Source organism: Planococcus beigongshangi (assembly GCF_016820495.1).
Taxonomy (GTDB): Bacteria; Bacillota; Bacilli; order Bacillales_A; family Planococcaceae; genus Planococcus; species Planococcus beigongshangi.
On sequence record NZ_JADHDU010000001.1, the window covers coordinates 748,469 to 806,139 of the forward strand.

Genomic DNA, 57,671 nt, shown 5'->3' on the forward strand with positions numbered 1-57,671 from the left:
GTGGGTGCTCAAATCTACGCTGAGCCTGTAGGAGTCTTTGCTGCTTCACTTCATCTCTAGAAGTGGTCCTAAGCAAAGGCGCGGCTCAGGACCGGGTGGAGCAATAAGACGAGTGGTCTTCTCGGCTTATTGTGGGAACCAAGGTACGCCAAAAACGGATGGCGTCACCTTTGCGACGAGCGCAGCGGTGGAGCATAATCTTTGCACTGTCCAAAGCGCCGAAGCGGTTGCGTATTATTGATACTATTTTTATTTTATATAGAAGAAAACCGAAAGTGAAAGGATGTATGTGCGTGGAATGGTTTAATGTAGGAAAAATCGTCAATACTCACGGAATCCGCGGCGAAGTGCGGGTGTTATCACGCACTGATTTTCCGGAAGAACGCTTTGCAGTCGGCATGAAACTTGGTCTTTTCAAGAAAGACGCCAAAAAGCCGATCATGGTGACAATCGCCAGCCACCGTCGGCATAAGAATTTTGAATTGCTGACATTTGAAGGCTACCCATTCATCCAGGATGTCGAAGAATTCAAGGATTCATATCTGCGGATCGCTGAACACGACCTGACAGAACTGGAAGAAGGCGCATTCTACCATCACGAGATCTTAGGCTGCACCGTGTTCACGGAAGAAGGCCGCGAAATCGGAAAGATCACTGAAATCCTGGAGACTGGCGCAAACGATGTCTGGGAAATCACTCCTGAAGCAGGCAAAAAACATTATATTCCATATATCGAAGATGTCGTAAAGGACATCGATGTCGAGGAGAAGAAAGTGACGATTGAAGTAATGGAAGGTTTGTTGAACGAATGAAGATAAATGTTCTTTCATTATTTCCGCCGATGTTCGAAGGTGTGTTCAATCAGTCGATGATGAAAAAAGCCCAGGAAAAAGGGGCGGTCTCTTTTGCTGTTTCAGATTTCCGGGATTACGCCGACAACAAACGCCAGGTGGACGATTATCCGTTTGGCGGCGGTGCTGGGATGGTATTGAAGCCGGAGCCGGTATTCAATGCCGTAGAGGCGCTGACAGGCGACAGCAAACCGCGTGTCATCCTGATGTGTCCACAGGGGGAGCGCTTTACCCAGAAAAAAGCGGAAGAGCTCGCAAAAGAAGAGGAATTGATTTTCATCTGCGGCCATTATGAAGGCTACGACGAGCGGATCCGGGAGCATCTGGTGACGGATGAGATTTCAATCGGTGATTTTGTGTTGACCGGCGGAGAACTTGCGGCGATGACGGTCATCGACAGTGTCGTCCGTTTGCTTCCAGGAGTTCTCGGCAATGCGGATTCACCGATGAAGGATTCCTTCTCGACCGGTTTCCTTGAACATCCGCAATACACGCGTCCTGCCGATTACCGGGGATGGAAAGTTCCGGATGTGCTGACGTCAGGCAATCATGCACGGGTCGATCAGTGGCGGGAAGAACAAACGCTGAAACGGACACTTGAACGCCGTCCGGATATGCTTGAAAAGGTTGAATTGACAGCAGCTCAGCAGAAGATTCTGGACGGCTTGAAAAATACTGATTAAATGAAGATTAACTCTTGCATCTGAAGGCGCACAGTGATAACATGGAGTCTGTACTTTTATGTGAAGTACAGGATCACGGTGTTCCGCTGCGGCGAAAGATTGACTGCAAGAGCATCTGTAGAAGGAGAGAAAACCATGCAAAACATTATTACAGAAATCACAAAAGAACAGCTTCGTACGGATCTCCCAGATTTCCGTCCTGGAGACACTGTCCGCGTCCACGTTAAAGTTGTCGAGGGTACACGCGAACGTATTCAGGTATACGAAGGAGTTGTAATTGGCCGTCGCGGAGGCGGGATCAGTGAATCATTCACTGTCCGCAAAATCTCTTACGGTGTTGGTGTTGAACGTACATTCCCTGTACACACGCCAAAAATTGCTCAACTTGAAGTTACCCGCCGCGGTAAAGTTCGTCGTGCGAAACTGTACTACTTGCGTAACCTTCGCGGTAAAGCAGCACGCATCAAAGAAATCCGATAAGATTGCATTGCAGAAAGAGGGCGTCCGCGCCCTCTTTCTTTTTTGCTTAAATCGCTGTATCCTTGTACAATTAAAGCACAATGCATAGGGAGGAACGCGCATGGAAACTGAAGTGAAAAAGAAAAATGAAGTATGGGAATGGTCAAAGGCCTTATTGATTGCATTCGGTTTGGCGGCAATCATCCGGATCTTCCTGTTCACGCCAATCGTGGTTGACGGGGAATCCATGATGCCGACACTTGAACACGGTGATCGAATGATCGTCAACAAGATCGGCTATAATATAGGTCAGCCTGAACGGTTTGATATCATCGTTTTTCATGCGCCTGAAGAGAAAGATTACATCAAGCGGATCATCGGCTTGCCGGGAGATCACATCGCTTATGAAAACGATCAATTATATGTCAATGGTGAACCGGTCGATGAACCGTATCTTGACGAATACAAAAAAGAAGCATCCGGTTTGTTGACGGAAGATTTCACGTTGGAAGAAAAAATCAACGCAGGCACTGTGCCTGAAGGAACAGTCTTCGTTATGGGAGATAACCGCAGAGCAAGTAAGGACAGCCGCATAATCGGAGTTATTCCCATGGAAGAAGTGGTCGGCAGTACGAATTTCGTGTTCTGGCCATTCAGAGAAGCGGGAATGGTTAAGTAAGGGAGAGGTTTTATGACGATTCAATGGTTCCCGGGACATATGGCAAAAGCCCGGAGAGAAGTAACTGAGAAATTGAAGCTGGTCGATATCATTTTTGAATTGGTTGATGCCAGACTTCCACTATCGTCACGCAATCCGATGATCGACCAGGTGATTCAGCAGAAGCCGAGGTTGATCATTTTGAATAAGATGGATATGGCAGATGATGTTGAAACGAAAAAATGGATCCGCTATTTTGAAGAGCAGGGGACGCGGGCAGTGGCGATCAATTCCCTTGAAGGCAGAGGTCTTCAATTGGTGACGAAAGCATCCAAGGAAATCCTGGCTGAAAAATGGGATCGCATGATTTCAAAAGGCATCAAACCCAGGGCGATCCGTGCGATGATCGTCGGCATTCCAAACGTCGGGAAGTCGACATTGATCAATCGGCTGTCCAAAAAAAGCCTGGCGAAAACAGGGAATATGCCTGGTGTGACAAAAGCGCAGCAATGGATCAAGGTCGGCAAGGAGATTGAATTGCTCGATACTCCCGGGATTTTATGGCCAAAATTCGAAGACCCGGAAACCGGTTTTAAATTGGCGGTTACGGGAGCGATCAAGGATTCTGTGATCCAGATGCAAGAGCTGGCGATCTATGCGCTTAAATTCCTTCAGGAGCGTTATCCTGAGCGTTTACAGGAACGCTACGGCATCGATCAGGTGGATGAAGAAATCGTGAATACGTTCAACCATATCGCCAAGAAGCGTTATTTTATAGCCGCCGACGGAGAAGTCGATTACGAAATGACAGCTGAAGCGATTGTCCGTGACATCCGGAATCAGTATCTCGGCAAAGTGACATTCGACTATAAAGATGAAATGATTGTCGATGAGGAAGAGTGAACACGTCAAAACAAAAGGCTGATCCGCATTCGGGACAGCCTTTTTTCTTTACATAAAAAAAGGGAAACGGCAAGGAGCAGAACGATGGAAAAAATTACAGCGATACGCGAGAAATTGAGCGGCACAGATTCCTGGGAGCCCTGGATGGACGATTTAGAGCAGGATGAGCGGAAAGCGGTGCAAAAATTACTGGGTTCATGGAAACGGAAGCAGGCACAGCGTGAACAATTACTTGAGGCCCATAACGGGAAACGGCAATTCGATGCTTCTTTCAAGCGGCAGAAAACTTGTCTTGTCGCAGGAATTGATGAAGCAGGAAGAGGGCCGCTTGCAGGTCCGGTCGTGACGGCAGCTGTCATTTTGCCGGACGATTGTCCGACGCTGATCGGTCTTGATGATTCCAAAAAAATCTCCAAAGTGAAAAGAGATGCACTGGCTGAAGAGATCAGACGGATTGCTGTCAGTTACGCCGTGCATATCCAGCCGCCTGAAGAAATCGACCGCCTGAATATTTACCAGGCGACTAAAATCTCAATGGCGCAGGCGGCACTTGCCCTCGATCCAGCGCCGGATATTTTGCTGGCGGATGCCATGCAGCTGGATACGGGGATTCCGTGTGAATCCATCATCAAAGGAGATGCGAAGAGCCTGGCGATCGCTGCAGCGTCCATCCTCGCCAAAACCGGCCGGGATGCCATCATGGATGCGTATGCCGCGGACTATCCCGAATTCGGATTTGATCAGCACGCGGGCTACGGCACAAAGCAGCATATCGAAGCACTGAATAAATATGGCCCGACACCGATCCACCGGCGGACATTTGAACCCATTAAAGGCATATTCGCAGAGATGGAACAGCTGAAAGCAAATTGCTAAGCGACTGAATATTTCAAGTATTCATAAGCGTGGCTGTATACTGTGGACATTTTGTGGCAACTTTATTACAATGGTAGAGGCAATAAAATTACGAGATAGATGTTTGATTGGAGGATGACAGATGAATATCCATGAATATCAGGGAAAACAAGTCCTGAAACAATATGGCGTATCGGTTCCGGAAGGCCACGTTGCTTTTTCTCCTGAAGAAGCAGTTAAAGCGGCAAAAGAACTTGGTACGGATGTTGTCGTAGTGAAAGCTCAAATCCACGCAGGTGGACGAGGCAAGGCAGGCGGCGTCAAGCTGGCTAAGAACTTGGACGAAGTGCGCGAATATGCCAAAGAACTTCTTGGCAAAGTGCTTGTCACTCACCAAACAGGTCCCGAAGGCAAAGAAGTTAAACGCCTTTACATCGAAGCGGGCAGCAACATCGAAAAAGAGTATTACCTTGGATTGGTCCTTGACCGTGAAACTTCACGCGTCACATTGATGGGCTCTGAAGAAGGCGGTATGGATATCGAGGAAGTTGCAGCCAACACACCTGAGCGAATCTTCTATGAAGAAATCGATCCGGTTGCAGGCTTGACTGGTTTCCAGGCTCGCCGTATGGCATTCAACATGAACATCCCGGCTAAGCTTGTAAACAAAGCAGCCAAATTGATGCTTGGCCTTTACCAGGCTTACGTCGAAAAAGACGCAGCAATCGTCGAGATCAACCCGTTGGTTGTCACTGGCGATGGCCAAGTCGTAGCATTGGATGCGAAATTCAACTTCGATGCCAACGCTCTTGGACGTCATCCTGACATTATGGAAATGCGTGATTACGATGAAGAAGATGCCAAAGAAATCGAAGCTTCCAAGTATGACTTGAGCTATATTTCATTGGACGGAAACATCGGCTGTATGGTTAACGGTGCCGGCCTTGCTATGGCAACAATGGATACGATCAACTATTACGGCGGCTCACCCGCTAACTTCCTTGACGTTGGGGGCGGTGCCACTGCTGAGAAAGTAACGGAAGCCTTCAAGATCATTCTTTCTGATAAGAATGTAAAAGGGATCTTCGTTAACATTTTCGGCGGTATCATGAAGTGTGACATCATTGCGGAAGGCGTTATCCAAGCTGCGAAAGAAGTCAGCCTGGAAGTGCCATTGGTAGTCCGTCTTGAAGGAACAAACGTGGAACTGGGCAAAAAACTGCTGAACGAATCAGGTCTGAACATCGTAGCTGCAGGCACTATGGCTGACGGCGCGAAACAGATTGTAGAACTTGTAGGCTAAAGAAGGGCAGGGACAAAAATGAGTGTATACATTAATAAAGACACAAAAGTGCTTGTACAGGGAATTACAGGGTCAACTGCCCTTTTCCATACAAAGCAGATGCTTGAATACGGAACGAAAATCGTTGCGGGTGTAACACCAGGCAAAGGCGGAACTGAAGTTGAAGGCGTACCTGTTTTCAATACAGTTGAAGATGCCGTAAAAGCTACAGGTGCCAATGTATCTGTAATTTATGTGCCGGCTCCTTTTGCTGCTGACGCAATTCTTGAAGCAGTGGAAGCTGAATTGGACATGGCGATCTGCATCACTGAGCATATCCCGGTACTTGATATGGTGAAAGTGAAGCGCTACATGGAAGGCAAGAAAACACGTCTTGTCGGACCAAACTGCCCGGGTGTCATCACTCCGGACGAATGTAAAATCGGCATCATGCCTGGATACATTCACAAAAAAGGACATGTCGGTGTTGTATCCCGCTCTGGTACATTGACGTACGAAGCGACTCACCAATTGTCTGAAGAAGGAATCGGCCAGTCGACGGCTGTCGGAATCGGCGGAGACCCTGTAAACGGCACGAACTTCATCGATGTATTGAAAGCTTTCAATGAAGATGAAGATACGTATGCTGTTGTTATGATCGGTGAAATCGGCGGAACGGCTGAAGAAGAAGCTGCTGAATGGGTGAAAGCGAACATGACTAAACCTGTTGTCGGCTTCATCGGCGGACAGACTGCTCCAGAAGGAAAACGTATGGGCCATGCCGGTGCGATCATTTCCGGAGGTAAGGGAACTGCTGCAGACAAGATTAAAGCGATGAACGAAGCTGGAATCGAAGTTGCAGACACACCTTCAGTTATCGGCGAGACTTTGATCAAAGTCATCAAAGAAAAAGGTCTATATGACGCTTGTAAGACTCATTAATAGATCGAAACGCGGAACCTTTACTGGTTCCGCTTTTTTTGGTTTCACCGATCCGATCCACCGAATGCATCCAATTATCTGAAAACAATCATTTACACCAACTTCCACTAAGGCTACTATAAGAAGTAAGTCGCAGTTCATCCTTGTCAGGCATCCACAAAGAATGGAGGAACTTCATGGACAAAATGTTTGAACACCGATTGCTGGCGCTTCATTATATTTATCCGAAACCGCTCAATCGCATCCGTTTGCTGATGGGCGATGACCCAAACCTGGAGAAGCTGGAACACAGGCCGGCCTGGGAAATAAGCCAATTGCTCGGTGTTATGCCGGAGGCGGCGATTGCCTTAAGGAATGCTTACCGAAAATCTCTCAACACCCCGTATGCTGAAACTTATGAGAAGCATAAGATACTCCCCATATCTTATAACCATCCCAATTATCCACAAAGTCTATTCCATTTGATCGATCCGCCTGCCGTATTGTATGCGAGAGGCAATACCGGCTATCTACTCACTGAAGACCGAATCGGCATAATCGGCGCAAGACAGGCATCCCACTATTCGCAGACGTCGATGCATAAGATCGTTCCGCAGCTTGTGTCAGCCGGCTTCATCATTGTCAGCGGCCTTGCAAAAGGAGCCGATGCCATGGCCCACCAAAAAGCGATTGACTGCGGCGGCAAGACGATTGCGGTGACTGGGAGCGGCTTTTTGCATCCCTATCCGAAAGAGAACAGGGAATTGAATAATATAATAGAAGAAACTCAACTCGTCATTACCGAATATCCCCCATATATGCATCCGAAAAAATGGCATTTTCCGATGCGGAACCGCATTATCAGCGGGCTGGTCAAAGGGATTGTGGTAACAGAGGCGAAAGTGAAAAGCGGCACCCTCAGTACGATTGAACACGCCCTCGAGCACGGCAGGGATATATTTGCAGTCCCCGGCAATATCGGTGCGGAATTGTCGGAAGGGCCGCATAAATTGATTGCAGATGGGGCAAAACCGGTTTGGAACGGGCTTCAAATAGTAGAGGAATACCGTCAGTTTCAGGCCGGAAATCATGCATTAAAATGAAAAGCCTTGCATTCATTCTGAAACTGTTATACATTTTGCACAGGTATTTCTTATTTATACAAAGTGTAAAAGTTTAAGAAACCTCTATGAGGAGGAGTAGTTATGTCGGATTTTTTAGTGATTGTGGAGTCGCCCGCAAAGGCGAAGACAATCGAACGGTATTTGGGAAAAAAGTATAAAGTCCGCGCATCTTTAGGACATTTACGAGATTTACCCCGCAGCCAAATGGGCGTGGACGTTGAAAATAATTTTGAACCCCGTTATATCACCATCCGTGGTAAGGGGCCGATTCTCCAGGATTTGAAAAAAGAAGCGAAAAAAGCGAAAAAAGTCTATCTCGCGGCTGACCCCGACAGAGAAGGGGAAGCAATCGCCTGGCATTTGGCGCATGCACTTGGCGTCGATGTGGAATCGGATTGCCGCGTCGTCTTCAACGAAATTACGAAAGATGCCATAAAGGAATCGTTCAAGCAGCCACGTAAAATCGATATGGATTTAGTGGATGCCCAACAGGCGCGCCGTATTTTGGATCGACTTGTGGGGTACAGCATCAGTCCGTTATTATGGAAAAAAGTAAAAAAAGGTTTATCCGCAGGCAGGGTGCAGTCTGTTGCACTGCGGCTTGTCATTGACCGTGAAAATGAAATAAAGGCTTTTGAGCCGGAAGAGTACTGGTCGATTACCGGTGAATTCGAAAAAGCGAAAAAGAAATTCGAAGCACAGTTCTACGGCAACGCAGATGAAAAGATGAAGTTGGCAAACGAAGAGGATGTCAAAGCGGTCATGTCTGCGATGAAAGGGAAAACCTTCAACGTCAACCGCGTTGTAAAGAAAGAGCGGAAGAGAAATCCTTCCCCTTCTTTTACTACATCCTCACTGCAGCAGGAAGCAGCCCGCAAATTGAATTTCCGGGCCAAGAAGACAATGATGCTTGCACAGCAGCTTTATGAAGGTATTTCAGTGGGTAAAGAAGGCATCACCGGTTTGATCACGTATATGCGTACCGATTCGACCCGCATTTCCGATACGGCAAAACAGGATGCTATAAAATTCATCGAAGAAAAATATGGTTCCGACTTTGTCACGAAAACGGCAGGTGCCAAACAATCAGCCAAATCGCAGGATGCGCACGAAGCGGTCCGTCCGACGAGCGTCTTGCGCACACCGGAATCATTGAAGAGTATTCTATCCCGTGATCTGTACCGTTTGTATAAGTTGATCTGGGACCGGTTCGTAGCGAGCCAGATGAGTCCTGCCGTATTGGATACGGTAATGGCTGAGTTGCAGAACGGCAAAGCGGTCTTCCGTGCAAATGGCTCCCAAGTGAAATTCCCGGGATTCATGAAAGTGTATGTGGAAGGCACGGATGATAAAACGGAAGACAAAGACAATATCCTGCCGGAAATGGCAGAAGGGGATAAAGTCAAAGCGGTTGCCATTGAACCGAAACAGCATTTTACGCAGCCGCCGCCGCGATTTACGGAAGCGCGTCTCGTAAGAACATTGGAAGAACTGGGAATAGGCCGTCCGTCAACATATGCCCCGACGCTGGATACGATCCAAAAACGCGGGTATGTGACGTTGGATGCGAAACGGTTCATTCCTACTGAACTGGGGGAAATCGTCCACAGTTTAGTACTTGAATTTTTCCCGGATATCATCAATATCGAATTTACAGCCAAAATGGAACATGATCTTGATAGTGTGGAAGACGGGGATGTGGAATGGAAGAAAATCATCGCTGAATTCTTCGCGGGTTTTGAAAAAGATGTTCAGGTAGCGGAAGAGGAAATGGAGAAAGTCCAAATCAAAGATGAACCCGCAGGGGAAGATTGCGAATTATGCGGTTCGCCGATGGTCTTCAAGCTTGGCCGGTACGGCAAGTTCATGGCCTGCAGCAATTTCCCGGATTGCCGGAATACTAAAGCCATCGTCAAGCATACGGGTGTGAAGTGCCCAACTTGTAAAGAAGGCGAAATCGTCGAACGCAAGAGCAAGAAAAAACGGATTTTCTACGGATGTGAACGATATCCGGAATGTGAATTCGTATCATGGGACAAGCCGATCGAACGGCCATGTCCGAAATGCAGCAGTTTGCTGGTAGAGAAAAAAGTCAAAAAAGGTGTTCAGATCGATTGTGTAAATTGTGATTACCAGGAAGAAGTACAATAATTATCAGAGGTGTTCAACTATGACAAAAACAGTAAACGTAATCGGAGCAGGACTCGCTGGAAGTGAAGCTGCTTGGCAAATCGCCAAACGGGGAGTGAACGTCCGTTTGTATGAAATGCGTCCGGTGAAACAGACGCCGGCCCACCACACAGACAAATTCGCTGAACTTGTATGCAGCAACTCGCTGCGTGCGAATTCGTTGACGAATGCAGTGGGTGTCATCAAAGAGGAAATGCGGATGATGGATTCGGTCATCATCGAATCCGCTGACCGTGCATCAGTGCCGGCTGGCGGCGCACTTGCGGTGGACCGCCATGAATTTGCTGGTGCAGTTACGGAGAAAGTCCGCAATCATCCGCTGGTTGAAGTGATCAATGAAGAAGTGACTGAAATTCCGGAAGGCATTACCATCATCGCGACGGGCCCGTTGACTTCCCCGGCTCTGGCTGAGAAAGTCCGCGAATTGACGGGTGAAGAATATCTTTATTTCTACGATGCAGCAGCGCCGATCGTTGAAAAAGACAGCATCGACATGGATAAAGTCTACTTGAAATCGCGTTATGACAAAGGTGAGGCAGCATACTTGAACTGCCCGATGACGGAAGAAGAGTTCAAACGCTTCCACACAGCATTGGTCGAAGCTGAAGTTGTGCCGTTGAAAGAGTTTGAAAAAGAGATTTATTTTGAGGGCTGTATGCCGGTTGAAGTGATGGCGGCAAGAGGCGAGAAGACTTTGACTTTCGGACCGATGAAACCGGTTGGCCTGGAAAATCCGAAAACGGGAGAACGGCCATATGCGGTTGTCCAGCTTCGCCAGGACGATGCAGCAGGAACGCTTTATAATATTGTCGGATTCCAGACACACCTGAAATGGGGACCGCAAAAAGAAGTACTGAAGCTGATCCCGGGTCTCGAGAATGTCGAAATCGTACGTTACGGCGTCATGCACCGCAATACATTCATCAATTCGCCGCGCGTGCTGAAACCGACTTATCAGCTGAAAGCCAATCCGAATATTTTCTTCGCTGGCCAGATGACAGGAGTCGAAGGCTACGTGGAATCAGCAGGAAGCGGGCTTCTTGCTGGAGTCAATGCTGCGAAACTTGCTCTTGGTGAAGAACTTGTCATCTTCCCGGCTGAAACTGCGCTCGGCAGCATGGCGCGTTATATTACGGAAGCCGACGGTGAGAACTTCCAGCCGATGAACATTAATTTCGGGCTGTTCCCGGACCTTGGCGAACGCATCCGTTCAAAAGCGGAACGTGCAGAAAAACATGCAGACCGTGCACTCGAATCAATCCGCAATTACATGAATACCGTAACGGTTTAATTGATAAAAGCCTCTAAATTTTGCTATAATTTAGGGATTGAATGAAAAAGCATTGATATATAAGGCTTTGTGATGAAATATTTAAGTTTTTGCCCACGAAATGCCCACGAAAGACAGAAAACCCGCTAAGGAGTATATATCCTCGGCGGGTTTTTTCTATTCAACCATCGTATTATATCCTTCTGAAAGCCGGCTCATAAATGCGTTGATCTTGGCCATGTTCATTTGCTCGGACCGTTTCGACATGTGGCCATAGCTGTCCAAGAGAACTTTCTTATTCTTATCTCCCATACGAGCAGAGATGAAGTTGATATCCGATACGTCCGATTCCCACATAAGTGTTTCGTGCGTATGTCGGAACATGTGCGGGTGGACGTGAGGGAAGTCATGACGAGCGCATAAGTTCTCCAGCGCGTCAGCATAGTTCAGCGGCTTCACGAAATGGCCCATGCCGTCAATGAACAGATAATCACTTTTGGCATACGGATGCTTCAGCAAATACTTTTTCCGATACAGCAGCCATTCTTTCATCATCTGGGTAGTGACTGGATCGATTCCGATGATCCGCTCGCCGCTTTGACCGGTTTTGGTGGTCTTTTTAATGATATAACCATCATCCCCGCGAATAACTGTCTTGTGAATGTGCAGAGTGCCAATTTCAGCGCCTAAAACGTCGTCTGTGCTTGTTTGGAAGTCTTTGATTCCCAAAGCACACAATTCCCCTATACGAGCGCCAGAAGCCACCAGAAGGGGCGTCAGATAGAAATAGTGAGGATGCTTTTCCATCCAGTCCTGTTTGAGCAACTGGAATAACTGCATGTACTCTTCCACTTCAAGCGTTTTCTTCTTCCTGGCAGTTTGTTTAACGGTCCGTGGGTAGGTGATCCGCTTCACCGGGTTCTTATAAATAATATCTTCCTGAATGGCTTCTTCAAATGCTTCGCCTATTGTGGAGTTCATCGTCTGGAGAGTTCGCTTGGAGTAATTAGGCGCAATATTATTGATGAATTGCTGATACATCGGTTTCGTCAGTTTTTCCATTGGTACGGATCCAAGCTTGTTTATAACCCGGTTCAAGTGATTCCGGATATTCCGGGCAGTGCCGGCCGAAACGTTTTCCTTCTTATAGACGGTGTACCACCATTCCAGGAAGTCAGAGACGGTCAGCTGAGCGTTTGTAATATCCACGCCGCGGATCAGCAGGCGTTCTTCTTCAATGGCCGCCTTATGTGCTGCAGCTTCGTTTTTAAATCCGCCTTTTGAACGTTCTACCCATTCACCGGATGCCGGATGCTTATAGCGTATGCGGTATTCCCACTTTTGCCCGCGTTTTCGGTATGTGGCCATTGGTTAGATCACTCCTTTTTTTCATCAGTTTTAACAGCGCCAGGGATTTGAAAGTTTTCATCTATTATAATTTTTATTAGATGGCGGTTATCCTCTTCGTCGTCATTGCTTAATTTACGAATAAGATAGTTTTCAATTAAACTTTTTATTTTGTCTCGATCAATTTCGTCCAAAGTTATTGTCTTATATGTCTTGAGATTGCTTTCATCATTTAAATGGAAGTAAATATCATTTACAAGGGATTCAATAGTGTTGTTTATAGAAGTTAAATTTTCTTCTTCATCAGAACTACGGTTAAAACCAAAAGCTTCCATTAAAGAATCCACTTCAATTATGCCGGCCTTCTCCATCAAATCTTTATAACTCGTATTTAATCCATTCGCCAACTTCTGAATAGTATCAGTTTTGGGATTTTGCTGGGATCCTTTTTCTAATTGGGAAATGTAGGATTGTGAAATGCCTGAACGCCTTTCAAGTTCTCTCATAGAAAGTCCTTTTTCAGTTCTGATTTTCTTGATGTATTCGCCGAATTTCATATTTTTATCTCCTTCCTCTATACTAATTGTTCTAATTGTATCATTTTTGATAACTAAAGTAAATTTATTAATAGATTTCAATATATTTTGATTGTATTAGTTATCAATATGTGATAGGATAAATTCAAGGTTGATATTAAATAGTCGAAAAGAGGTGAGGGAATGATAAAGCTTGAATTTAAAAATGCTGATGAAACAAAGGTTTTGATTGGGAAGAAAGGTAAGAGTTTAAGGTCTTTTTCCCGTCAAATAGGCGTTTCTCAACCTTATCTGTCACAGGTATTAAATTTAAAAAACAATCCTTCTGCTACTGTAGCCAAGAAAATCGCTGAAGGATTAGATTTAGAAATTGAAGATATTTTTTTTATAAAAATTGATAATAAAAGTTATCAAAAGGGGGTGGCAGCCAAATGATCCAGGTGCAGATTGATGAATCGCAATTGAAAGCCCTCTATCTGGAGCAATTGGATAAACGCATGAAAGAAATTGAAGGCGAAGTGTTTTTCATGTCCAGTAAAGAGCTATGTCGCTTTGTGGGAATGTCTTGGCCATTGGTAAGCGCGCACTTGATTAGTGATTACGATTTCCCGAAAATTCGGATGGGCAATAAGTGGCTTTTCCCGAAAAGAGAAGTTGCGGAGTATATGCAGAAATATTACGAAGCAGTCCGGGATAACGGCGGGGATATTAAAACTTATAAGAAGAAGGGCGGTTAAGTTATGAAAGCACTCAACAATTACTTTTTCGGTGAAGATACTATCAGTTTCTCGGATGCAGCTTACTTTTATGGAACGTATGCAGCAACAGCAGCCATTGCGATCTACACGATGTTTTCAATCTATTAAAGGGAGGTTCGTCCAATGGAATCATTCGAAGATAGAAGAAAGTTGCAAAACCTTATGAATAACGTTCAACTCGCGCTAATGGGCGGACAGGACATTTTTGACGAAGATTATTTCGAAGATGTAAAAAAACGCGCTGCTAAGGCGGAAAAGGCTTTGAAGGAATTACAAAACTTTATTGAAAAGGGAGAGAAATGAAATGACAATCAAAAATTTTGAATTTAACAATGAAGCAACTGGAATGCTATACAATGCTTTGGATCTCGACGGGAATATGGGCTCAATTAATTTGCGTGTGGAGGTTTTGCAAGATATCTCCGTGAAAATGAAACATCTGCAAGAAGATATGGATCAATCTGTACATGAAGGGAATCAAAAATTCACTTTTACAGAACATCATCGCGAAGTCCGTATCTTGGCTGAACTTTTGTTTTACACCGTAAATGAACTTACGAAAAACAACAAAGAAGCCCGTACTACCGCTGATTCTATAATTGCTAAAGCAAAAGCAATGAATGGTGGTTCGGGGAAATAAAAAACCACCACTCGGCAAAGTGATGGCAGTTAGAAAACTCTCAAATATTTAACTTTTATGCAACTAGCAAAGGCGGTGAAGAACAACCTATGACAATTACGTCTGATGGCTCAAGTGTATCAAAAAATAATACTACTGACAATAGCCTGGACCGTACAAAAATGTTACGTGCAGCACTGGCTTATGCCCAACGTCTGAACTGGAAAGTGTTTCCGGTCCACTATATCGAAAATGGGCGGTGTAGTTGCGGGAAGTCAAAATGCACAAACCCCGGTAAGCATCCCCAATGGGCGGCCGGATTAATCGAAGATGGAGTTAAATCGGCTACGTCTGAGGAAAAGAAAATCCGTCAATTTTGGGGGAAGTGGCCGAAAGCGTCTATCGGCATTGCAACCGGATCAGCAAGTGGAATATGGGTTCTAGATGTAGATTTGAAAGACAATGGCCCAGATTCACTGGAGGAACTAATTAATTCATACGGTGAACTTCCCGAAACAGTCGAAGCTATAACCGGCGGAGGCGGCACCCATTATTTTTTCAAACACGTACCCGGCATTCAGAATCAAACCAGTCAGATAGGTAAAGGCTTAGATGTGAGGGGTGAAGGTGGCTATGTTCTCGGGTCACCATCTGGACATATCAGTGGTAAAAACTATGAATGGGAATTGAGTGGACATCCTTTAGAAAAAAGCGTCCAGGAAGCTCCAGAATGGCTGATTGCACTTATCCGAACGAATAGCGGCAGTAAGCCGACAGCCAAGCCAGTGAGCCACTGGACAACGATTTTGCAGGGTGTAGGCAATGGACAGCGGAACCATTCAGCGGCTTCATTAACTGGCTATCTTCTGCGCAAAGGATTAGATCCGGAAATTGCTTTTCTGCTGATTAATGGCTGGAACCGGGGGATGAATAACCCACCGATGGACGATGCGGAACTGGCGAGAACATTCATCAGCATATTGAATAAAGAAATTAAGCGGTCGGAGGTGATAAGAATTGAATATGACTGAGGTTAAAAGCGAAAACATCGAAGAAGTGAAAAAGCCATTTATTTCAATAGAAGTCCAAGAAGCAATTAATCAAATGAGAGAGCAAAAGGGCGACTTATTCGGAATTGAAGAGGTGACCGGCGGTTCGATAATCCCGAAACCTTTCTTTAATAAAAATGGCAGCCTGTTCAGGATTCAGGAAAAGAAAAAAGAAGGTGTGGTAGTCGAAACGCTTGAGATTTTCGTTTGCCGGAACTTCCCAGTAATTACGCGAAAGCTGTCCAATGTCGAACGGTCTGAAGTGTTTTATGAAGTCTATTGGCGGTCAGATCAACGGGAGTTTCGGGAGGTTGTGCCAGCCATTGGTATATCGACCAAAAGTGAACTCCTGAAACTGGCAGATAAAAACTTGGCTGTCACTGACAGGAACGCCAAAGATTTAATTTTCTACTTCGAGCGTTACATTGCAGAAAATCACATACCTTATCATCATGCAGTTGACCGCATGGGGCACATAAAGACCGCGTTCATTCATCCGCTGATGTCGGATAATGTGGAGATTATGCCGCCGGATATAGGCGAAAAGCAGACATTGGAAGCCTTTCAATCCCAAGGCACACAAGAAGAATGGCTGCGGAACGTGCTTTACAAAGTGAAAGACCGTCCGAAAGTCTTGGCTATCCTGTTATCAAGCTTTACATCAGTCATACTCAAAGATTTGCGCTTGTCTCCCTTCATCGTTGACCTGTCTGGCGTGACTAGTAGAGGGAAGACCACCGCTTTACATGTAGCAGCGAGCGTGTGGGGCACTTCCCATCTAATTAATGAATGGAATGCCACCAAAGTATCCATTGAACGAAAATCAGCGTTCCTGAACAGTTTCCCGGCATTCTATGACGACAGTATGAAGGCTCAGGAATATCAGCTTCAGCAGATTGTCTATAACTATAGTGGTGGACGTTCAAAAGGGCGCGGAAGCATTAAGGGGAGCCAGATGGAATATACCTGGAACAATCTATTGATTTCCACCGGTGAAAATTCGCTTGTTGAATACGCTAGGCAAGCAGGAGGTGCAGCGGCTCGGATTCTCCCTTTAACCGGACTTCCGTTCGAAGGTGTAGATCATAAATTCTTCAACGAGCTTTATCAGTCGGTGGATAAATACCATGGCCGGATCGGCATTGACTTTCTGGAGCAATGGAAAGAAAAGAAAGCGGATTATATCGGATTGTATGCGCAGTACAATGACCAGTTTCAAAAACTTTCAGCCGGAAATGATGTGCTTGGGAGAATCGCCAGACATTATGCAGCAATCGTTTTTACCGCCCATCTTTTGAAAGAGTTCTTTCAGGCAAGCATTAATATTCAGTTATTAGTTGACCTGTTCGAAGATGTGAAGCTTGAAAACAAGTCTACCGACAAGCCAAAGCAGTTACTGGAGCAGATTCTTTCGGATCTTGATTCGGATAGAGGTTCAATCTACTACAACTATTATCCAGAGCGTAGAGAGATAAAAGCTATTTACCACAAAGACACGCTCTATATCCAGCCATCTTATCTTTCTGAAATGCTTGGCGCGGATATGTGGACAATCCGGAAAGAATGGATGCGCCGGGGTATGACATCCATATTTCAGCACAATGGCAGCGAAGTTGATTATAAGCAGATTCGGCACAATGGCGATAGATTTAAAGTTGTAGCATTCAACTCCCATACTCTTCAAGAGTTAGGTTTCAATTTTGAACGGGACCCAGTAGATATAAAAGGCTTATAAGAATTAGTCACCAAGCTGTCACCAAATATGGACCACATTTTCAGCAGATTTGGTGACAGAAGAAAGCAGTATTTACAAGGGTTTGAACAACAAAGTCACCAAGAGTCACCAAGAGTCACCAAATATATATACTATCTTGTGGAACTGTTCATTACCTTCAACAGCGGGTTATTTCAAATAAAAAGAGTCCTATAAAAAAACTTGGTGACTTTGGTGACTTATGGTGACAATCCCTTTAAAACATTGTCGTACTGCAGTTCTTCTTATGGTGAATATGAAGAAAGCATGGTGACAGCGTGGTGACACTTGGTGACTAATTGGCGAAAAAACAGAAATATCTTCTAGTATTTACCAAATATTACTTTAAAGGAGGAACCAAAATGGTCCTAGCAAAAGAAAATCCAAGAAAGCTCAAAATCAATCAGCCGGTTGATTACGAAGATATGCTTCTCTTCGAAAAACTAATATTGAATGCTTGGATTGTAAATCACATCGAGCCTTATAAGATTAAGTCCTTTAACGGGCCGACGTCCTATCGGTTGAAGCACCAGTTCGAGTATTCAAAAGACGGTTTCTATATTACAAATGGCCAGATGAAAGGAGCATTACTCGCTGCGGGCTTCAGACCGAAAGATGAAAATGATTTAAATTGGACGTTTGCTTTGTCTAAAAAATTACAAGATGTAGACTTTGCAAAACTTCCGGGGTGGTGATCCGCATGACCGATACCAAAACACTCAACCGATGCCAAGTAAAAATAGCCCATGTCCTCAATAATCTGGACCGCAATGAGAAACGGTTTAAAGCGTTCTGCAATTTTTATGCTTATGGTCCAGGCACTGAAGCAGAACAGGATCAATTGAGAAGAACGATGTACGAATTGCTGCAGCCGATCAAAGATGTGTTTGTCATTAACGCACTCCTGGAAGAGAAAGAACGGAAACAGATGCCGGCTTTTGATAAAGATGATTTATCCAGGAGAAAAGAAGAGGCTTATCGAAATTATGGTAGAGCCATAACGCTACAGCAGTCACACGAAAGGGGAAAACGATGATTGGATACGTGAATGGGCATGACAAAAAAGGAAGAGCCGTGATCAGTTTAACTATACAAGAAAGCTGTACTAGATTTGATCGGCGTGACCATTTATTCGCTGTTGAGGCCGGAAAGACATATACAATCGGCGGAATACCAAAGGGTGTGACTTTCTACGATGGTTTTGGTGAGGAAATTGCCCGTATGACGTTTACCAAGAAAAGCGCTGCTCGAAATTTTATTATTCCGAAAGACTGCAAGAAAATAGGCATTTTATAGAGTAAAGACATGCTCATAAAGGAAGGTGAAAACAATGAAGCCATCAAGAGCCATGACTAACTACATCGAAGAGTTATTATTCAAAATGAATGAGTTCAAGAAGATTGCCAGCGGGGATATCGAACTGACAAGAAAAGACGGAACTGCACTTCAGCAGTTACGGAAGTATGAAAATGCAGCAACTGTTGTTACAGCTGTTCAGGATGTATATGAATCGATGGATGAAGAAAAGCAGGCCTTTGTCCGAAACTACTATTGGAGTTCAGGCAACCAAACTTTGAAGCGTGCGGCTGATCAACTGAACTACAGTGAACGCACAATGAAGCGGTGGAAAGAAGAAGTTGCCACGTTAATCGCTAATCGATTGGGATGGCTCTGATCTCAATGGAGGAAAGGAGGAATGAAGATGGACAATGAAACCCTCAATATTGAAGCCTGGCAATTGAAGTACCTGGCCCAAGCATTAACCCGCGGCAAAAGGCTAGAGGTCCTAAGAGCGAAATTTCATGAAGAACTGTATGAATGTATCTCTTATTCAACAACTAACTTCGACCCGCTGAATCCAAAGGGAATCAAGACAGCAACAGACAGCCAAGCGATACGGATCATTGAAGCGAAGGAACGTTATGACCGAATGATTATGAACGAGTATGACCGACACTTCAGATGGCAACTCCTACTGGACTGGCTGACTGATCACGACAGAACAATTATGGTTCGCTACTTCCAGAAGAAAAAGTTTGTGCGACCGGAGCTGATTGCTTCATTGCTCCATCGGATTTCCAAGCGATTGGCTGAAGAAGAAAGACACATTGAAAAGGTTCGGACAGATCAAGCTAAGGAAGAGTATGCCGAATACGCTAAGGCTACAGCGGAGAAGAGGATGCCTAAACGGAAGTTATCAGTATTCGAAGATGGTAAATGGATTCTGATTGATCCGGATGAATACAATCTGTTGCAGTGGAAGAAACGTCTTGATGCTAAGCAGAAGGATATGCGTGAATACTTCAAAGATAACTTTAATCATCCAGATGCTTTGTGAAAAATATCCGCAGAAGATTTGTGGTTTATATAAAAAATATTTTCATCCCCCCCAAAAAACATTTTGGCTTTTTAAAAAAATCTAGGGACCGGGCAGGGGCTCGATAAATTGGATTTATGGTCTCTCTCGCGTGAGGGAGGATGTTGGGAATAGTTGGTAATTACTGGTGAGCACGAAATGCTCAAAGCCCTGGTGTATAAGGAATTCGGAGAACGAAACTAAAAATGAAAAGGGGAAATTAAAATGGCAAAAGCAAAGGTAATTGAATCGAATGTTACTAATATTTTTGAAGAAACTATCAAAGCAGTAATGGTGACAAAACGACTGGAAGAGGAAGCGAGAAAAGAAATTCCAGATGATGTGCGGTTAAGAATGGTTCAAGAAGCAAGAAAATTGACGAGAGATATTAAAGAAGACGAGGAATTAGAGGCGGAAGAAGAGCGCTTGAAAAAAAGCTTACGTTTTAGCGCCATTCAAGTTTTCGGAATCCCGGAAGACAAGAGAGCGATGGTTGAGAATAATTATGAGATTGAAAAAGAAAAGGCAAAAGAAGTTTTATATACACAGTATAAAAAACTAGAGGAATTCACAGTTCATCTTAACGAACTAAATTTACTCCTAAATAATGTTGCCCGGTTAGAAGATCAAGCTAGTACAGCTGGGAAAATTGAAGATATACTTGCTGGAAAAGTTAATAAGTTAGCCGGAAGACAAGCATTTCTCCGCCCAGACTTGTCGTTTCTTACTCAAGGCTCAAATGGCAATGCTTTAAGAAAATTAAGTGCTGAAGCTGTAAATGTAAACAAAAAATTATTGTCAAACTTAAAAGGAAAAATTTAATTCATAAAAGAGGAGCTGGAAAAAATGAATTCATATGAAAAAAAGAAAGCACAAATTGAAAAGAAAAAACTTTACAGAAAATATTGGGTGTGGGTATACCCTCAATCAGATGTTGGTGAAGCTGTTTTGACGGCATCCGGATTCTATACGGAATACAATCTTTTCTACCATGATGAATCTGAAACTGAAGAACAACGCTTGATCAATGCGAAAGATGTGGCTCATGCTGCCCTGGCATATAAGCTTGAACGTTTTTCTCATCGGGATGTTTCTACTAAGAAATATAAAATACGGCTTAATGGAAGTACTCGTGGATATGATCGTGATTTAGTTGATGGTATTGATTACGAAATGCGCATAACTGAAGTTCCGATAGAGCATGAACCGGAACTTACATTCGACAATATCAAAACCCTGTAAGAAAGGAGCCTGCTCATGAAAAAGCTCACCATTCGACTGAATATCAGTGGAAAAGAAAAAAGATTCACAGCGCCTAAAATGGTTACTGGCGCCGTATTTCAAAAAACGTTGAAGCTGGAGAAGGACTTCGACAAGAGGCGAGATCCGGAATATTTATTTAATGAATATTATCCTTTCCTCTGTGCAATTTTCGGACACCAGTTTACAGAAGAACAATTAAAAGACGGCTATGATATCCGCGAGATCCTTCCAATGGCATCAAGGGCAATCGATCATGTGATCGAAGAAATGGAATTAAATCCAAAGGGGGAGGTGTTACCGTTTGAAAGACCTTCTGCTAAGAGAAAAGAATATAAACCTTAAACGAATGCGCTGCACTAACTGTGATAAGTTGCTAGGGAAAATAATCGGTACTGCTGAAATCAAATGTCACAAGTGTGGAAAATTAAATATCTTTAAAAACAAATGATAGAGGAATTAAATTTCCTGACAGTTTAGAGACTCCAGAAGTCCTGCCGCCTTATTGTGGCCAGGGCTTCTTTTCTTTCCCCCTGGACAGTAAGGCGAGCCTATAAAGGAGAAGGTGAGAAAATGGCAGAAGGGCCAATACAAGGGTTATCCATCGGACTTGGGCTCGATACGACAGGTCTTGATAAAGGGCTGAAACACGTTAAGCAAAATTTGAAATTGGCATCTTCAGAAATGAAAGCCAATATGTCCGCGTTTGATCACGGAGAAAAGTCTGTGCGGAAATACGAAACGCAATTGACCGGACTCAACAAGAAACTGGAATTGCAAAAAACTGCAACCAATTCAGCCCGCACTGAATATGAGCGTATGGTTGCGCAACACGGAGAAGGTTCCAGACAGGCCGAGCGAGCCGCTATTGCTTACAACAATGAAGTCGCTGCGGTGAATAATCTGGAGCGCCACGTCAACAACCTGACGGATGAATTTCGCCAATTCCAGGTAGAGCAGGAAGCCGCGAACAGTGGGATGGGCCGTTTAGGTGCGTCACTCGACAATGTGGGCGGCAAAGTTTCGGCTATTGGCGGCAAAATGACCAGTGCTGGAAAAGGGTTGTCAGTGGGATTGACCGCACCGATTTTAGCGTTTGGTGCAGCGGGAATTGCGGCATTCAATGAAGTTGATGAGGCAATTGATACAATCATCACCAAAACAGGCGCAACGGGTGAAGCGGCAGAAGGATTCACGGAAAGTTTTAAAACCGTCGCCAAACGCGTGCCGCAGGACCTTCAATCTGTAGGTGAGGCTATCGGGGAAGTCAATACGCAGTTCGGGTTCATGGGTGAGGAGTTGGAAGACGCATCTGAAAGAATGCTGCAGTTTGCGGATATTAACGGAACGGATGTCACCTCTGCCTCTATTGCAGCCAAACAAGCCATTGAAGCGTATGGTTTGGCCAATGAAGATTTAGACGACGTATTAGATGCGGTAACAAAAACGGCACAGGACACAGGCCAATCTGTGGATGATCTCTTCGATAAAACGACAAAAGGCGCTCCGCAAATAAAAGCTCTAGGTTTGGAATTTGCAGAAGGTGCAGCGTTGATCGGTGGATTTGAAAAAGCTGGTGTTGATTCTAGCGCTGCGTTATCGAGTTTGAGCAAAGCACAAGTGATCTTTGCGGAGGACGGTAAAACGCTCGAAGAAGGACTAAATGACACTATGGACGCCATCATGGGCGCTAAAGATGAAACGGAAGCACTCACCATTGCGGCGGAAGTATTCGGTACCAAAGGCGGACCGAGGATGGTCGACGCCATTCAACGCGGAACATTTAATTTAGAAGATTTCGCCGGTGCTGGTGAAAAAGCTGCAGGGGCTGTTGTAAATACGTTTGAAGAAACAGTTGACCCGATTGACCAGGCTGCCATTGCCATGAATAACGCAAAACTGGCTATGGGCGAAGTCGGAGATACGATTCAAGTGGCACTATTACCTTTCATGGAAAAAGCCACAGAAGTGCTGGGAAATGTCGCCGATAAATTCAGCGGGATGAGTCCGGAAGCTAAAAACGCAGCGCTCATGATCGGAGGAATCGCGGCGGCCGCTGGTCCTGTTTTAATGGTTCTCGGTGGTTTAGCGAGTGGGCTCGGTGCAGTCATTACCTTTGTGGGATCTGCGGCAACCGCGGTGAGTATAATGGGTACGGGAGTGGCTGCGGCGACTCCGTTAATCGGTGGGCTGGCCACAGCTTTCACTGTATTGACAGGGCCAGTCGGTTTAGGAATAGCAGCCATAGCCGGAATCACAGCAGCCGGTATCGGTTTGTACAATCATTTCAAGAACGATGCAATCCCAGAGGTTGATCGGTTCGGTGATCAAATTTCCGATACTACAAAAGAAGCGCTCGGTAAATTCTTTGAGTTGTCTGATGGAGTCGGATCCGCACTTACTGAAATGGCCATAACATCCGATGAAATGACAAAAGAAATGGCGGATACACTTTCCGGGAATTTTGCGAGCATGAACGAACAGATTTTAGAAGGTTTGCGAAACAGACATGCAGAAGAAGCGAATCTTTTGAAAGAATCCTTTGCTAATTCATCAGCATTAACAGCAGCGGAAGAGGAAGCCATTTTGAAACGTCAAGGATGGCGGCATGAAATGGAACTGGCTGGACAAGAGGCGAAAGAGGCGCGGGCGCAAGAAATCATCCAGAAAGCCTATGATGAAAAACGCGATACCACTGAAGCGGAAGAAATTGAATTGGAAGCTATCCGTACTTTCATGAACAACAAAGCGGTGGAATCATTATCTGCTAATGAAATGGAATCCAAAATTATTATGCAACGTATGAAGGATACCGCAGGCGCATTATCTGCTCAACAAGCAGCAGAAGTCGTTAAACGGTCTGCTGAGGCTCGTGATGGTGCTGTCAATGAAGCAGAGAAGCAATATGAGGAAACGGTTGCGCAATACATTAACATGCGAGACAACACTGGCGAACTCACAGAAGAACAAGCAACAAAACTTATTGCTGAAGCGAAGAAAACTCGTGATCAGACAGTCGGTCATGCAAAAAACATGCACAAAGAAGTGGTCGGTGAAGCGAAGCTGCAAGCCGAAGGACACATCGGTCACGTTAACTGGGAAACCGGAGAAATTCTTTCCAAGTGGGAAGTTTATAAGAATAACGTCGCTCGGAAATTTAAAGAATCCAATGAAAACAATATGGCTGATTTCAAACGATGGGGCGGCCAATTTTTGGACGCAGTAGAGTCGACGAAGAATAACGCAATTAAAGGCTGGAATAATTATAAGACCGGCATTAATAAAGTATTCCGGCAAGCTGGTCAAGATGGCCTTAATTCTCTCGGGTCCATGGTCAATGGTGTGATAAAGGGAATCAACTGGGTCCTGAGTAAACTGAACGTGAAAACAATCGGTTTCTGGGCAGTTCCGAATATCTTAGGTCAACAAAGTGCTGGCACAAAGTCCGGCGCACCGGTTAAAGCCTATGCGCACGGCACGAAAGGCCATACCGGCGGACTTGCGTTAGTCGGGGATGGCGTCGGATCGAATGCGGGTTCTGAATTAATTCGAACACCGGATGGGAAAGTCGGGTTATCTCCGGCAACGAATACCCTCCTGGATTTGCCGAAAGGCACGATGGTCCTATCTGCCACCGAGACGAAGAAATTATTTAATTCTGTTCCGCGATACGCAAACGGAATCGGCGATATGTTTTCTGCTGCATGGGGAGCAGGGAAGAATTTATTCAATGCTGGCAAAGCCAAAGTATTTGATATTTTTGATTACCTGGCAAATCCCAAAAAACTGTTAGATGTTGGACTGGCTGCTGTCGGATTCAAAATGCCGTCAATCGGTGGATTTATGAAGGATGTATTGTCTGGCGGCTTGAACAAAGCTAAGTCAGGGGCAATTGATTTCATCAAAAATAAACTCGCCATTTTCGAAGAATCGGCAGGCGGTAACGGTCAAGGATTCGGACCGAAATTCCGGCTGACTTCAAAACGCGGCTGGCGGATTCATCCGATCACAGGCAAACGATCCTTCCATCAGGGCGATGACTGGGGCGCTCCAAGTGGCACACCGATTGCGTCACAGGCGTCGGGTACCGTTTCATTCTCTGGCTACCTGCCGTCACGTGGGAATACGGTTCGGGTGAAGAGTGGCATCTATGAGCATTTGTATCAACACAACTCACGAAATTCAGTGAGCGCCGGACAGGCTGTAAGAAAAGGGCAGACGGTTGGATTGGTCGGTTCCACAGGCGATTCCACAGGCCCGCATTTACACCATGAACTGAAAAAGAACGGTGTAAATATTAACCCAAGCGGTTTAGCAACAGGCGGTATGACTACCGGCTTCACGGCTTCCACGCTGCACGAAGAGGGCTATCCAGAGATCGTAATCCCGACAGCGCCGAAACGTCGCACAGATGCCATGAAACTGCTCGCGCTTGCGGCTAAGAAGATTCAAGGCGGCGACAGTAACGTGATTCGCCCGAATCAATTGCCGAATGTGCAAGGGAATAATACGATAGATGCATTAGTAGCTGCGGCGATGAGAACAAATGAATTTTTGATGCAGCAGAATCAACTATTGATGCAACTATTACAGAAAGACGGAAACGTCTATATGGACAGTGATGCTCTTGTGGGAGCAATCGGTAAACCTATGGACGTTTATGCTGGGAGCGCATCGAGATCAAGTTCCTACATGAAAGGTATAAAATAAAACGAAAGCAGCCATTTAGTTGGCTGTTTTTTTTTATGGAATAAAGGAGAAGCGGAGAGATTAAGCGAATATAGAATTAATCAATTTGGAGGTGTAACCCATGTATCACAATCTTTACATCCAGCGCCGGGAACGCCGGTTAAGTCAAAAGAATCTCGCAAAGCTGTTGCGGATCAGCCAGTCGTCTTATCAAAACAAGGAAATCGGCAGAACGGCTTTTACATTACCGGAAGCTGTGGCACTGGCGGAATACTTCAGCACAACGTAAGTGAAAGCTATGCTTTTTACTTTTTTCTTGCTACATTTTTTAGCGAGTGTTAGTATTATAATAACAAGATTGACACTACAGATGGTGCGGATGTGATTATGAATTGGGCCAGAAAGAAAAAATGTTAATTAAATTCAAAAGAAGTCCGAGAGACTGTACTTATCGTGAAGTTGTTTCGTTGCTTCAACGATATGGATTTATTATTAAAGAAAGAGCAGGGAAAGGTTCCCATAGCAAGGTGCATCATCCGGTTCATAAAGATCTAAGGTGGACACTTTCCAAAGACAAACCTATGAGTGTCTTTCATATTGAAGAGGTAGTAAGAATGGTAGAGGAGGTTGAGAGGCGTGAAGAAGAATAGTTTCTCAATGGAGCAGTTCTTAGAAATGGATTACAAGATAGTCATTGATCCTTATGTAAATGAAGAATATGGGGAGAAGGGTTATGTTATTACTTGCCCTGACTTGGCAGGGATAAAAGTTTTTGGGAAAAGTATAGAAGAGGCCTTTGAAGAGTTATATGAAGCGAAGATAGCGTGGTTTGAAATGAAAGAAGAACTTGGGGAAGAGGTTCTCATGCCTGAAATGAAAAGTAAACCATCAGGCAGACTAACTCTTAGACTACCAATTTTTCTTCATGAAAAAGTAATAGATTACTCGGAAAGAAATAATACATCTTTAAATAATGCAATTTCATTTTTGATTTCAGAAGGGTTAAATTCTGTTGAAATTAAATCAGTGAAGAAAGAAATGGCAGCACTAACTAGGGAAATTAAGAAGATAGAGAGTACTTCCATGTGGGGTATTGCTTTTGATGAAGAAGTTTCGTCGAAAAAAGTATTTGATTTAGGATTCGCTAAAAGTTATAAAAAGAACACTGATAATCTGCATCACATAAACCCGGTAGCGGGTAACCGGTTATTTAGAGAATTAGCGCATAATTAAATGACTGAGGAGTATGATTATGGAAAGAAATATTACAGCAAGTATAGTAGATATGGAATTAAGAGAAGTCACATGCAAAACAAGAGCTAAAAAACAAAAGTTCAGTACTACTTTAGAATATAGTTATGAAATAGAAGGTACTAATGTGAGATATGATTGCGCATTTGATTTTAAGCTTACTACCACTCATATAAAAGCCAAATATTTTTATGAAGTATCCATAAATGATATTGAAGAAGAAGATTTGGAAGAGTTTATACTAGAAGAAGAAGAAGAAGTCTTTTTTCCGCTACTTAGTAAAATGTCGGGATTAATAATGAAATTTACTGATGAAATTAATCCGTTTCCTTTCGTAACCCCCGTAGAATTTTGGGAAATGAAAAATTTAGATTTTAAAGAAAGAGAGGAGCTATAGCTCTTCTCTTTTTATATGCGGCTATACAAGGTAGTATTGAAAACTATATGCGAAATGCCTTAAAATTATATTGCCCACGAAACGCCCACGACTTATTTGTATATCATATAACTCTATATTAATGAAGAAACTCAAAAACGTTGTTAATTCAACATTTCGGAAGAGTGTATTATACTATTTAAAGCGCACATAATTTTGCTATAATTTAGAGGCTTTTTATTAATGCTTCATACCACCCGGCTTCATCTTATGCGGAAAAGTCCAGAGAGGAAAGGGCGGATTGACAATATGACAAAAGAAGAAATGGTCCGGTCTTTCATCAGCTATATCCAATTGGAGAAAAATTATTCCGAGCACACCGTTCATCATTATGAATATGATCTGGCCGGTTTTTTTCTTTTTCTGGAAAGTGAAGGCGTGGACGACCTAAACCAGGTCGAATACGTGCACGCGCGAAATTACATGACGAAACTATATGAAGAGAAATTATCGAGACCAACCGTCTCCCGTAAAATATCTGCCATCCGTTCATTCTTTAAATATGGAAACCGGGAATTCGGGCTCAGTGAAGAAGCGTTCCGGTCACTGTATCATCCGAAGAAGGAAGAACGGCTTCCCCAATTTTTCTATGAAGAGGAGCTGGCGGCGCTATTCGAATCGGTTAAAGGCGAAGATCATTTATCCATCCGTAATACTGCACTCCTTGAGCTGCTGTATGCTACCGGCATGCGTGTCAGTGAATGTGTCTCCATCCGGCTGAAAGATCTTGACCGGCATATGCAGATCGTCAAGGTCATGGGCAAGGGCCGTAAAGAACGTTACATACCCTACGGACAATTTGCCCACGATGCGCTGGAACTATATATCGATGAAGTGCGTCCTAAACTAATGAAAAACTCTGAACACGATGGGTTATTCGTCAATAGCCGCGGCAATCTTGTGACTGCCCGCGGAATTCGCCATATTTTGACTGAATGCATGAAGAAGGCTTCAGCCAATTCCAATATCTATCCGCATATGATCCGGCACAGCTTTGCGACCCATTTGCTGAACAACGGGGCCGATCTGCGGACGGTGCAGGAATTACTCGGACATTCGCATCTGGCTTCGACGCAGGTGTATACACATGTTACAAAAGAGCATTTAAGGAAAACATATTTGAATTCACATCCGCGAGCATAGAGAGGGGAAAAAGAATGGAACAATTTCATGCAACCACGATATTCGCAGTCCGACATAACGGGGAATGCGCAATGTCGGGGGATGGACAGGTGACGTTCGGCAACGCCGTCGTCATGAAACATACAGCCAGAAAAGTGCGCAGATTATACAACGGCCAGGTATTGACCGGATTTGCCGGTTCCGTCGCCGACGCTTTCACTCTTTTCGAAATGTTTGAAGGTAAACTGACCGAATACGATGGCAACCTCCAGCGGGCAGCTGTTGAACTTGCCAAACAATGGCGCGGGGATAAGATGCTGCGTCAGCTGGAAGCGATGCTGATCGTGATGAATAAAGAGGAGCTTCTCCTCGTTTCCGGAACAGGCGAAGTCATCGAGCCGGATGATGGCATCCTTGCCATCGGATCAGGCGGCAACTATGCCCTGGCTGCCGGTCGGGCGCTGAAAAAATACGCAGGGGAAAACTTGACTGCACGGGACATCGCCCAGTCGGCTCTCGAGACGGCTGCCGATATCTGCGTTTACACCAACCACCAGATCGTTGTGGAGGAGCTGACAAAATGAAGACCCAGAATGATTTAACACCCAGACAGATAACAGAACATCTTGACCGCTATATTGTCGGCCAAAAAGACGCAAAGCGCTCCATTTCGATTGCGCTCCGAAACCGCTACAGAAGAAGCCGGCTTGATGAAGAGTTGCGTGATGAAGTGATTCCGAAGAATATCCTCATGATCGGACCGACAGGAGTCGGTAAAACAGAGATAGCGAGACGCATCGCCAAATTGACCGGTGCACCTTTCATTAAAGTCGAAGCGACAAAATTTACGGAAGTCGGATATGTCGGCCGCGATGTCGAATCGATGGTCCGCGATCTGGTAGAGGCTGCGGTCCGCATCGTCAAAGAAGAGAAAGTGGAAGCCTTCAAAGGCAAAGCTGAAGCTGCTGCTAATGAGCGCATCGTCAAATTGCTTGTACCGTCGATGAAGAAAAGGCAGCCGAACCAGAATCCGCTTGAGATGCTGTTCGGACAAAAGTTTGAGCAGGAGGAAGAAGAGCCGACTGCGGAAGTGGAAGTCCGTGTCAAAAGACGTGAAATCGCTGAAGACCTGAAAGCCGGGAAATTGGAATATGAATGGCTGAATGTCGAAGTGCTGGAAAATACAGCTTCCATGTTCGATGCGTTTCAGGGAGCCGGCATGGAGCAGATGGGCGCCAATATGCAGGATGCCCTGTCATCGCTGATGCCGAAGAAAAAGAAAAAACGCCGGATGCAGGTAAAAGAGGCGAGACGCGTTCTTGCAGCAGAAGAAGCCGCAAAACTGATCGATGATGAAGAAGTGGCAAGTGAAGCGATTGAACGTGCAGAACAGCATGGCATCATTTTCATCGATGAGATGGATAAGATCGCCAGTAAAAATAATTCGTCGTCAGCGGATGTTTCGCGGGAAGGCGTACAGCGGGACATCTTACCGATTGTCGAAGGATCGACAGTGTCGACGAAATACGGGGCAGTGAAAACGGATTACATGCTGTTTGTTGCGGCTGGGGCATTCCATATGTCAAAACCGTCAGATCTGATACCGGAACTTCAAGGACGTTTCCCCATTCGGGTGGAACTGCAGAAGCTGGAAGTTGAAGATTTTGTGAAAATCCTCACAGAACCGAAACATTCTTTGCTAAATCAGTATAAAGCGCTTCTCGAAACAGAAGGAGTTGTGGTAAACTTCAATGATGCGTCAATCGTCAGACTAGCGGAAATTGCGTTTGAAGTGAATCAGGAGACCGATAACATCGGTGCGCGTAGGCTGCACACCATTTTAGAGCGGCTGCTCGAAGACCTGTCCTTTGAAGCATCGGAAATCAGTCCGGCACAAATCGACATTACACCTCAATATGTGAACGAAAAACTTGAGAATGTGGCAAAAAACAAAGATTTGTCACAATTTATTCTATAATTAAGTCAAAATAGTTCCCTTAAAGAGTAAAAAGCTTTAGAATATTGAATAAATACGGTACGAATTATGTAGGAGGTTCATTCATATGAATTTATTAGGAAAAACAAGACGAATTAACTCAATGCTGCAAGCAGCAGCAGGTAAACCGGTAAACTTCAAGGACATGGCAGAAACTTTAAGTGAAGTCATCGAATGTAATGCATTCGTTGTCAGCCGTAAAGGTAAGGTCCTTGGCTATGCCATCAACCAGCAAATCGAAAACGAACGCATGAAAGGTATGCTTGAGGAACGCCAATTCCCGATCGAATATACACAAAACCTTTCAAATATTACTGAAACGACAGAAAACCTGGACGTCAACAGTGAGCATACGATCTTCCCGGTTGAAGAACGTGAATTGTTCAAAAACGGTTTGACGACGATCGTTCCGATCATCGGCGGCGGTGAGCGCCTCGGTACGCTGCTTCTTGGACGTGTTGATGCACAATTCCAGGATGACGATCTGATTCTTGGTGAATACGGTGCAACAGTTGTCGGGATGGAAATCCTGCGTGAAAAAGGCGACCGCATCGAAGAAGAAGCACGCAGCAAAGCTGTCGTACAAATGGCGATTTCTTCACTTTCATACAGTGAGCTTGAAGCAATTGAACATATCTTCGAAGAACTGGACGGCAACGAAGGTTTGCTTGTCGCTTCAAAAATCGCTGACCGTGTAGGAATCACTCGTTCAGTAATCGTCAACGCACTTCGCAAACTTGAAAGTGCCGGCGTCATCGAATCACGTTCACTTGGGATGAAAGGGACTTACATCAAAGTTCTTAACACGAAATTCCTTGCTGAGCTTGAGCAATTGAAAATGAACTAAGACCGTTTCGGAAGGCACCGGATATTTTATCCGGTGTTTTTTTATGTACAAAAAATAGTTGACTTGTGAAGATGATATTCCATAAAACAGCTTCGCTTTCCAGCGGGCTCCCTCCCAATCCTCCTCGTCCGCTACGCTCCCTGTGGTGTATCGGTCGTGTCGCTAAGCCGCAGGAAGAGTTCGACCGAACCACATTCGGTCGAACTTTTGCGACGAAGCGCAAAGCGCTGGTGGAGCAGTACGGTTTTCTGCGCTGTTTTACTCCATATCATAGAAATCCTTCAAGAGCTGAAGTAGTTTCCATAAGCGAACTCGGACCTTCGTCCGAGGGGGTGCCGGGCGCTACGCTAAGACAGTAGGGAGTCTTTGCTGCTTCATTTCAATTCCAGAAGTGGATCTAAGCAAAGGCGCGGCTCAGGACCGGGTGGAGCAATAAGACGAGTGGTCTTCTCGGCTTATTGTGGGAACCAAGGTACGCCAAACATAGGTGGCGTGGCCTTTGCGACGAGCGCAGCGGTGGCGCACAATCTTTGCACTGTCCAAAGCGCCGAAGCGATATTTCTGTTATACCTCTAGTACAACTTGTATAGTTTTTATTTCCAGGAGAAACTTGTTGCGTAATGGAACAGTACCGTGGTATAATTTCAAATGGTGTTAAATACACACGCATTCGGATTTGTTCCGCAGGTGCCCTTTGAGGTGACGGTTCAGAGATGAAGGATGCGGAGGGAAAAAATAACCTATCAGGAGGAAACACACATGTCAGTAATTTCTATGAAACAATTGCTTGAAGCTGGTGTACACTTTGGTCACCAGACTCGCCGTTGGAACCCGAAAATGAAAAAATATATTTTCGTTGAGCGTAACGGCATCTACATCATCGACCTTCAAAAAACAGTCCGCAAATTGGAAGAGGCTTACAGCTTCATGAAACAAGTGGGCGAAGAAGGCGGTAAAGTGCTATTCGTTGGTACGAAAAAACAAGCTCAGGACGCGATCAAAGAAGAAGCAGAACGTTCTGGCAACTACTACATCAACCAACGCTGGTTGGGTGGAACACTTACTAACTTCGGTACAATCCAAAAACGTGTGAATCGCATGAAACAGATCGAGCGCATGGCTGAAGATGGAACTTTCGAAGTTCTGCCGAAAAAAGAAGTTGTTCAATTGAATAAAGAACACGATCGTCTTGTTAAATTCCTTGGCGGTATTCGTGATATGAACGGTCTGCCGGATGTTATGTTCGTAGTTGACCCTCGCAAAGAACGCATTGCGGTAGCAGAAGCTATGAAATTGAACATTCCGATCGTTGGTATCGTTGATACGAACTGTGATCCGGATGAAATCGATTATGTAATTCCTGCAAACGATGATGCAATCCGCGCAGTAAAACTTTTGACTGGTAAAATGGCTGATGCTTTGCTTGAGTCTAAACCGGAAGAAGAAGAAGAAACTCCAGCTGAAGCTGCTGAGTAATTCACAATGAACCACAGGTGATAAGCGGCCAAACCCTCTTATCACCTTTTTTTGAGAAAACGTATATCCTAAGGAGGAATTTAATCATGGCAGTTACAGCTCAAATGGTAAAAGAATTGCGTGAAAAAACTGGTGCAGGTATGATGGACTGCAAAAAAGCACTTGTACAGACAGACGGCGATATGGAAGCGGCACTGGATTTCCTGCGTGAAAAAGGTCTTTCAAGCGCTTCTAAAAAAGCGGACCGCATTGCTGCTGAAGGAATCACTTCAATCAAAGTTGAAGGTAATGATGCAGTAATTTTCGAAGTGAACGCTGAAACTGATTTCGTAGCGAAAAACACTGGTTTCCAAACGCTTGTAACGGAGTTGGGTGATCACTTATTGGCCACTAAACCGGCTACAATCGAAGAAGCGACTGCTTCTACAATGTCTAACGGACTTTCTGTTGCAGATCACATTTCAAACGCAATCGCGAAGATCGGTGAAAAGATCACTTTGCGCCGCTTTGAGATCCGCACGAAATCTGACGCTGACGCTTTCGGTCCTTACCTTCACATGGGTGGCCGCATCTCAGTATTGACAGTGCTTGAAAACTCAACGGATTCAGACGCTGCTCGTGATATCTCTATGCACATCGCTGCTTTGAACCCTAAATACATTTCACGTGATGAAGTTTCTGCTGAAGAAGTGGAAAAAGAGCGTAAAATCTTGACTGAGCAAGCATTGAACGAAGGCAAGCCTGAAAAAATCGTTGCTAAAATGGTTGAAGGCCGCCTTGGTAAATACTTCGAAGACATCTGCTTGCTTGACCAGGCGTTTGTTAAGAACTCAGATCAAAAAGTCCGCGATTTCGCAGCATCAACTGGCGGCAGCGTGAAAGAATTCATCCGTTACGAAGTTGGAGAAGGTATCGAGAAACGTGAAGATAACTTTGCTGATGAAGTAATGAGCCAAGTAAACAAAAAATAATTTTATTTTCATAGCTTGACCTTGGGGAACACTGAAAGGTGTTCCCTATTTTTAAAGATAAGCAACTAAACATTTTTATATGTGAGCAAGTTTTAGACGGAGCGGATTTTTGTCCAGACTCCAGCGGCCCTGCTCCTCGGGTCATAAGCCAACCCAGTGTCCAGACTCCAACGGCCAACTCCTCGGACTTAAGCTGTCCTTCCTTTGCGGCAAAGTACGCCACTTCGGAAGTTCATCTTAAGCCTGCCGGAGCTGAACGGCCGTTTTCGCTTTTCAAGTCTGCGTGACAGAGACCGCCACTTCGCTGGTCTGTCTTATGCCTTTCGGAGCATAACGGGCGCTTGCGCTTTTCTTATAATAACTAGTTAAAATGGAGGGTACCGATGAGTGTTCAGCAGTATAAACGCATTGTATTAAAACTTAGTGGAGAAGCGATGGCAGGCGGACAAGGTTTCGGGTTATCCCCTGAAATCATCAAATCTGTAGCCGCTCAAGTTAAAGAAGTTGTCGATTTAGACGTCGAAGTGGCCGTAGTTGTCGGCGGAGGCAACATTTGGAGAGGCAAGGTCGGTTCTGAAATGGGCATGGACCGCGCAACTGCCGATTATATGGGAATGCTTGCTACAGTCATGAATTCATTGGCTTTGCAGGATTCACTTGAAAAGCAGGGCGTTGAAACCCGTGTACTTTCTTCTATTGAAATGCGCCAGGTTGCTGAACCCTATATCCGCAGACGTGCAATCCGCCACCTTGAAAAGAAACGTGTGGTAATTTTTGCGGCAGGCACCGGCAATCCGTACTTCTCGACAGATACGACAGCAGCTCTTCGGGCAGCCGAAATTGAAGCGGATGTAATCCTGATGGCGAAAAACAATGTTGATGGTGTTTATTCTGCCGATCCGAAAACGGATGCATCAGCCATCAAATACGATGAGCTGTCTTATTTCGAAGTTATCCAGCAAGGATTGCAGGTAATGGATTCTACGGCTTCCACACTATGTATGGACAATGATATCCCACTCGTAGTATTCTCTATTATGGAAAACGGAAATATCAAACGTGCTGTTCAAGGTGAAAAAATCGGAACAGTTGTGAGGAGAGACATATAATGCCGAAATCTGTGATGAACGAAACCACTGAGAAAATGACAAACGCAATCCAGGCCTATTCCCGCGAACTTTCAACAATTCGCGCTGGCCGCGCCACTCCGTCCATTTTGGACAGACTGACAATCGATTATTACGGCGCTCCTACCCCTGTCAACCAGGTGGCAGGAATTTCTGTACCGGAAGCACGTATGATCCTGATCCAGCCTTACGATAAAACAGTGCTGGGCGACATCGAAAAAGCGATTCTGAAATCCGATATTGGATTGAATCCTTCAAATGATGGGTCAGTCATTCGACTGGCGGTACCAGCTTTAACTGAAGAACGCCGTAAGGACCTTGTCAAAGAAGTTAAAAAAGAAGCGGAAGCTGCTAAAGTGAATATCCGTAATATCCGCCGTGATGCTAACGACGAATTCAAGAAGCTTGAAAAGAAAAGTGAAATAACTGAAGATGATCTGCGTAGTTATTCTGATGATATCCAAAAGTTGACAGATAATAATATCGCTAAAATCGATGAACTTGCAAAAGACAAAGAAAAAGAAATTTTGGAAGTATAAGGAGAAACTTCATTCAGCAGGGGTTTCATCCCTGCTGAATGTTAGTTGATCCAATCGGGTTTTTAGGGTCAGTAAATTTTCTGCTCGAAAAAGCCGGAAATTTACTGGCCATTAATACGGGATAAACGAACTTCATAAATTTTCAGGCGTCCTGTATAGCAGGGCGCCTTTTCATTTCAAACAACCGGGGAGAAAGATAGGGCACGATAGCGGTTTTTTTGTTATGATAAGGGATAGACATGCCGATTTGTAATAGGTGGAGGATTAGTTATGATAAATAAATTATTAAAAAGAAATACGGAAACGGTGATTGGCGATTTGGAACGCCTCTCGATAGTCCGTGATGGAATCATTCCTTCACACATCGCCATTATTATGGATGGCAATGGACGCTGGGCGAAAAAACGTTCGCTGCCGCGTGTTGCCGGACATCATGAGGGCATGAAAACTGTGCGCAAAATTACACGTTTAGCAAATAGCCTTGGCGTTAACGTATTGACTTTATATGCATTTTCCACAGAAAATTGGAAACGTCCCAAAATGGAAGTGGATTTCCTGATGCGTTTGCCGGAAGAATTCCTTTCCACATTTCTGCCGGAATTAGTGGCTGAAAATGTCAAAGTGGAAATGATGGGAGACCATACGAATCTTCCTGCCCATACACTGCGGGCAATCTCGAAAGCCAAGGAAGCGACAAAAGACAATACTGGATTAATCTTGAATTTTGCGCTGAACTACGGCAGTCGGGCTGAAATTGTTGATTCGGTGAAAGAGCTTGCTGCACAAGTGGCTGCCGGCACATTGAAACCTGAAGATATTACAGAAGAACATATCAATTCCGGGCTCATGACAAAATCATTGCCGGAACCTGATTTATTGATCCGGACCAGTGGAGAAGTGCGTTTGAGCAACTTCATGCTTTGGCAGCTGGCATATACAGAATTTTGGTTCACTGAGACATTGTGGCCGGATTTCAACGAAGATTCTTTAATGGCTGCGATTGAGAATTATCAGAAACGAAATCGCCGCTTTGGAGGATTGAAAGGGGAAGAAGCACAGTGAAACAGCGTATCATTACAGGAGCGATCGCATTTGCCCTGTTTATTCCATTCGTCATTTACGGTGATGCTCCATTTACAATTTTAGTGTTCATATTAGGAACGATTGGACTGCAGGAATTATTGAAGATGAAAGGCCGCACACTTTGGAGTGTTCCCGGCCTTATTTCTCTTTTGGCCCTCTATGCATTCATGATGCCTCATGAATGGGCACAGCAGATTTTAGAATGGACAGGCTATACAAAAGTGGAAATTGCATTTATCGCAGTTATCCTGCTGTTAATACATACTGTAGTTGTTAAGAACAGCTTTACATTTGATGATGCCGCATTTGCGATACTCGGCACATTATATGTAGGAATGGGTTTCCTTTTCCTGATTGAAACTAGGGAAGCCAGTCTTGCTTTTCTGATATATGCACTCCTGGTCGTATGGTTTACTGATTCAGGCGCTTATTTTACGGGAAGAAAATTCGGCAAGCGGAAGCTCTGGCCGGAAATCTCTCCGAATAAAACCGTGGAAGGCTTTATCGGCGGCATCGTTTATGCGATCGCAGTAGCGCTGGTATTCAATTATTTCGTGGATCTCGGCCATCCTGTCTATATCCTCATCATCGTGACCATTATCGCATCGATATTCGGGCAGATGGGGGATTTGGTGGAATCTGCGTTAAAGCGGCATTTCAACGTAAAGGATTCCGGAAATGTACTGCCGGGACATGGCGGTATACTTGACCGTTTCGACAGTATTCTTTTCGTGATGCCGCTGCTTCATTTCTTACATTTCATCTGAGGAGGACATCCTGAATGTCTAAAAAAATCATTTTACTAGGGGCGACCGGATCGATCGGTGTCCAGACTGCGGATATTATCCGTGAGCACCCTGAACAATTTACATTGACGGGTTTTTCAGCGGGCCGCAATATTGAATTGGCAAAAGAATTCATCAAGGAATTCAAACCTGAAATCGTTTGTATGCAAAGTGAACAGGACGCTGGAACCCTTCGTGGCGAGTTTCCGCAGACAGCTTTCGTCTCCGGCAATGAAGGATTGATTGAAACGGCAGTTTACGACGCAGATGTCCTTGTAAATGCGGTCACTGGCAGCGTAGGGCTGGAGCCGACGCTCGAAGCGATCAAACTTGGACGCACAATCGCTATTGCCAATAAAGAGACGCTGGTGACGGCAGGACATCTCGTGATGGAAAGTGCGAAGCGTTACGGTGCTGCGATATTGCCAGTCGACAGTGAGCATTCCGCCTTGTTCCAATCCTTGAACGGTGAAAAGATCGAGCAGGCGACAAAACTGATCCTTACCGCTTCAGGCGGGAGCTTCCGTGATTCGACGAGAGCCGATCTTAAAAACGTCACAGTTGAAGAAGCATTGAATCATCCGAACTGGTCAATGGGCGCAAAAATCACAATCGATTCTGCGACGATGGTCAATAAGGGGCTCGAAGTCATCGAAGCGAATGTTCTGTTCAATTTTGGCTACGATGATATTGAAGTGCTGCTGCATCGTGAAAGCATCATCCATTCGATGGTCGAATTCCGAGATACAAGTGTGATGGCGCAGCTGGGTACTCCGGATATGCGGGTGCCGATCCAATATGCACTCACGTATCCGGACCGCCTGGAGCGGCCGAATGCCAAACGGCTGAATCTGGCGGAAATTGGTAAATTGCATTTTCAGCCGATGGATTACGAACGCTTCCATGCTTTGCAATTGGCATTTGATGCCGGCCGTACAGGCGGCACGATGACGACTGTCTTGAATGCAGCGAATGAACAGGCCGTAGCGATGTTCCTGAAGAAAGAGATCAAGTTCCTGCAGATCGAAGAACTGATCGAACGGGCGATGATGGCGCATAACCCGATCGCATCCCCGGACTTGGAAACGATTCTCCAGGTCGATTCTGAAACAAGAAAAGCAGTTCAAAACATGCTAAAATAACTAAAGATTAAAACCGAAAAGGTTTATAAGGATGGGTTCAGATGGAAACAGTCATATCGTTTATCATAATTTTCGGCGCTTTAGTATTTTTTCATGAATTGGGTCACTTTCTGTTCGCTAAACGTGCAGGAATCCTCGTGCGTGAATTTGCCATCGGTATGGGGCCGAAAATTCTTGCCATAACAAAAGGGGAAACACTTTATACGATCCGTTTGCTGCCGATCGGCGGGTATGTGCGGATGGCCGGTGAAGATCTGGACAGGATCGTTATTCAGGCAGGGCATCGCATCGGTGTATTGCTGAACGATGAAGGCCAGGCACAAAAAATCATTTTAAATCAAAAAACGATGTATCCGGATATCATGTTTCTTGAAGTCGAAGAAGCGGATCTGGAAAAAGCCCTCTATATTAAAGGCTACGATGAAGAAGATCAATTCGTTCGCCTGGAAGTGGCGAGAAATGCTGTCATAGAAGAGAATGGCACGGAAACGGTATTGGCACCATTCGACCGCCAATTCGATTCGAAGAGCCTCGGCCACCGTTTCATGACGATTTTTGCGGGGCCATTATTCAACTTCATCCTCGCCTTTTTCATTTTCACAGCGATCGGTCTGCTTCAGGGTGTACCGACCAATGAACCGGTCATCGCTGAAGTGACGGATGACAGTCCGGCGCAGGAAGCCGGGATGCAGGCTGGTGACTTGGTCACTGAAGTCGAAGGGAAAACCATCACCACTTGGAACGATCTGGTGGAATCAGTTCAGGATGAAGCGGGCACTCCGCTCGACTTCCGTGTAGACCGTGACGGAGAACCGATTGAATTCACGATTACTCCGGAGCTTCTGGAACAGGAACAAGGAAATATCGGCGTCATCGGTGTCCTTTACAACAGTCCGACAGAAAAAGATTTCTTCGGGTCTTTCGCATACGGTGCTGAACAGACGGTATTCTGGTTCAAGGAAATTTTCCGCCTCCTCGGCATGCTGGTGACAGGCCAGTTTACCATTGACGCATTATCCGGTCCGGTCGGCATTTATAAAACCACGGAGCAAGTTGCGCAATACGGCATCTTCACCTTGATGAGCTGGGCCGGTATGCTGAGCATCAATCTCGGTATCATGAACTTATTGCCGCTGCCGGCACTTGACGGAGGCCGTCTGATGTTCTTTGTGCTTGAAGCATTAAGAGGAAAACCGGTCGACCGTCAGAAGGAAGGCATGGTCCATTTCGTCGGCATCATGCTGCTCATGCTTCTGATGATCGTCGTTACGTGGAATGATATACAGAAGTTTTTCTTCTGATAATTTAGAAGAAAGTCACTCGATGGTTTAATTAACCGGTTTTCCTCAAGGGAGCTTCGCTTTCTTGTCGGTATACGCTAAGCAAACTCGGACCATCGTCCGAGTGATTATCAGCACTACGCTCCTTCAACTGGGGTCTTCGCTGTTTTGCTCCATGTTAAGAAGTGGACCCTAGCGAAGGAGCGCGGCCGGACAGAGCGGAGCAATAAGACGAGTGATCTTCTCGGCTTATTGCGGGAGCTGAGTCCAAAGCGACGAAGCGGCATAATCATGCGATATTCTTTATCGCCCATTTTTAAAAAATATAAGCAATAAAATAATCAGTCAGTTGAGGTGTATTTTGGAATGAAACAATCAGCAACTTTTATCCCGACTTTACGTGAAACTCCTGCAGATGCAGAAGTCAAATCACATCAATTATTGCTCCGTGCCGGGTTTATCCGTCAGAATACGAGCGGAATCTATTCGTTCCTTCCACTGGGCAAGCGCGTGCTTGATAAAGTGGAAAAAATCATCCGTGAAGAAATGGAGAATGCAGGCAGCGTGGAAGTGTTCCTTCCGGCAATGCAGCAGGCGGAACTTTGGCAGGAGACTGGCCGCTGGTATTCATACGGCGATGAACTGATGAGATTGAAAGACCGCAACGGCCGTGAATTTGCCCTGGGTGCAACCCATGAAGAAGTGATAACGGATCTTTTGCGCGATGAGATCAAATCGTATAAGAAATTGCCTTTGAACCTTTATCAGATCCAATCAAAATTCCGCGATGAGAAACGTCCGCGTTTCGGCTTGCTTCGCGGACGCGAATTCCTGATGAAGGATGCCTATTCGTTCCATTCTACAACTGAGAGCCTGGATGAAACTTATGACGTCATGATGCAGGCATATAAAAATATCTTTACGCGCCTCGGCCTTGATTTCCGCATGGTCATTGCGGATTCTGGAGCGATCGGCGGTAAAGACAACCATGAATTCATGGTGCTGTCTGACATCGGGGAAGATACGATCGCTTATTCCGATACTTCGTCCTATGCGGCGAACATTGAAATGGCACAGGTCAATATCGAGTATTCCGTGCCGGATATAACAGCGGAAGAAATGGAGAAAGTGGAAACGCCGGATCAGAAGAAGATTGCCGAAGTGGCTGAATTCTTCGGAACGGATGCTGAAAACTGCATCAAGACACTTGTCTTTAAAGCTGACGAAGAATTTGTCGTTGTCTTGTCCCGAGGCGATCATGAAGTGAATGATGTAAAAGTCAAACACGCAACAGATGCAAAAGTCGTCGAGATGGCTACACCCGAAGAAGTGAAGGAATTGATCGGCTGTGAAATCGGCTCGATCGGTCCAGTCGCTTTGCCGGAGAATATCCGAGTAATAGCTGACAATGCTGTCAAAACGATCGTCAATGGAATCGCTGGCGCTAACGAGCCTGGTTATCATTATAAGAATGTGACGCCTGAACAGGACTTCCAGGTGGAAAAATATGCTGATCTCCGTTTCATCAAAGAAGGAGATCCTTCACCAGATGGCCAGGGGACGATCCGTTTTGCCGAAGGAATTGAAGTCGGCCATATTTTCAAACTGGGAACCCGTTACAGTGAAGATATGAAAGCGACGATCCTGAACGATCAGGGACGTGCAGTCCCTTATATCATGGGATGTTATGGCATTGGTGTATCCCGTGTAGTTGCTGCGGTCGCAGAACAATTCAATGATGACGACGGCTTTACGTGGCCGGCTGTAGCTGCACCCTATGATGTCCATGTGGTGCCGGTGAACATGAAAGATGACGTGCAGCGAGAAACTGCCGCTGAAATTTATACTTTGCTTAAATCGAAACGTTTTGAAGTGCTGATGGATGACCGCAATGAACGTGCAGGAGTTAAATTTGCTGATGCAGATCTGATCGGCTTGCCGGTTCGCATCACTGTCGGCAAGAAAGCTGCCGACGGGATTCTTGAAGTGAAAATCCGCAGTACAGGGGAAACGTTCGAGTGGAAGCAGGAAGAATTACTTGAACAATTGGAGCAGGTTTTTCAAAACTGAGCCCAAAATCTGATATGATGAAAGGAAAGCACAATGTGTGCTTTCCTTTCTTTTTCTTATCTGCCGAATGGCTGGAAATCATCAGCAGGCATTTCTTAAATTGCACAATATCCGGCTGCCGCCGGTTTTATTACATTAGTGAAGGAGATAGTTATGACAATTCAGCAGGATCCCAGAACACGGTTGAAGCTGCTGCTCCAGCATCTCGATCTGACGGATGACGTACATATGCCTTTTTTCGAAGAGGCTGAATTGACCCGGATGACCGTCCATAAAAAAGAGCGAGCGTGGCGCTTTACGGTCAAACTTTCAAAAATATTGCCTTTACAGCTGTTTCTGTTATTGAAGGAGCGGCTGCATACCACTTTTTCACCGATTGCTGCTGTCCAGTTGACGATAGTCACCGATGACGATCAGCCGGACCCGGAGTTGATCGCTGCCTATTGGCGCTATGCAGTCGAAGAACTTGCAGATATGGCGCCGCCTCTCCGGGAACGGCTATTGAATCAGGCACCTCAGTGGCGCGGAAGCAAGCTGATTCTCAGCTGCAGCCATGAACATGAAATGATGGCATTGAAATCTAAATACACGGATAAGCTGGCACAGGTCTATCAGCAATTCGGTTTTCCGCGGATAGCGATCGATTTCCAATTGGCCGCTGGAGATCAACAGGCGGCCCATGAAGCATTCATGGCAGAACGCCTTGCCGAAGAAGAAGAGCTGGCAAAAAGAGCTCTGTCTGACATGAAGAAACGTGAAACCGACCGCAAAGATAACGGGGCACCAGCCGGACCATTCCAAATGGGCACCAACATCAAAGCGGACGAGCCGATTGCTGAAATCCGTTCAATCATTGACGAAGAGCGCCGCATCACGGTTGAAGGCTTCGTTTTTGATGCTGAAGTTCGCGAACTGCGCAGCGGACGTTCTTTATTGACGGTAAAAATCACGGATTATACGGATTCGATTCTAGTAAAAATGTTCTCGCGTGATAAAGAAGATGCCGAACTGATGAATAACGTTAAAAAAGGCATGTGGCTGAAAGCGCGTGGTTCGATCCAGACCGATACGTTCGTGCGTGATCTTGTGATGATGGCAAATGATATGGTAGAGGTCAAACCGCAGCTTCGCCAGGATACAGCTTCTGAAAAAAGAGTCGAATTGCATCTGCACACTCCAATGAGCCAGATGGATGCCGTATCTTCAGTCGATGCACTTGTCGGACAGGCTGCGAAATGGGGCCATCCGGCAATCGCCATTACGGATCACGCCGGAGTCCAATCATTCCCGGACGCCTACTCGGCGAGTAAAAAACACGGCATCAAAGCAATATTTGGTCTTGAAGCCAATTTGGTCGATGACGGGGTGCCGATCGCATTTGAAGAACGGCACGCGCTGCTCGAAGAAGAGACGTTTGTTGTATTCGATTTAGAGACGACAGGCTTATCAGCTGTCTACGATACGATCATCGAGCTCGCCGCTGTTAAGATCAAGGGCGGGCAGATCATCGATAAATTCGAAAGTTTTGCAAATCCGCATCATCCACTGTCAGATACGACGATAAACCTGACAGGCATCACTGATGACATGGTGAAAGATGCGCCGGAAGTGGAAGAAGTGATCCGCAATTACCATGCATGGGCAGGGGATCATATCATGGTCGCCCATAATGCTTCATTCGATATGGGCTTCCTGTATGTCGCCTATAAGAAATTCGGAATCGATACCAAGCATGCCACCATGGATACGTTGGAACTGGCACGTATGCTTCATCCGGAACTGAAGAATCACCGGTTGAATACGTTGGCGAAAAAGTTCGGAATCGAGCTGACGCAGCACCACCGTGCAATCTATGACACGGAAGCCACTGCTTACCTAATGACACATCTTCTGAAGGAAGCTCATCAAAAAGGGATCCTTTATCATGATGAGCTGAATCAGTACGTAGGAGCAGGAGATGCCTACAAACGCGCCCGCCCGACTCATGTGACTTTATTGGCACAGAATGATGCCGGGCTGAAGAATCTGTTCAAACTGGTATCGGCTTCCCATATCAATTACTTCTACCGCGTGCCGCGTATTCCGCGCTCACTGCTCATGAAACACCGCGAAGGGCTGCTTGTCGGATCCGGCTGTGATAAAGGGGAACTTTTCGAAGCCGTGATGCAGAAGTCGATGGAAGAAGTGGAACGCGTAGCCCAGTTCTACGATTATCTAGAAGTTCACCCTAAAGATGTATATGCACCTTTGATCGAACGCGAATTGATCCGGGATGAGTGGAATCTGGAGGATATCATCCGGAAATTGGTGAAGGTCAGCAAAAAGCTAGATATACCTTTGGTTGCAACCGGCAATGTCCATTATCTCGATGAGAACGATGCCATTTTCCGGCAGGTGCTGATCGGTTCACAGGGCGGTGCGAATCCGCTGAACCGCACGAAGCTGCCGAAAGTCCATTTCCGTACCACCAATGAAATGCTGGACGAATTCGAATTCCTTGGTGAAGACATGGCCCGGAAAATCGTGATTGAAAACTCGAACAAGATAGCGGATATGATTGAAACAGTGAAGCCGATCAAAGATGACCTTTATACACCGAAAATAGAAGGTGCAGACGAGGAAGTCAGGGAATTGAGCTACAATATGGCTCGGAGTATTTACGGCGATGAGCTGCCGGAAATTGTGGAAGCCCGCATCGAAAAAGAATTGAAATCGATAATCGGCCATGGTTTTGCAGTTATTTATCTCATTTCGCACAAACTTGTTAAGAAATCGCTGGATGATGGTTATCTGGTTGGTTCGCGGGGCTCTGTCGGTTCCTCACTGGTGGCGACATTGACGGAGATTACAGAAGTGAATCCGCTGCCTCCGCATTATATCTGCACGAAATGCCGGAAATCCGAGTTTTTCGATGATGGCTCAGTGGGCTCAGGTTTTGACCTGGAAGATAAGAATTGTCCGGATTGTGATGTGCCTTATAAAAAAGAAGGGCAGGATATTCCGTTTGAAACGTTCCTCGGATTCAAAGGGGATAAAGTACCGGATATCGATTTGAACTTCAGTGGTGAATACCAGGCAAAAGCACATAATTATACGAAAGAACTGTTCGGTGAAGACAATGTTTTCCGAGCAGGAACAATCGGCACCGTTGCCGAGAAAACAGCTTATGGCTATGTGCGCGGTTATGCCAATGACCGGGACATGACGATTCGTGGAGCGGAAATCGACAGGCTGGTTCAGGGGTGTACGGGTGTAAAACGGAGCACCGGGCAGCATCCTGGGGGAATCATCGTAGTTCCTGATTACATGGACATCTATGATTTCTCACCGATCCAGTTTCCGGCTGATGCACAGGATTCAGAATGGAAAACGACGCATTTCGACTTTCACTCGATCCACGATAATCTGTTGAAGCTTGATATTCTCGGCCACGATGATCCGACAGTCATCCGTATGCTCCAGGATCTGTCAGGCATCGATCCGAAAACGATTCCGACGGATGATCCAGAAGTGATGAAGATTTTCTCCGGAACCGAATCACTTGGAGTTACCGAAGAGCAGATCGGCTGTAAAACAGCCACATATGGAATTCCGGAATTTGGCACACGTTTCGTCCGGCAGATGCTGGAAGAGACGAAGCCGACGACATTCTCTGAGCTTGTGCAGATTTCAGGACTGTCCCACGGGACGGACGTTTGGCTAAGCAACGCCCAGGAATTGATCAAAAACGGAACATGCCAGCTGTCTGATGTAATCGGCTGCCGAGATGATATTATGGTTTACCTGATCTACCAGGGACTGGAATCTTCCATGGCTTTTAAAATCATGGAAGCGGTGCGGAAAGGTAAAGGGCTGACACCTGAATTCGAAGCAGCGATGAAAGAGCAGGGCGTGCCGAATTGGTATATCGAATCCTGCAAAAAGATCAAATACATGTTCCCTAAAGCCCACGCGGCTGCCTATGTATTGATGGCGGTAAGGATCGCTTATTTCAAGGTGCATTTCCCGATTCTTTATTACGCAGCTTATTTCACAGTGCGTGCGGAAGATTTCGATGTCAATGCGATGGCTAAAGGTTCCCATGCCATCCGTTCAGTGATCGCGGATATTAATGCCAAGGGGCTTGACGCTTCCACGAAGGAGAAGAACCTGCTGACGGTCATGGAATTGGCACTTGAAATGACGGAGCGCGGCTTCGCTTTCCAGAAAGTTGACTTATACAAATCACAGGCTGATGAATTTGTCATCGACGGCAAGACGCTGATTCCTCCATTCAATGCAATACCTGGCCTCGGCACGAACGCAGCAAAAGCGATCGTTGCGGCTCGCCAGCAAGGAACTTTCCTGTCCAAGGAAGATCTCCAGCAGCGCGGACGCGTTTCCAAAACGATCATCGAATACATGGATGATCACGGGTGTCTTGAAGGTATGCCCGAAGCCAACCAGCTGTCGCTGTTCTAGCCGGTTGCACTGGTACGCCTAACATGGTATTATTGAAGTAACATTTACTGATAGCTCTGTCGCAGAAGAGTGGGTTCTCCCGCTCTTTTCTGTTTGTAATGACGTAAAGTGAAACTTCAGCCGACGGGTAATTCCTGCTGGATGTCAGTTGAACAAATAGGGCTTTTTTGGTCAGTTGATCAACCTTTATTGAAGTGATTTGATTGCTGCCCGTTAAAGCAGAAAAATTGGGTGGAGGCATGTATGAGCAAAATTACAGAACAAATTGAAAATATCGCACAGCCCATCACAGATGAGCTGAATCTGGAACTGGTCGATGTGGAATTCGTAAAAGAAGGCCGCAGCTGGTTTTTACGTGTGTATGTAGATAATCCGGAAGCGCCTATTGACATTGAACAATGCGCGATGGTCAGTGAACGTCTAAGTGAGATACTGGATGAGCTGGATCCGATTGAACAGAATTATTTCCTTGAAGTCTCTTCTCCGGGAGCAGAGCGTCCGTTGAAGAAAGAAAAAGATTTCGAAAATGCGATCAGTAAATTCATTTACATCAAAACGTATGAACCGGTTTTGGACGCCAAAGAATTTGAAGGCTATTTACAATCGTATAATGATGAAGAAGTTGAGATTGAAGTCAAAATCAAAACCCGCAGAAAAACAATCGTGATTCCGAGACAGAAAATTGCTGTAATCCGTCTTGCAATTGATTTTTCAGCATAACCTGATTGAAGAACTTGGGAGTGAATATTTAATGGCGAAGAGCAAAAGCAAAGATACCGGCAAAAGCAACGGCAGTGAATTGCTGGAAGCGCTGCATGTGTTGGAAAAACAAAAAGGGATTTCAAGAGAAGTATTGATTGAAGCGATTGAAGCTGCTTTAGTGACAGCATACAAACGCAATTTTAACCAGGCCCAAAATGTGCGTGTAGATTTGAACCTGGATACGGGGACAATGCTCGTATATTCCCGCAAAGATGTAGTTGAGGAAGTCGAGGACGACCGTCTGCATATTTCCCTGGAAGCTGCGCATGCAATTAATCCTGCATACGAAATCGGCGATGTGGTGGAAGAGGAAGTTACACCTCGTGATTTCGGACGCATCGCGGCACAGACAGCAAAACAAGTTGTCACTCAGCGTGTCCGTGAAGCTGAACGGGGCATGGTATTCGAAGAATTCGTCGATCGTGCTGATGATATCGTCAACGGGATTGTTGAACGGATGGATGCCCGCAACCTATATGTCGGCCTCGGTAAAGTGGAAGCGGTTCTGCCGCAGACAGAGCAGATGCCAAATGAGTCTTATCAGCCTCATGACCGAATTAAAGTTTATATCACCAAAGTGGAACGCACGACTCGCGGACCTCAGGTTTTTGTTTCAAGAACACATCCGGGCTTACTCCGCCGCTTGTTTGAAACTGAAGTTCCGGAAATCTATGATGGCATCGTTGAGATCAAATCGATCGCACGCGAAGCCGGCGACCGTTCGAAAATCTCTGTGATGGCTCATCGTGAAGATATCGATCCTGTTGGTTCATGTGTCGGTTCAAAAGGTGCACGCGTGCAGACGATCGTCAACGAACTCAGCGGCGAAAAGATTGATATCGTTGAATGGTCTGAAGAACCGGTCGTATTTGTCGCCAATGCACTCAGCCCTTCGAAAGTGCTTGATGTACAGGTCAATGAAGCCGATAAATCGACAACAGTTGTCGTGCCTGATTACCAATTATCCCTGGCGATCGGCAAACGCGGCCAGAATGCGCGTCTCGCTGCTAAATTGACTGGCTGGAAAATCGATATCAAGAGTGAAACGGATGCCCGTGAAATGGGCATCTACCCGAATCCCGATGCGGATATCGAATTGACGGAATCCGATGTTGATACGGATGACTTTGATTTTTACGACGAAAAAGAATAAGAAAGATAAGGTGATGTCCGTTGGCTCTGCAAAAGAAGATTCCACTAAGGAAATGTGTAGCTACAGGCGAGATGCATCCTAAAAAAGAAATGATCCGGATCGTCCGGTCCAAAGAAGGCGAAGTAAGTGTCGACCTGACCGGCAAAAAATCAGGGCGCGGAGCATACGTTTCCAAATCCGAAGCAGCTATTGCAGCTGCCAAGAAGAAAAAGGTGCTTGATAACCAATTGGAAGTGAAAGTGCCTGAGGAAATTTATGAGGAATTGCTTCGTGTCGTACTAAGAGAGCAGTTGAAGTAATATGGATACTAAACAGCAGATTCTCCAAATCCTGGGTCTTGCCACAAGAGCGAGAATGACGATTACCGGAGAAGAACTGACGATCAATGAAGTGCGCCGCGGCAATGCCAAATTGGTGATCGTCGCGGAAGACGCTTCAGAAAATACGAGCAAGAAGCTGCAGGATAAATGCAGCCATTATGGAGCTGACATCCAGATATTTGGAACGCGTGCAGAAATCGGGCATGCAATCGGCAAAGAAGAGCGCGTAGTTATGGCAGTCACAGATGCTGGATTCGCCAAAAAACTGATGAGCTTGTTTGATGAATATAACCGGGGGTGAGCAGATGACCAAAATTCGAGTACATGAATACGCGAAAAAAGTAGATAAACCGAGTAAAGAGATCATTCAGCAATTAACTAAAATGAATATTGACGTTACAAACCATATGTCGACGCTTGAGGATAATGCTGTTACAAAATTGGATGGCATTTATAAGAAATCTTCATCCGCTTCAACGACTGGTACTCCGTCAAGACCACAGAACCAGGGTCAAAACCGTCCGCAGGGGCAGGGCTCACGTCCAGCTGGGCAGGGACAATCACGCCCGCAAGGCGGACAGGGTGGATCGCGTCCAGCAGGACAAGGTCAAAACCGTCCGGCTCAAAGCGGATCACGTCCGGCTGCAGCACCTAGCCAGGGCCAATCCCGTTCACAGGGCAACGGTCAGCGTCCGGCTGCACCAGCCAAAACAGGGTCGAACTTCACACCAAAAGCGGCGAAGCCGACTGCAGGACCGGGACAGCGTAATTCAAACCGTCCAGGCGGCGGAAACCGCAACCGCAATAAAGGCAAACAGCAGCGTCCAGTAAATCCGCTGCCGCCAATGCCTAAAAAAGAAAAAGAGCTGCCGGCGAAAATCACTTTCTCAGAATCTCTGACAGTAGGGGAACTGGCGAAAAAATTGGGCCGCGAGCCATCAGAAATCATCAAAAAATTGTTCATGCTTGGTGTAATGGCTACCATTAACCAGGAACTTGATAAAGATGCGATCGAATTGATCTGCGCAGAATATGAAGTTGAAGTGGAAGAAGAAATCCTGGTGGATAAATCCGACCTGGAAATCTACTTCGAAGCGGAAGATGAAACATTGAACGAAGAACGTCCACCGGTCGTTACGATCATGGGGCACGTCGACCATGGTAAAACGACTTTGCTGGATTCGATCCGCCACACGAAAGTGACTGCAGGCGAAGCCGGCGGTATCACTCAGCATATCGGTGCCTATCAGGTAGTCGAAGGCGACAAGAAAATCACGTTCCTTGATACACCTGGACACGCAGCGTTTACAACAATGCGTGCACGCGGTGCAAAAGTGACCGATTTGGCGATTATTGTCGTTGCTGCAGATGACGGCGTTATGCCGCAAACTGTAGAAGCGATCAACCATGCGAAAGCTGCAGAAGTTCCAATCATCATCGCAGTCAACAAAATGGATAAGCCAAGTGCGAATCCAGACCGCGTGATGCAGGAATTGACTGAGCACGGACTGGTTCCTGAAGCATGGGGCGGCGATACGATCTTCGTACCGATCTCAGCTTTGAAAGGTGAAGGCATCGATCAATTGCTTGAAATGATCCTGCTTGTGTCTGAAGTCGGCGAATTGAAGGCGAACCCTGCCCGCCGTGCAATCGGAACTGTTATTGAAGCGGAGCTTGATAAAGGCCGCGGTTCAGTAGCGACTCTGCTTGTCCAGGACGGAACGTTGAATGTCGGAGATCCGATCGTTGTGGGGAATACATTCGGCCGTGTCCGTGCAATGGTTTCAGATGTGGGCCGCCGTGTGAAAGAAGCGGGTCCATCTACGCCGGTTGAAATTACCGGTTTGAATGATGTACCACAGGCGGGCGACCGTTTTGTCGTCTTCGAAGATGAAAAGACTGCCCGCCAAGTGGGCGAAACACGTGCTGCTTCAGCGCTGCAGGTTCAGCGTTCTGAGAAGACACGCGTCACACTTGATAACTTGTTCGACCAATTGAAACAAGGCGAGATGAAGGAATTGAACCTGATCGTCAAAGCAGACGTTCAAGGGGCAGTAGAGGCAATGGCTGCTTCACTTCTGAAAATTGACGTAGAAGGCGTGAATGTGAAAATTATCCACACTGGCGCTGGAGCGATCACAGAATCGGATATTTCCCTTGCTGCTGCATCCAATGCCATCGTCATCGGATTCAACGTCCGTCCGGATGCCAATGCCAAACGCGCAGCAGAAGCTGAAGGCGTGGATATCCGTCTGCACCGCATCATCTACAAGGTGATCGAAGAAATCGAATTTGCAATGAAAGGCTTGCTTGATCCTGAATTCGAGGAGAAAGTTATTGGCCAGGCTGAAATCCGCAGCACATTCAAAGTATCCAAAGTCGGCACGATTGCCGGAAGTTATGTAACGGAAGGTAAGATCACCCGTGACAGCAGCGTTCGCGTAATCCGCGAAGGAATTGTCGTTTTCGAAGGCGAACTGGATACATTGAAACGCTTCAAAGATGACGCCAAAGAAGTGGCTAAAGGCTACGAATGTGGTATCACGATCAAGAACTTCAATGATGTCAAAGAAGGCGACATCATCGAAGCCTATGTAATGGAAGAAATCGAACGGAAATGATCTTTTACATGGAATGCGAATTTTTCATACCATCTGCGCATTCATTGAAGGAAAAAAGGGCAGTGCTTAAAAGCATGCTGACCCGTTCAAAACAAAAATTCAACGTTTCCGCCGCCGAAATTGACCATCAGAATGTCTGGCAGCGCACCCGTATCGCTTTTGTCACCGTCGCTTCTTCTAAAGAGATGGCTGAAAAAGAAATGGCGCAAGTCCTTTACTATCTGGAGAGCAATCCGGCGTGGGAATGTCTTGAATACCATCAAGAATATCTGTAAGAACGAGGTGAATAAGCAATGACAATGCGCTCAAATCGTGTAGGCGAGCAAATGAAGAAAGAGCTCAGCGATATTATCAGCCGCAAGTTGAAAGACCCGAGAATCGGCTTCGTCACAGTGACGGATGTTGAAGTGACCGGGGATCTCCAGCAGGCAACTGTCTATATCAGTGTGTTGGGTGACGATGCTGCAAAAGAGCAGACATTGCTCGGCTTATCTAAATCCAAAGGGTTTATCCGTTCAGAAATCGGCCAGCGCATCCGTTTGCGCAAAACGCCTGAACTATCATTTGAATTTGATACTTCGGTAGCATACGGAACGCGCATCGATAATCTGCTGCGTGAGATAAAAGATCCGAAAGAAGACGAACAATAAAACTAAGCCTGCTGTCTACTCATAGATTGCAGGCTTTTTTACATACAAGGATGGCGCGCTTTTGCGACGAGCTTGCGGTATATATAGGATTATATAAAAGGAGGTTGAACAGGATGGCCATTAATGGAATCCTTCCTTTATGGAAAGAAAAAGGCATGACTTCCCATGATTGCGTGTTTAAACTGCGTAAAATTTTGAAAACCAAAAAAGTGGGCCATACCGGCACGCTTGATCCGGAAGTGGACGGTGTATTGCCGATTTGCATCGGCAACACGACAAAAGTGGCAGAATATATCACTGATCAGGGAAAAACATATGAGGCGGAAGTTGCCATCGGCTTTTCAACTGAAACAGAAGATGCCACCGGACAAATGGTTGAACAGAATTCAGAAGATAAGAAAATCACGCGCGGACAGATTTTGGCCGCACTCGAAGGCCTCACCGGCGAAATCACTCAGATTCCCCCGATGTATTCTGCTGTAAAAGTCGGCGGCAAAAAATTATATGAATATGCGAGAGCCGGTATCGCGGTTGAACGTCCGCTCCGAAAAGTCCAGATCGATTCGATTGAACTTCTGGATGATGCAGAAGAATGGGCGGGTGTGAATATCCATTTCCGTATTCGCATCAAGTGCGGCAAAGGGACCTATATCCGTACGCTGGCAGTTCAGATCGGCGAAGCACTGGGCTATCCTGCACATATGTCGCAACTGACGAGAACGGAATCCGGTAAATTCAAAAAAGAGGATTGCCTTACGCTTGCACAGGTGGATGAAATTGCTCAAAATGGAACTATCGGAACCGTATTGAAACCCCTTGCCTATGGATTGGCTGAATTTCCGCTGCTTGAAGTGCAACCCGAGAATTTCTTTGCTATGAAAAATGGTCAGGTGCTGCCAGTGCATCCATTATTGGAATCAACTAAATTCGTTGTCTTTACGATCAGCGGAGAACCATTTGCCCTGTATAAGAAACACCCCGATAAAGCAGGCAAAATGAAACCTGAAAAAATGTTTGGACTACCGACAGAAGACGAGGTGTAAGATGAAAATTTTTCATTTGAATTACCCGAACCACATGAAACCTGAAGAACATCTGGGCCCCTTATCAATGGCGCTCGGCTTTTTCGATGGTGTGCATAAAGGGCATCAGAAAGTGATCGGCGAAGCGATGGATCGAGCACGGGAGCTGAATGCGAAATCAGCTGTTATGACTTTTGATCCGCATCCATCCCTCGTACTGGGCGGCAGAAAAGAAGAAGTCTTCTATATAACACCGCTGCAGCAAAAGATGGAAATCCTGCAGGACATGGGCGTCGACGTATGCTTTATCGTCCGTTTCACATCTGATTTCGCCCAATTGGAACCGGAAGAATTTATCCGCCATTTTGTTGAAGGGCTGGATGTGGTTCATGCCACGGCCGGTTTTGACTTTTCTTTTGGTTCAAAAGGGCGCGGCAATATGGAATTGATGGAACAATCCAGTGCAGGCCGTTACGGCGTAAGTGTCATCAGCAAGCAGGCAGATGGTACGGAAAAGATCAGTTCAACCCGGATCCGCGGCCATTTGAAAGCAGGTGAAATCGAAGAAGTCCGCCGTTTATCAGGACGGCCTTTTCAAATTTCAGGAACAGTGGTAAATGGTGATAAACGCGGCCGCACGATCGGATTCCCCACCGCCAATGTCCAGCCGGATCTTGGGACATTCGTTCCCGCTGGAGGTGTATACGCGGTAAGGCTGCATGTCCAAGGGGAAGTCCACGACGGTGTCTGCAATGTGGGATATAAACCTACATTCAATGATCCATCTCTAAAGCAGCTTTCGATTGAAGTGCATATTTTCGACTTCGATAAAGACATCTATGGGGAAAGAGTGGCAGTCGATTGGCACAAGCGCATACGCGACGAACAGAAATTTTCAGGCATTGACGAATTGAAGGCGCAGATCGAAAAGGATAAGCAGGAAACGATCCGATATTTCGCTGAATAAATCAGATGGATGCGCGAGTTGATTTTCAAATAGCCGTGTGCTATGATTTATTGGTACAGAATGTACTAACCGTTGCTTGGCAAATCGAATCACCAACGTTTGCTCGGTAATAGGGGCTATCAGAAATTAGGAGGTGGAAACAGTATGGCAATCACTCAAGAACGCAAAAATGAATTGATCAATGAATACAAAGTGCATGACACGGATACTGGGTCTGCAGATATTCAAATCGCAATTCTTACAGAAGACATCAACAACTTGAATGAGCACTTACGTACTCACAAAAAAGATCACCACTCACGTCGTGGTCTATTCAAAATGGTTGGACACCGTCGTAACTTGCTGAAATATCTTCGTGAAAACGATGTAGCCCGTTACCGTGATCTAATCGCAAAACTTGGCCTACGCCGATAATAGCACTAAGTGAAAGCGGGATTCGTCCCGCTTTTTCTTTATGGATAAAGAGAAGCTTCACTCAGTGGAAAGCTCTATTCCCGCTGAATGACAGTTGCTCCAATCGGACTTTTATGGAAAGTTGAAATCCCACTTGCAAAAGTGGGATTCTTACTGTCCATTAAAGCAGGATAAATTTTTCGCATACAATCGCATAGCGAATGCTTTTTTGTTACACTACTAGTAATGGATACATAAAACTGTCTAAACATTGGAACAGAGAGGAGCTCGATTATGGAGCAAACTAAAAAAGTCTACACATTTGATTGGGCAGGCCGCGAATTACAGGTCGAAGTCGGCCAATTGGCGAAACAAGCAAACGGAGCGGCATTGATCCGTTATGGGGATACAGCAGTATTGTCCACAGCTACAGCTTCAAAAACACCGAAACCACTGGATTTCTTCCCGTTGACGGTAAACTACGAAGAACGTCTTTACGCGGTAGGTAAGATCCCTGGAGGATTCATCAAACGCGAAGGCCGTCCTTCTGAAAAAGCGACGCTGACGAGCCGTTTAATCGACCGTCCGATCCGTCCGCTTTTCCCTGACGGCTTCCGCAATGAAGTACAGGTAATTTCAATGGTCATGTCTGTTGATCAGGACTGCCCATCTGAAATGGCAGCAATGTTCGGATCTTCATTGTCCTTGATGATTTCCGATATTCCGTTCGACGGTCCGATTGCCGGTGTCATCGTCGGCCTGATTGATGGCGAGTACATCATCAACCCAACCAACGAGCAATTGGAAAAAAGCTCTATTAACCTGACAGTGGCAGGCACAAAAGACGCCATCAATATGGTTGAAGCCGGAGCAAAAGAAGTTTCCGAAGAAGTCATTTTGGAAGCCATCATGTTCGGTCACGAGGAGATCAAGAAATTGATCGCGTTCCAGGAAGAAATTGCTGCTGAAGTCGGAAAAGAAAAATCCGAAATCCAGTTGTTCGAATTGGACGCGGAACTTTCCGAAACGATTAAAAACACGGTTGAAGCCGAATTGGTCGCTGCTGTGCAGATCAATGAGAAACAGGCGCGCAATGAAGCGATCGATGAAGTGAAAAAACGTGTCATGGAACAATATGAAGAATCAGATGACGATGTGAAAAAACAAGCGGGTCAGATTTTGGACAAAATGGTCAAAGACGAAGTCCGCCGCCTGATCACGGATGAGAAAATCCGTCCGGATGGCCGTGGACCTTCAGAAATCCGTCCACTTTCTTCAGAAGTCGGTTTATTGGCACGTACGCATGGTTCAGGCCTTTTCACCCGCGGACAGACTCAAGCGATGAGCATTTGTACGCTGGGTGCACTCGGTGACGTCCAGATCATCGACGGTCTAGGCATCGAAGATACAAAACGCTTCATGCATCACTATAACTTCCCGTTGTTCTCAGTTGGTGAAACTGGATTCCTTCGTGGACCAGGCCGCCGCGAAATCGGCCACGGGGCACTCGGCGAGCGTGCACTTGAAGCTGTCATCCCGAACGAAAAAGATTTCCCTTATACGATCCGTCTGGTTGCTGAAGTTCTCGAATCGAACGGTTCGACTTCACAGGCAAGTATCTGTGCATCTACACTTGCAATGATGGATGCGGGTGTGCCGTTGAAAGCACCGGTAGCCGGTATTGCAATGGGTCTGGTTAAAAAAGGCGAAAACTATACAGTTCTTTCCGATATCCAGGGTATGGAAGATTATCTTGGCGATATGGACTTTAAGGTAGCTGGAACAGCTGAAGGCATTACAGCTCTTCAAATGGATATCAAAATTGACGGATTGTCACGCGATATCCTGGAAGAAGCTTTGACACAGGCGAAAATCGGACGTATCCATATCCTTGAATCGATGCTTGCGACTATCTCTGAGCCGCGTGAGCAATTGTCTAAATTCGCTCCGAAAATCATCATGGTCAAGATCAACCCTGATAAGATCCGCGATGTAATCGGACCTGGCGGGAAAGTGATCAATAAGATCATCGACGAAACAGGCGTCAAGATCGATACAGAGCAGGACGGCACCATCTTCATTTCTTCTGTTGACGAAGAGATGAACGCCAAAGCGAAAGCGATGATCGAAAATATCGTGCGTGAAGCGAAGGTTGGGGAATATTACGAAGGCAAAGTGAAACGCATAGAAAAATTCGGTGCATTCGTTGAATTGTTCCCAGGCAAAGATGGACTGCTTCATATTTCTGAAATCCAGGAAGAGCGGACAAAAGAAGTGGAAGATGTACTGAAAATGGATCAGGTTGTTAAAGTGAAAGTGATTGAAATCGATCGCCAGGGACGCGTTAACTTGTCCCGTAAGATCGTTTTGAAAGAAGAGAAAGAACAGGCTGAAAAAGCTAAACAGGAATAAATGAGAATTGCCAACGAAAGTTGGCAATTTTTTCTTTATTGGAGGGAAATACGAATGGCTACTACAATTACATGTGCTAACGGAGTTAGAATTGTTTCGGAACAGATTCCGCATTTCCGCTCGGTCGCTGTCGGGGTTTTCGTGAAAGCGGGATCCCGAGATGAAGAACGCAGTGAAAATGGCATGACTCATTTTATCGAACATATGCTGTTCAAAGGAACACCCACCCGTTCGGCGAAAGACATTGCGCGGGAATTTGACCGCATCGGGGGAGACATCAATGCCTATACATCAAAAGAATATACATGCTATTACGCAAAAGTGGTCGATGAGCATGCCGGTCATGCAGTGGATATTTTAGCGGATATGTTCTTTAATTCGAATATGGATCCTGTTGAAATTGAACGGGAACGCCAAGTGGTGCTGGAAGAAATCAGCATGACAGAAGACATGCCGGATGATGATGTACATGAGCAGTTATGGCGCGTCATGTACCCCCGCCATTCGATGGGGGCGCCGATCCTTGGCACTGATAAAACCCTGGAGCAATTCGACGCAGCCGCAATCCGGAATTTTATGGACCGGTTTTATATACCTGCGAATACCGTGATATCTGTCGCAGGCAATATTCCGGATGGCTTGAGCGAGCAGATTGCTGAACTTTTCGGCAGCTTCAAAAAGAGCGGCGAAGAAAAGCCATATATCATGCCTGAGTTTACAGCGGGCGAATCGATCCGGCATAAAGACATTGAACAGGGACATCTGTGTTATGGGTTTCCGGGTCTATCAATAAATGATCCGCATCTGTACGATATGGCGGTCATGAATAATGTGCTGGGCGGTACGATGTCGTCTCGCCTGTTCCAGGAAATCCGGGAAGAACACGGACGCGCGTACTCGATCTATTCGTATCATTCGGCGTATTCCGACCATGGCACATTGGCCATTTACGGCGGTACATCCAATGAGCAGCTGCCGGAACTTCAGGAAAAGATCCTGGAGTCGATCGGTAAAATGCTTACAGAAGGATTGACGGAACTGGAAGTCAGCGATTCCAAAGCACAGTTCAAAGGCAATCTGCTGCTCGGCATGGAAAGCACGGGCAGCCGCATGAGCCGCAACGGCAAGCACGAATTGCTCCTCGGAAAACATATTTCCTACAGCGAAGTCCTGGAACGGATCGAAGAAGTTTCCTTGGAAAAAGTGCAATATACACTGGAAT

60 protein-coding genes (1 of these 60 cut by a window edge) are annotated in these 57,671 nt (G+C 45.7%); 58 read left to right on the forward strand and 2 right to left on the reverse strand.

Annotation, left to right across the window (positions count from 1 at the left end; translation table 11 throughout):
* The first annotated feature begins 293 nt into the window (after positions 1 to 293).
* The 11 genes from rimM (at position 294) to trmFO (ending at position 11,217) form a co-directional block, all read left to right on the forward strand.
* Positions 294 to 812 carry a ribosome maturation factor RimM gene (gene rimM / locus IQ294_RS03515; protein WP_349291317.1) on the forward strand — a complete coding sequence of 173 codons (519 nt, stop codon included), beginning with the start codon at positions 294 to 296 and terminating at the stop codon, positions 810 to 812.
* The gene (trmD, locus tag IQ294_RS03520) at positions 809 to 1,534 is read left to right on the forward strand and encodes a tRNA (guanosine(37)-N1)-methyltransferase TrmD (RefSeq protein ID WP_203332611.1); all 726 of its coding nucleotides are present in this window, start codon (positions 809 to 811) and stop codon (positions 1,532 to 1,534) included. The genes rimM and trmD overlap by 4 nt, the downstream gene beginning before the upstream one ends.
* A gap of 135 nt (positions 1,535 to 1,669) precedes the next feature.
* On the forward strand, positions 1,670 to 2,014 hold the full coding sequence (rplS, locus tag IQ294_RS03525; RefSeq protein ID WP_203332612.1) for a 50S ribosomal protein L19: 345 nt from the start codon (positions 1,670 to 1,672) through the stop codon (positions 2,012 to 2,014).
* 100 nt (positions 2,015 to 2,114) lie between these two features.
* Positions 2,115 to 2,672: a signal peptidase I gene (gene lepB, locus IQ294_RS03530; RefSeq protein WP_203332613.1), complete on the forward strand. Its 558-nt coding sequence runs from the start codon at positions 2,115 to 2,117 to the stop codon at positions 2,670 to 2,672.
* Positions 2,673 to 2,684: 12 nt separating this feature from the next.
* Complete coding sequence (ylqF, locus tag IQ294_RS03535) at positions 2,685 to 3,554, forward strand: ribosome biogenesis GTPase YlqF (protein ID WP_203332614.1); 870 nt, start codon at positions 2,685 to 2,687, stop codon at positions 3,552 to 3,554.
* Positions 3,555 to 3,638: 84 nt separating this feature from the next.
* Positions 3,639 to 4,430 (forward strand): ribonuclease HII, encoded by a 792-nt coding sequence (gene rnhB / locus IQ294_RS03540; RefSeq protein ID WP_203332615.1) that lies wholly within the window; start codon positions 3,639 to 3,641, stop codon positions 4,428 to 4,430.
* Between the two features lie 121 nt (positions 4,431 to 4,551).
* Positions 4,552 to 5,712: an ADP-forming succinate--CoA ligase subunit beta gene (gene sucC / locus IQ294_RS03545; protein WP_203332616.1), complete on the forward strand. Its 1,161-nt coding sequence runs from the start codon at positions 4,552 to 4,554 to the stop codon at positions 5,710 to 5,712.
* Positions 5,713 to 5,730: 18 nt separating this feature from the next.
* Positions 5,731 to 6,633, forward strand: coding sequence for a succinate--CoA ligase subunit alpha (sucD, locus tag IQ294_RS03550; protein WP_203332617.1), 903 nt, complete (start codon positions 5,731 to 5,733; stop codon positions 6,631 to 6,633).
* A 176-nt stretch (positions 6,634 to 6,809) separates the two neighbouring features.
* On the forward strand, positions 6,810 to 7,715 hold the full coding sequence (gene dprA / locus IQ294_RS03555) for a DNA-processing protein DprA (protein WP_203332618.1): 906 nt from the start codon (positions 6,810 to 6,812) through the stop codon (positions 7,713 to 7,715).
* Positions 7,716 to 7,817: 102 nt separating this feature from the next.
* Positions 7,818 to 9,887 (forward strand): type I DNA topoisomerase, encoded by a 2,070-nt coding sequence (gene topA / locus IQ294_RS03560; RefSeq protein ID WP_203332619.1) that lies wholly within the window; start codon positions 7,818 to 7,820, stop codon positions 9,885 to 9,887.
* 19 nt (positions 9,888 to 9,906) lie between these two features.
* Complete coding sequence (gene trmFO / locus IQ294_RS03565) at positions 9,907 to 11,217, forward strand: FADH(2)-oxidizing methylenetetrahydrofolate--tRNA-(uracil(54)-C(5))-methyltransferase TrmFO (protein WP_203332620.1); 1,311 nt, start codon at positions 9,907 to 9,909, stop codon at positions 11,215 to 11,217.
* Between the two features lie 156 nt (positions 11,218 to 11,373).
* On the opposite strand, the gene IQ294_RS03570 is transcribed toward trmFO, so the two are convergent.
* A complete protein-coding gene (locus IQ294_RS03570; protein WP_203332621.1) occupies positions 11,374 to 12,564 on the reverse strand; it encodes a site-specific integrase in 1,191 nt (396 codons plus the stop codon).
* An 8-nt stretch (positions 12,565 to 12,572) separates the two neighbouring features.
* On the reverse strand, positions 12,573 to 13,100 hold the full coding sequence (locus tag IQ294_RS03575; protein WP_203332622.1) for a helix-turn-helix domain-containing protein: 528 nt from the start codon (positions 13,098 to 13,100) through the stop codon (positions 12,573 to 12,575).
* Positions 13,101 to 13,262: 162 nt separating this feature from the next.
* Between IQ294_RS03575 and IQ294_RS03580 the strand changes: the two genes are divergently transcribed.
* From IQ294_RS03580 to IQ294_RS03805, 47 genes are all read left to right on the forward strand, one after another.
* A complete protein-coding gene (locus IQ294_RS03580) occupies positions 13,263 to 13,514 on the forward strand; it encodes a helix-turn-helix domain-containing protein (RefSeq protein ID WP_203332623.1) in 252 nt (83 codons plus the stop codon).
* Positions 13,511 to 13,816, forward strand: a complete 306-nt coding sequence (locus tag IQ294_RS03585; RefSeq protein ID WP_203332624.1) for a helix-turn-helix domain-containing protein — start codon at positions 13,511 to 13,513, stop codon at positions 13,814 to 13,816. The genes IQ294_RS03580 and IQ294_RS03585 overlap by 4 nt, the downstream gene beginning before the upstream one ends.
* A 3-nt stretch (positions 13,817 to 13,819) precedes the next feature.
* On the forward strand, positions 13,820 to 13,945 hold the full coding sequence (locus IQ294_RS16410; protein ID WP_255536178.1) for a hypothetical protein: 126 nt from the start codon (positions 13,820 to 13,822) through the stop codon (positions 13,943 to 13,945).
* A gap of 15 nt (positions 13,946 to 13,960) precedes the next feature.
* Positions 13,961 to 14,140 carry a hypothetical protein gene (locus IQ294_RS03590; protein WP_203332625.1) on the forward strand — a complete coding sequence of 60 codons (180 nt, stop codon included), beginning with the start codon at positions 13,961 to 13,963 and terminating at the stop codon, positions 14,138 to 14,140.
* A gap of 1 nt (position 14,141) precedes the next feature.
* Complete coding sequence (locus IQ294_RS03595; protein WP_203332626.1) at positions 14,142 to 14,477, forward strand: hypothetical protein; 336 nt, start codon at positions 14,142 to 14,144, stop codon at positions 14,475 to 14,477.
* 89 nt (positions 14,478 to 14,566) lie between these two features.
* The gene (locus IQ294_RS03600) at positions 14,567 to 15,487 is read left to right on the forward strand and encodes a bifunctional DNA primase/polymerase (protein ID WP_203332627.1); all 921 of its coding nucleotides are present in this window, start codon (positions 14,567 to 14,569) and stop codon (positions 15,485 to 15,487) included.
* Positions 15,480 to 17,240, forward strand: coding sequence for a DUF927 domain-containing protein (locus IQ294_RS03605; RefSeq protein ID WP_238942645.1), 1,761 nt, complete (start codon positions 15,480 to 15,482; stop codon positions 17,238 to 17,240). The genes IQ294_RS03600 and IQ294_RS03605 overlap by 8 nt, the downstream gene beginning before the upstream one ends.
* 380 nt (positions 17,241 to 17,620) lie before the next feature.
* Positions 17,621 to 17,953 (forward strand): hypothetical protein, encoded by a 333-nt coding sequence (locus tag IQ294_RS03610; protein ID WP_203332629.1) that lies wholly within the window; start codon positions 17,621 to 17,623, stop codon positions 17,951 to 17,953.
* A gap of 5 nt (positions 17,954 to 17,958) precedes the next feature.
* Positions 17,959 to 18,294, forward strand: a complete 336-nt coding sequence (locus IQ294_RS03615) for a hypothetical protein (protein ID WP_203332630.1) — start codon at positions 17,959 to 17,961, stop codon at positions 18,292 to 18,294.
* A complete protein-coding gene (locus IQ294_RS03620; protein WP_203332631.1) occupies positions 18,291 to 18,554 on the forward strand; it encodes a hypothetical protein in 264 nt (87 codons plus the stop codon). The genes IQ294_RS03615 and IQ294_RS03620 overlap by 4 nt, the downstream gene beginning before the upstream one ends.
* A gap of 34 nt (positions 18,555 to 18,588) precedes the next feature.
* Positions 18,589 to 18,933 carry a hypothetical protein gene (locus IQ294_RS03625; protein ID WP_203332632.1) on the forward strand — a complete coding sequence of 115 codons (345 nt, stop codon included), beginning with the start codon at positions 18,589 to 18,591 and terminating at the stop codon, positions 18,931 to 18,933.
* Positions 18,934 to 18,960: 27 nt separating this feature from the next.
* Positions 18,961 to 19,596: a hypothetical protein gene (locus tag IQ294_RS03630; RefSeq protein WP_203332633.1), complete on the forward strand. Its 636-nt coding sequence runs from the start codon at positions 18,961 to 18,963 to the stop codon at positions 19,594 to 19,596.
* 243 nt (positions 19,597 to 19,839) lie between these two features.
* Positions 19,840 to 20,436, forward strand: coding sequence for a hypothetical protein (locus IQ294_RS03635; protein WP_203332634.1), 597 nt, complete (start codon positions 19,840 to 19,842; stop codon positions 20,434 to 20,436).
* Between the two features lie 24 nt (positions 20,437 to 20,460).
* Complete coding sequence (locus tag IQ294_RS03640; RefSeq protein ID WP_203332635.1) at positions 20,461 to 20,856, forward strand: hypothetical protein; 396 nt, start codon at positions 20,461 to 20,463, stop codon at positions 20,854 to 20,856.
* 15 nt (positions 20,857 to 20,871) lie between these two features.
* On the forward strand, positions 20,872 to 21,219 hold the full coding sequence (gpG, locus tag IQ294_RS03645; protein ID WP_203332636.1) for a phage tail assembly chaperone G: 348 nt from the start codon (positions 20,872 to 20,874) through the stop codon (positions 21,217 to 21,219).
* 4 nt (positions 21,220 to 21,223) lie between these two features.
* Positions 21,224 to 21,325, forward strand: a complete 102-nt coding sequence (locus IQ294_RS16485; protein ID WP_432419947.1) for a Com family DNA-binding transcriptional regulator — start codon at positions 21,224 to 21,226, stop codon at positions 21,323 to 21,325.
* A gap of 122 nt (positions 21,326 to 21,447) precedes the next feature.
* Positions 21,448 to 25,584: a phage tail tape measure protein gene (locus tag IQ294_RS03655; protein ID WP_203332638.1), complete on the forward strand. Its 4,137-nt coding sequence runs from the start codon at positions 21,448 to 21,450 to the stop codon at positions 25,582 to 25,584.
* A gap of 100 nt (positions 25,585 to 25,684) precedes the next feature.
* On the forward strand, positions 25,685 to 25,852 hold the full coding sequence (locus IQ294_RS03660) for a helix-turn-helix transcriptional regulator (RefSeq protein WP_203332639.1): 168 nt from the start codon (positions 25,685 to 25,687) through the stop codon (positions 25,850 to 25,852).
* Positions 25,853 to 25,955: 103 nt separating this feature from the next.
* Positions 25,956 to 26,213, forward strand: a complete 258-nt coding sequence (locus IQ294_RS03665) for a hypothetical protein (protein ID WP_203332640.1) — start codon at positions 25,956 to 25,958, stop codon at positions 26,211 to 26,213.
* Positions 26,200 to 26,796: a type II toxin-antitoxin system HicB family antitoxin gene (locus IQ294_RS03670; RefSeq protein ID WP_203332641.1), complete on the forward strand. Its 597-nt coding sequence runs from the start codon at positions 26,200 to 26,202 to the stop codon at positions 26,794 to 26,796. The genes IQ294_RS03665 and IQ294_RS03670 overlap by 14 nt, the downstream gene beginning before the upstream one ends.
* Positions 26,797 to 26,815: 19 nt before the next feature.
* Positions 26,816 to 27,211, forward strand: coding sequence for a hypothetical protein (locus IQ294_RS03675; RefSeq protein ID WP_203332642.1), 396 nt, complete (start codon positions 26,816 to 26,818; stop codon positions 27,209 to 27,211).
* A gap of 288 nt (positions 27,212 to 27,499) precedes the next feature.
* Complete coding sequence (gene xerC / locus IQ294_RS03680) at positions 27,500 to 28,393, forward strand: tyrosine recombinase XerC (RefSeq protein ID WP_203332643.1); 894 nt, start codon at positions 27,500 to 27,502, stop codon at positions 28,391 to 28,393.
* 14 nt (positions 28,394 to 28,407) lie between these two features.
* Complete coding sequence (gene hslV, locus IQ294_RS03685) at positions 28,408 to 28,956, forward strand: ATP-dependent protease subunit HslV (RefSeq protein WP_203332644.1); 549 nt, start codon at positions 28,408 to 28,410, stop codon at positions 28,954 to 28,956.
* Positions 28,953 to 30,350 (forward strand): ATP-dependent protease ATPase subunit HslU, encoded by a 1,398-nt coding sequence (gene hslU, locus IQ294_RS03690; RefSeq protein ID WP_203332645.1) that lies wholly within the window; start codon positions 28,953 to 28,955, stop codon positions 30,348 to 30,350. Before hslV ends, hslU begins: the two co-directional genes overlap by 4 nt.
* 85 nt (positions 30,351 to 30,435) lie before the next feature.
* Positions 30,436 to 31,215 carry a GTP-sensing pleiotropic transcriptional regulator CodY gene (gene codY, locus IQ294_RS03695; RefSeq protein WP_203332646.1) on the forward strand — a complete coding sequence of 260 codons (780 nt, stop codon included), beginning with the start codon at positions 30,436 to 30,438 and terminating at the stop codon, positions 31,213 to 31,215.
* A 759-nt stretch (positions 31,216 to 31,974) separates the two neighbouring features.
* Positions 31,975 to 32,691 carry a 30S ribosomal protein S2 gene (gene rpsB, locus IQ294_RS03700; protein ID WP_033542065.1) on the forward strand — a complete coding sequence of 239 codons (717 nt, stop codon included), beginning with the start codon at positions 31,975 to 31,977 and terminating at the stop codon, positions 32,689 to 32,691.
* Between the two features lie 86 nt (positions 32,692 to 32,777).
* Positions 32,778 to 33,662 carry a translation elongation factor Ts gene (gene tsf, locus IQ294_RS03705; protein WP_203332647.1) on the forward strand — a complete coding sequence of 295 codons (885 nt, stop codon included), beginning with the start codon at positions 32,778 to 32,780 and terminating at the stop codon, positions 33,660 to 33,662.
* Between the two features lie 383 nt (positions 33,663 to 34,045).
* Positions 34,046 to 34,771 (forward strand): UMP kinase, encoded by a 726-nt coding sequence (gene pyrH, locus IQ294_RS03710; protein ID WP_203332648.1) that lies wholly within the window; start codon positions 34,046 to 34,048, stop codon positions 34,769 to 34,771.
* Entirely contained in the window at positions 34,771 to 35,328 is a 558-nt protein-coding gene (gene frr, locus IQ294_RS03715; RefSeq protein WP_203332649.1) for a ribosome recycling factor, read from the forward strand. The genes pyrH and frr overlap by 1 nt, the downstream gene beginning before the upstream one ends.
* A gap of 270 nt (positions 35,329 to 35,598) precedes the next feature.
* Positions 35,599 to 36,390, forward strand: a complete 792-nt coding sequence (uppS, locus tag IQ294_RS03720; RefSeq protein WP_203332650.1) for an undecaprenyl pyrophosphate synthase — start codon at positions 35,599 to 35,601, stop codon at positions 36,388 to 36,390.
* Positions 36,387 to 37,178: a phosphatidate cytidylyltransferase gene (locus tag IQ294_RS03725; protein ID WP_203332651.1), complete on the forward strand. Its 792-nt coding sequence runs from the start codon at positions 36,387 to 36,389 to the stop codon at positions 37,176 to 37,178. The genes uppS and IQ294_RS03725 overlap by 4 nt, the downstream gene beginning before the upstream one ends.
* A gap of 14 nt (positions 37,179 to 37,192) precedes the next feature.
* Positions 37,193 to 38,338 (forward strand): 1-deoxy-D-xylulose-5-phosphate reductoisomerase, encoded by a 1,146-nt coding sequence (gene dxr, locus IQ294_RS03730; RefSeq protein ID WP_203332652.1) that lies wholly within the window; start codon positions 37,193 to 37,195, stop codon positions 38,336 to 38,338.
* 41 nt (positions 38,339 to 38,379) lie between these two features.
* The gene (rseP, locus tag IQ294_RS03735; protein WP_203332653.1) at positions 38,380 to 39,639 is read left to right on the forward strand and encodes an RIP metalloprotease RseP; all 1,260 of its coding nucleotides are present in this window, start codon (positions 38,380 to 38,382) and stop codon (positions 39,637 to 39,639) included.
* 345 nt (positions 39,640 to 39,984) lie between these two features.
* Positions 39,985 to 41,688: a proline--tRNA ligase gene (locus IQ294_RS03740; RefSeq protein ID WP_203332654.1), complete on the forward strand. Its 1,704-nt coding sequence runs from the start codon at positions 39,985 to 39,987 to the stop codon at positions 41,686 to 41,688.
* 153 nt (positions 41,689 to 41,841) lie between these two features.
* Positions 41,842 to 46,149, forward strand: a complete 4,308-nt coding sequence (locus IQ294_RS03745) for a PolC-type DNA polymerase III (protein WP_203332655.1) — start codon at positions 41,842 to 41,844, stop codon at positions 46,147 to 46,149.
* Positions 46,150 to 46,392: 243 nt separating this feature from the next.
* Positions 46,393 to 46,869 carry a ribosome maturation factor RimP gene (rimP, locus tag IQ294_RS03750; protein ID WP_203332656.1) on the forward strand — a complete coding sequence of 159 codons (477 nt, stop codon included), beginning with the start codon at positions 46,393 to 46,395 and terminating at the stop codon, positions 46,867 to 46,869.
* A 31-nt stretch (positions 46,870 to 46,900) separates the two neighbouring features.
* Positions 46,901 to 48,064, forward strand: coding sequence for a transcription termination factor NusA (gene nusA / locus IQ294_RS03755; RefSeq protein ID WP_203332657.1), 1,164 nt, complete (start codon positions 46,901 to 46,903; stop codon positions 48,062 to 48,064).
* Positions 48,065 to 48,084: 20 nt separating this feature from the next.
* The gene (gene rnpM, locus IQ294_RS03760) at positions 48,085 to 48,363 is read left to right on the forward strand and encodes an RNase P modulator RnpM (RefSeq protein ID WP_112222790.1); all 279 of its coding nucleotides are present in this window, start codon (positions 48,085 to 48,087) and stop codon (positions 48,361 to 48,363) included.
* Position 48,364: 1 nt separating this feature from the next.
* Positions 48,365 to 48,685: a YlxQ family RNA-binding protein gene (locus IQ294_RS03765; protein WP_203332658.1), complete on the forward strand. Its 321-nt coding sequence runs from the start codon at positions 48,365 to 48,367 to the stop codon at positions 48,683 to 48,685.
* A gap of 4 nt (positions 48,686 to 48,689) precedes the next feature.
* Positions 48,690 to 51,005 (forward strand): translation initiation factor IF-2, encoded by a 2,316-nt coding sequence (infB, locus tag IQ294_RS03770; RefSeq protein ID WP_203332659.1) that lies wholly within the window; start codon positions 48,690 to 48,692, stop codon positions 51,003 to 51,005.
* Positions 51,002 to 51,280 (forward strand): DUF503 domain-containing protein, encoded by a 279-nt coding sequence (locus IQ294_RS03775; RefSeq protein WP_203332660.1) that lies wholly within the window; start codon positions 51,002 to 51,004, stop codon positions 51,278 to 51,280. The genes infB and IQ294_RS03775 overlap by 4 nt, the downstream gene beginning before the upstream one ends.
* 18 nt (positions 51,281 to 51,298) lie before the next feature.
* A complete protein-coding gene (gene rbfA, locus IQ294_RS03780; RefSeq protein WP_203332661.1) occupies positions 51,299 to 51,655 on the forward strand; it encodes a 30S ribosome-binding factor RbfA in 357 nt (118 codons plus the stop codon).
* Between the two features lie 113 nt (positions 51,656 to 51,768).
* The gene (gene truB / locus IQ294_RS03785) at positions 51,769 to 52,698 is read left to right on the forward strand and encodes a tRNA pseudouridine(55) synthase TruB (RefSeq protein WP_238942600.1); all 930 of its coding nucleotides are present in this window, start codon (positions 51,769 to 51,771) and stop codon (positions 52,696 to 52,698) included.
* Position 52,699: 1 nt separating this feature from the next.
* Positions 52,700 to 53,644, forward strand: coding sequence for a bifunctional riboflavin kinase/FAD synthetase (locus tag IQ294_RS03790; RefSeq protein ID WP_203332662.1), 945 nt, complete (start codon positions 52,700 to 52,702; stop codon positions 53,642 to 53,644).
* A 144-nt stretch (positions 53,645 to 53,788) separates the two neighbouring features.
* The gene (gene rpsO, locus IQ294_RS03795) at positions 53,789 to 54,058 is read left to right on the forward strand and encodes a 30S ribosomal protein S15 (RefSeq protein ID WP_203332663.1); all 270 of its coding nucleotides are present in this window, start codon (positions 53,789 to 53,791) and stop codon (positions 54,056 to 54,058) included.
* A gap of 273 nt (positions 54,059 to 54,331) precedes the next feature.
* On the forward strand, positions 54,332 to 56,449 hold the full coding sequence (gene pnp / locus IQ294_RS03800; RefSeq protein WP_203332664.1) for a polyribonucleotide nucleotidyltransferase: 2,118 nt from the start codon (positions 54,332 to 54,334) through the stop codon (positions 56,447 to 56,449).
* A 54-nt stretch (positions 56,450 to 56,503) separates the two neighbouring features.
* On the forward strand, positions 56,504 to 57,671 hold the 5' portion of the coding sequence (locus tag IQ294_RS03805) for a M16 family metallopeptidase (protein ID WP_203332665.1). Its footprint extends 59 nt past the window's final position; only the first 1,168 of its 1,227 coding nucleotides appear in the window; its start codon is at positions 56,504 to 56,506; its stop codon lies off the right edge, out of view.

Excerpts from the sequence above, each read along its gene's own strand:
- IQ294_RS03635 (WP_203332634.1), top strand. The coding sequence starts at position 19,840 with ATGGCAAAAGCAAAGGTAATTGAATCGAATGTTACTAATATTTTTGAA.
- frr (WP_203332649.1), top strand. The coding sequence starts at position 34,771 with ATGCCGAAATCTGTGATGAACGAAACCACTGAGAAAATGACAAACGCA.
- ylqF (WP_203332614.1), top strand. The coding sequence starts at position 2,685 with ATGACGATTCAATGGTTCCCGGGACATATGGCAAAAGCCCGGAGAGAA.
- rseP (WP_203332653.1), top strand. The coding sequence starts at position 38,380 with ATGGAAACAGTCATATCGTTTATCATAATTTTCGGCGCTTTAGTATTT.
- IQ294_RS03610 (WP_203332629.1), top strand. The coding sequence starts at position 17,621 with ATGGTCCTAGCAAAAGAAAATCCAAGAAAGCTCAAAATCAATCAGCCG.
- topA (WP_203332619.1), top strand. The coding sequence starts at position 7,818 with ATGTCGGATTTTTTAGTGATTGTGGAGTCGCCCGCAAAGGCGAAGACA.
- codY (WP_203332646.1), top strand. The coding sequence starts at position 30,436 with ATGAATTTATTAGGAAAAACAAGACGAATTAACTCAATGCTGCAAGCA.
- hslV (WP_203332644.1), top strand. The coding sequence starts at position 28,408 with ATGGAACAATTTCATGCAACCACGATATTCGCAGTCCGACATAACGGG.
- rnhB (WP_203332615.1), top strand. The coding sequence starts at position 3,639 with ATGGAAAAAATTACAGCGATACGCGAGAAATTGAGCGGCACAGATTCC.
- tsf (WP_203332647.1), top strand. The coding sequence starts at position 32,778 with ATGGCAGTTACAGCTCAAATGGTAAAAGAATTGCGTGAAAAAACTGGT.
- rpsB (WP_033542065.1), top strand. The coding sequence starts at position 31,975 with ATGTCAGTAATTTCTATGAAACAATTGCTTGAAGCTGGTGTACACTTT.
- IQ294_RS03640 (WP_203332635.1), top strand. The coding sequence starts at position 20,461 with ATGAATTCATATGAAAAAAAGAAAGCACAAATTGAAAAGAAAAAACTT.
- rimP (WP_203332656.1), top strand. The coding sequence starts at position 46,393 with ATGAGCAAAATTACAGAACAAATTGAAAATATCGCACAGCCCATCACA.
- gpG (WP_203332636.1), top strand. The coding sequence starts at position 20,872 with ATGAAAAAGCTCACCATTCGACTGAATATCAGTGGAAAAGAAAAAAGA.
- rplS (WP_203332612.1), top strand. The coding sequence starts at position 1,670 with ATGCAAAACATTATTACAGAAATCACAAAAGAACAGCTTCGTACGGAT.
- uppS (WP_203332650.1), top strand. The coding sequence starts at position 35,599 with ATGATAAATAAATTATTAAAAAGAAATACGGAAACGGTGATTGGCGAT.
- IQ294_RS03575 (WP_203332622.1), bottom strand. The coding sequence starts at position 13,100 with ATGAAATTCGGCGAATACATCAAGAAAATCAGAACTGAAAAAGGACTT.
- infB (WP_203332659.1), top strand. The coding sequence starts at position 48,690 with ATGACCAAAATTCGAGTACATGAATACGCGAAAAAAGTAGATAAACCG.
- IQ294_RS03745 (WP_203332655.1), top strand. The coding sequence starts at position 41,842 with ATGACAATTCAGCAGGATCCCAGAACACGGTTGAAGCTGCTGCTCCAG.
- rpsO (WP_203332663.1), top strand. The coding sequence starts at position 53,789 with ATGGCAATCACTCAAGAACGCAAAAATGAATTGATCAATGAATACAAA.
- IQ294_RS16410 (WP_255536178.1), top strand. The coding sequence starts at position 13,820 with ATGAAAGCACTCAACAATTACTTTTTCGGTGAAGATACTATCAGTTTC.
- trmD (WP_203332611.1), top strand. The coding sequence starts at position 809 with ATGAAGATAAATGTTCTTTCATTATTTCCGCCGATGTTCGAAGGTGTG.
- IQ294_RS03675 (WP_203332642.1), top strand. The coding sequence starts at position 26,816 with ATGGAAAGAAATATTACAGCAAGTATAGTAGATATGGAATTAAGAGAA.
- pnp (WP_203332664.1), top strand. The coding sequence starts at position 54,332 with ATGGAGCAAACTAAAAAAGTCTACACATTTGATTGGGCAGGCCGCGAA.
- xerC (WP_203332643.1), top strand. The coding sequence starts at position 27,500 with ATGACAAAAGAAGAAATGGTCCGGTCTTTCATCAGCTATATCCAATTG.
- rbfA (WP_203332661.1), top strand. The coding sequence starts at position 51,299 with ATGACAATGCGCTCAAATCGTGTAGGCGAGCAAATGAAGAAAGAGCTC.
- IQ294_RS03580 (WP_203332623.1), top strand. The coding sequence starts at position 13,263 with ATGATAAAGCTTGAATTTAAAAATGCTGATGAAACAAAGGTTTTGATT.
- sucD (WP_203332617.1), top strand. The coding sequence starts at position 5,731 with ATGAGTGTATACATTAATAAAGACACAAAAGTGCTTGTACAGGGAATT.
- IQ294_RS03605 (WP_238942645.1), top strand. The coding sequence starts at position 15,480 with ATGACTGAGGTTAAAAGCGAAAACATCGAAGAAGTGAAAAAGCCATTT.
- IQ294_RS03740 (WP_203332654.1), top strand. The coding sequence starts at position 39,985 with ATGAAACAATCAGCAACTTTTATCCCGACTTTACGTGAAACTCCTGCA.
- IQ294_RS03630 (WP_203332633.1), top strand. The coding sequence starts at position 18,961 with ATGGACAATGAAACCCTCAATATTGAAGCCTGGCAATTGAAGTACCTG.
- IQ294_RS03625 (WP_203332632.1), top strand. The coding sequence starts at position 18,589 with ATGAAGCCATCAAGAGCCATGACTAACTACATCGAAGAGTTATTATTC.
- sucC (WP_203332616.1), top strand. The coding sequence starts at position 4,552 with ATGAATATCCATGAATATCAGGGAAAACAAGTCCTGAAACAATATGGC.
- IQ294_RS03765 (WP_203332658.1), top strand. The coding sequence starts at position 48,365 with ATGGATACTAAACAGCAGATTCTCCAAATCCTGGGTCTTGCCACAAGA.
- IQ294_RS03595 (WP_203332626.1), top strand. The coding sequence starts at position 14,142 with ATGACAATCAAAAATTTTGAATTTAACAATGAAGCAACTGGAATGCTA.
- IQ294_RS03570 (WP_203332621.1), bottom strand. The coding sequence starts at position 12,564 with ATGGCCACATACCGAAAACGCGGGCAAAAGTGGGAATACCGCATACGC.
- IQ294_RS03790 (WP_203332662.1), top strand. The coding sequence starts at position 52,700 with ATGAAAATTTTTCATTTGAATTACCCGAACCACATGAAACCTGAAGAA.
- trmFO (WP_203332620.1), top strand. The coding sequence starts at position 9,907 with ATGACAAAAACAGTAAACGTAATCGGAGCAGGACTCGCTGGAAGTGAA.
- pyrH (WP_203332648.1), top strand. The coding sequence starts at position 34,046 with ATGAGTGTTCAGCAGTATAAACGCATTGTATTAAAACTTAGTGGAGAA.
- truB (WP_238942600.1), top strand. The coding sequence starts at position 51,769 with ATGGCCATTAATGGAATCCTTCCTTTATGGAAAGAAAAAGGCATGACT.
- IQ294_RS03585 (WP_203332624.1), top strand. The coding sequence starts at position 13,511 with ATGATCCAGGTGCAGATTGATGAATCGCAATTGAAAGCCCTCTATCTG.
- lepB (WP_203332613.1), top strand. The coding sequence starts at position 2,115 with ATGGAAACTGAAGTGAAAAAGAAAAATGAAGTATGGGAATGGTCAAAG.
- dxr (WP_203332652.1), top strand. The coding sequence starts at position 37,193 with ATGTCTAAAAAAATCATTTTACTAGGGGCGACCGGATCGATCGGTGTC.
- IQ294_RS03600 (WP_203332627.1), top strand. The coding sequence starts at position 14,567 with ATGACAATTACGTCTGATGGCTCAAGTGTATCAAAAAATAATACTACT.
- dprA (WP_203332618.1), top strand. The coding sequence starts at position 6,810 with ATGGACAAAATGTTTGAACACCGATTGCTGGCGCTTCATTATATTTAT.
- IQ294_RS03620 (WP_203332631.1), top strand. The coding sequence starts at position 18,291 with ATGATTGGATACGTGAATGGGCATGACAAAAAAGGAAGAGCCGTGATC.
- IQ294_RS03775 (WP_203332660.1), top strand. The coding sequence starts at position 51,002 with ATGATCTTTTACATGGAATGCGAATTTTTCATACCATCTGCGCATTCA.
- IQ294_RS16485 (WP_432419947.1), top strand. The coding sequence starts at position 21,224 with ATGCGCTGCACTAACTGTGATAAGTTGCTAGGGAAAATAATCGGTACT.
- IQ294_RS03590 (WP_203332625.1), top strand. The coding sequence starts at position 13,961 with ATGGAATCATTCGAAGATAGAAGAAAGTTGCAAAACCTTATGAATAAC.
- hslU (WP_203332645.1), top strand. The coding sequence starts at position 28,953 with ATGAAGACCCAGAATGATTTAACACCCAGACAGATAACAGAACATCTT.
- nusA (WP_203332657.1), top strand. The coding sequence starts at position 46,901 with ATGGCGAAGAGCAAAAGCAAAGATACCGGCAAAAGCAACGGCAGTGAA.
- IQ294_RS03615 (WP_203332630.1), top strand. The coding sequence starts at position 17,959 with ATGACCGATACCAAAACACTCAACCGATGCCAAGTAAAAATAGCCCAT.
- IQ294_RS03655 (WP_203332638.1), top strand. The coding sequence starts at position 21,448 with ATGGCAGAAGGGCCAATACAAGGGTTATCCATCGGACTTGGGCTCGAT.
- IQ294_RS03660 (WP_203332639.1), top strand. The coding sequence starts at position 25,685 with ATGTATCACAATCTTTACATCCAGCGCCGGGAACGCCGGTTAAGTCAA.